Source organism: Rathayibacter sp. AY1A7 (assembly GCF_002930845.1).
GTDB lineage: Bacteria > Actinomycetota > Actinomycetes > Actinomycetales > Microbacteriaceae > Rathayibacter.
In genome coordinates, this window is record NZ_PSTL01000010.1 from 57,260 (window position 1) to 113,355 (window position 56,096).

Sequence of the window (56,096 nt, forward strand, 5' to 3'; positions counted from 1 at the left end):
CGGGCGGCGCCCAGGCCGGCACGCCGATGCCGACCGACGCCCTCCGTGCGCTGGTCGAGGAGCTCGAGAAGGTCTACGACATCGTCCTGATCGTCACCGGCACCCTCGGCGCGACCGAGCAGTCGCCGACCTTCCGCGGCGTGGCCGACGGCGCCGTCCTCGTCCTGATCGAGGGCAAGGTCGACTCGCCCCAGGCCGCCGCCGACGTGCACTGGATCGAGACCGCCGGCACCCCCGTGGTCGGCGCGGTCGTCCTGGCCCGCCACAAGCTGCAGAAGGCCCCCGCGATCGTCTGATCGCGTCCTCGCACGCTGCGGAAGAGCGCACCCCGGCCCCGGCCGCGGTGCGCTCTTCCGCGTCCGGGGACTGCGCGGTGCCCGGCGGGGGCCCGGCTGCCCTCTCTCCGGGCTCAGCCGGCCCCTCCGACGCCTGGCCGGCACTCCAGCCCCCTCCACCCCTCCGCGAGCCCGCAGAACTCGCGGTACTCGCGCGCGACTCCGCCCACCTCCGCGGACTCGGCAGGAGGCGGCGTCACCGTCCGGGCCCGCGGGCTCTCCGGGGCCTGGCCCACCCGTCCGTCCTTCCCCAGCGTCTCCAGCGCCCGCCGTGGCCTGATCACGTGCTTCACCGGCTCCCGGGAGCCCGCTCACCCCGCGAGCCCCCACAAGTCGCAGTACTCGCGCGCGACTCCGCCCACTTCTGCGTGCTGGAGAGGCGCGGGCGCGTCAGCCGGCCTCCGATCCCGTCCCCGTCCCCGTCCGCTCGGCTCCTCCCGCGGCCCACGGGCGCCGCGCGCCCGCCCGCGCCCTCGCGAGTCCGCGGTAGTCGCGGTCGTCGCGCGCGACTCCGCCGACTCGCGCGTGGTCGGCGGGAGGCGGGCACACGCAGAACCGCCGCCGTCGAGGGGACGACGGCGGCGGTTCTGTGCGCGGGCAGCGGATCAGGTCACGGCGTGCAGGCCACGTTCCCGATCAGGTCCTTCCCGGAGTTGGAGCAGCTCAGCGTGTTGCCGCTGGTGGACCAGTTGGACGGCTGGTGGAGGTAGACCACCGCGTTGCTGGTCTTCAGCGCGAGGTTCCCGCTGATCGTGTTGTCGTTGCCCGAGCCGTCGGCGCGGGTGATCACCTGGTAGCCGTAGGCGGTGGTGCCTGCGGCGGAGTTGCCCGCGGCCAGCCAGCCGTTGCCCGAGACGAGGATCAGCGAGACCACGTCCGAGGCGAGCCGCGATCCGCCGACGACCGTGTTCCCGATGATGTCGCCGTCGAGGGTGCCCTCCTTGGCCTCGATCGGCTCGGCGCCGGTGTCGCTGATCGTGTTGTCCACGACGGCGATGCGGGCCGTGCGGTCCGGGTCGCAGTCGTTGTACTCGCACCAGTTGCGGTCGGAGGTGCCGACGTAGACGCCCTCGCCGTACTTGGCGGAGACGAGGCCGGTGCGGCGGATGGTGCTGCCGACGATCAGGGAGTCGGTGGTCTGGCTGCGGAAGTGGACCGCCTCGTAGCCGATCTCGCTCACCGTCAGGCCGGCCATCTGGACGCCCTTGCTGGCGAGCACCTGGATGCCCTGGAAGGAGCTGCGGACCGAGAAGCCCACGAGGTGCACGTCGCTCACCGTGTTCAGGATGAGCGCGGTACCGCTCGAGGTGGATCCGGAGGTGAGGACCGCGTTGGGCGAGCCGCAGATCCAGATCGAGCCGGGCTGGGCGGCGGTGCCGCGGAGGGCGAACTTGCCGGTGTAGACGCCGTCGGCCAGGCGGATGACGTCGCCGGAGGAGGGGTTGGTCAGGGCCGTGACGAGCTGCGCCGAGGTCGACACCGTCTTGGTGGCGGCGGGGCAGTCGAAGGCCGCGAGCAGCGAGGCGCGGGAGGCGAGGATGTCGGCCGAGGTGGTGGCCGACTCCTTCAGCCGCGAGTCGCGGCCGGCGTCGTCGGTCGCCGTGACGGTGTACGTGTAGGCGCGTCCCGCCTCGGCGGTCTCGTCGCGGTACTGGCGCACCGGGTCGGCGACGGTGCCGACGACCGTGTCGCCGGAGCCGTCCTCGTTCGAGCGGTGCACGTCGTACGAGACGACCCGCGAGCTGAAGGGCGAGTCCCAGGCGACGGTGTAGCCGTCGGTCAGGGGGGAGAGCTCCACGGCGTCGGTCGCGAGGCCGTCCTCGGCGAGGACGAACGCGTCGATGATCAGGTTCTTGTCGGTCGACTGGGAGTTCTTCGTCCCCGTGTAGGAGATGGTCACGGTGTGCGTGCCCTCGGCGAGGTCGGTCGTCTCGTAGACCGGCACCTGGTACTGCGCGGTCGAGCTGTAGCGGTCGACCTTGGTGACGGGTCCGCCGTCGACCGAGACCGCGGCGATGCCGGAGGAGGAGGTCTTCCGGCTGATCCAGCGCCACGACGTGCCGACGAAGGTGAACTTCACCGATCCGGCGGAGGTCAGGTACTTCATCCCGCCGCCGCTGTCGCCGCCCGCCATCGATCTCCACGAGCCGGTGTACTGCAGCGCGGGGTCGGTCTCCTGCACGAGGAGGCTGGTCGCTCCGGAAGGATCGAGCACGGGGCCGTCGTCCTCGCCGCCGCCGGTCTCGTCGGTCGGCTCCTCGGTGGCGGGAGTCGCGCGGGTGATGTCGAACGCGTCGATGACCAGGTTCTTGTCGCTCGCGGAGCTGTTGGCCGTGCCGCTCCAGGCGATCTTGACCGTGTGGACGGTGTCGGCGAGGTCCTTCTTCGTGAACACCGGGACCTGGTACGCCGTGGTCTTCGTGTACCGGTCGACCGAGGTGCTCGCGCCGTCGACCGTGACGGTGGCGATGCCGGCGGAGGCGGTGGTGCGGCTGACCCAGCTGAAGCCGGTGCCGCGGAAGCTGAACGAGACGGAGCCGGTGCTGTTGAGGAACTTGATCCCGCCGCCGCTGTCGCCGCCCGTCATCGTGCGCCACGAGCCGCTGTAGGTCAGCGAGGAGTTCGTCTCCTGGATCCGCGTGCTCTGCCCGGCGCCCGGGTCGAGAGTGGCCGCGGAGGCGGCGGGCGCCGTGAGGGGGGCGACCAGGATGCCGAGAGCGGCGATCAGAGCGGTGGTGAGGGAGAGGCGTGCGCGTCGTCGGCGAGGGCGGGTCGGGTCTGGCGTCGTCTGAGGATTCACGATCGGCTCCGGGTCTTCGAGGGGGCGTCGGGGGCGGTTCGAGGGGGCTGCTCAAGGGGGTGGTGCTGGTCCTCCCGACGCTATAGACGGGCCTTGCGACTGATGGCTGGATGAGACGGATTCAGGTTGTAGTACCCCATTCGGGCGTGGTGGTCGGGCTCATATCAGCGATTCCGCTGAAGGACTGGCGGACCGCCGCGCATGCGTGTATGCGGAACGGTCACACGCGCTGTCGACGACGGATCGGAGGGCGGATGTCGGATCGGGAGGGGACTCCGGGAATGCCCGTCCGCGGAATGGACGAGGGGGAGTGCTGCTCGGTCGAGGAACGGCGACCCTACCCGGCGACTCTGGACACGGCCCCGGGCCGGGCCGCTGGGCGAGAGAATTGACCGGGCGTTCACCGGGCCGACCCCTCGCCGAAACACTGCGATGATGGGCTCTCCACTGGTGATCGCCGTCGCACCCGCGTCGCGGATCACCCGCCGCGGGCGAGCGGCGGTCCCGACGAGAGGGAGGACGCGATGGACACGGCCACGACCGCGACCGGCGACCGCCCGTCCACCCCGCCGTCCCGGGAGCGCCCGAGATGCCCCCGGGTCCGCGCTCGCACCGTGATCGGACGGCTCCTGCTCGTCCCCCTCGTGGTGCTCGCCCTCTTCGGCGCCGGGATCCCGCTCTACGTCACGCCCCCGATCGACCCGATCCCTGAGCAGGCGGACGCGGTCTTCGTGCTGGGCCCCTCCACGAGGGCACGCGTCGAGTTCGCCCGCCGGATCATCACCTCCGGGGCGACGGACACGATGGTGCTCTCGGTCGGCCCCGGCGAGATGAACGCTCCCTACGAGGCCAAGAAGTACAAGAAGTGCAACGAGCCCGGCGGCGACGTCCTCTGCTACTCCGCCGACCCGCTCACGACCCAGGGAGAGGCCCGGCAGCTGCGCGACATGGCCGAGCAGTACGGCTGGGACCACGTCATCGTGATCACCAACGCCTCCCACCTCGTGCGCGCCGAGATGATCATCGAGCGCTGCTACTCCGGCGAGCTCTCGATGGTGCCCTCGGGCGAGCCGATGGGCCTGGACTACCTGGTGAACCAGTACGTCTACCAGACCGGCGCGTTCCTCAAGGCCTTCCTGGTCACCAACGGCTGTTGACGCGAGCACTCCTCCTCGAGCCGCCGAGCCCGCCTGCGCTAGTCTGCCCGGGGCGCCATCGGCCCCGAGCCCCCTCCTGCGGAGCCCGGCCGGCCCGGCCCACGACGGCAGCGCGGCAGGAGGATCGACCGGGGAGACCCGCGACGCTCCCCGCTCCGCACCGGTCACCCCCACGCGAACCCCTCCGAAAGGCCCGCCCGTGACACCTGCCCGATCGATCTTCGCCGTCGGCCGCGGCCAGTACGAGAACATCGGCGACATCATCCTGCGTCGCCAGCTCCTCGACTGGCTCCGCGAGTCGGGTCCGCTCCACGTCTACGTGGGCCACTCGCCGTGGGGCTACGACGACGGCCTGCGCCTGGGCCCGGACGACACGGTGTACCGCTCGCTCCTGCGCTGGTACGCGGCGCTCGCCCGCGAGGCCCTCGCCGGCCGGGCGAACTCGGTGTTCAAGCCGGGAGAGATCCAGCTGACCCTGATCGGGATGAAGGAGCACCTCGTGATGCTCCCGGGCATCGCCCTCGTGCGCCTCGGCGGCGGCCGCGTGATCCGCGCCGGCGTGGGCACCCGCAACTTCGCCCCGCTGCCCCGCGCGATCATGTGGCCCTCGATGGCGCTCTCGAGCTACACCCGCTGGCGCGACGACAAGACGGCCGGCTACATGCGCGTCGGCGCCGCCATGCCCGACCTCGGCTACGGCGAGGGCTCGAGCGACGCGGAGCTGACCGCGTTCGCCGCGCAGCCCGACGAGGAGCGGCGCGGTCTGGTCCTCTCCCTCCGCGAGGACCACGAGGTGGACGCCCGCCCCTATCCCGAGCAGGAGTGGCTGGCCGCGATCAAGGGCTTCGCCGAGCGCGAGGACCTCGACATCGTCGTCGTCACGCAGGTCGCCGTCGACGCCGAGCGCTCCCGCCGTCTCGCCGCCGACCTCGACGCGGACATCCTCGACTGGGATCCGGCGCACACCCACGACGAGCACGAGATCCTGCTGCGCGAGCTCTACCGCACGGCCCGCGTCGCGATGAGCGACCGGCTGCACGTGATCATCATGGCGTTCACCGAGGGCGCGGCCCCGGTGAGCCTGCAGATGGACGGATCGACGAAGGCCTCGCGCCACTTCGAGACCATCGGGATCCACGACGTCACGGTCGACATGTCCCGGACGACCCCGGCCGCCGGCGTCGAGACCTTCTCCGCCGTCGTCGCCCGCCGGAGCGAGCTGCTCGAGAAGCTGCTCGTCGCCCGCGGGCGCCTCCGCGGCGTCCGCGACGACATCCAGGCGCTGCTCGCCGTGCCGCCCCGCAGCCGCCCGGCCGCCGCGGCAGCCCCTGCCGGCCCGAAGACGCGGGTGTACCACGTCGGCCGCAGCGGAGAGGTCCCCGGAGGCATGACGCAGGTCGTCAACGGATACCTGCGCTGGCCGTTCGAGCGCTCGGACGTCCGGGTGATCTCCTCCCGCACCGCTCCGGGCGAGCACGTCGCCGCGGCCCGCCTGGCCGCCGGCGCCGCCGCCCGCATCGTCGCGATCGCGCGCCGCGAGCCCGGCGCCGTGATCGTCGTCCACCTCTCGGAGCGCGGCTCGTTCCTCCGCGAGGGGTCCCTCCTCCGCCTCGCGCACCGCCTGGGCCTGCGCACGGTCGCCCACCTGCACGGCAGCGAGTTCGCCGCCTTCACCGCCGCGCACCCGCGCCTGGTGAAGGACGTGCTGCGCAGCGCGGACGAGATCATCTCGCTCTCGGAGGAGACCTCGGCGATCTGCCGCCGCTACGTCCCCGCCGAGCGCGTGCACCTCGTGCCCAACGCGCTCGAGCAGGGCACCCCGCGCGAGAAGACCCGCACCGTCGTCTTCGGCGGCGTCGTCAGCCACCGCAAGGGCGTCGACGTGCTGCAGAAGGCGTGGGCGCAGGTCGAGGGCAAGGAGGGCTGGCGCCTGCTGGTCGCCGGTCCGATCCGCGAGCCGGAGGTCGTCGACCGCGGCGTCCCGGGGATCGAGTTCCTCGGCTCGCTCGAGAACGCCCGCCTGCTCGCCCTGCTCGACGAGGCGTCCATCGCCGTCCTGCCCTCGCGCGACGAGGCGATGCCGATCTTCATCCTCGAGGCACTCGCCCGCGACGCGGCCGTCGTCTCGACCGCGGTCGGCGGCATCCCCGAGGTCCTCGGCGACGGCTGCGGCCGCGTGGTCGCGCCCGGAGACGTGGAGGGCCTCGCCGCCGCGCTGACCGAGCTCATCACCGACGAGGACGCCCGGGCCGAGGTCGTCGAGAAGGCCGGGGCGCGCTTCCGTGAGCGCTTCTCCGCCGACGCCGTGTTCCCGCGGGTGGAGGAGGTCTGGCTCGGCTGAGCCGCCTGCGACTTCGCCCCGGATCGCGCCCCCGGCCCCGCTCCGGGCCTGGGCGGAGCCGCGGGAGCGTAAAATCGCTGGAGTCCGCGTCGCCGTGCCGTCGCGCGCCCAGCCGTCCGCTCCCGGACGCCTTCTCCCTCCATCCCAGAGAGGCTCGACCGTGGCCATCGCCGCCGACTCCGACCGCCGCCTGTGGACCCTGCCCCTCGCGCGCGCCGTGATCGCGGCGGTCGCCGGCTGCGTCGTCACCTTCTCGCCCGACCACGGGCCCGCCTTCGGCCTCGCCGTCTTCGGCGGCTTCGCGATCGCGACCGGCGCCGTCTCGCTCGCCCTCGGGCTCCGCAGCTGGAGCGGCCGGGCCCGCCCGCTCGCCCTCGGCTCCGCGGTGCTCACCCTGGTCGCCGGAGTCGCGGCGCTCGTCGCGCTCCCGGTCGCCAACCTGCTCTCCTTCGTCGCCCTCGTCGCCGGCTGGGCGCTGCTCTCCGGCTTCCTCGAGTTCTCGAGCGGCCGCCGCGGTCAGGGCCTCGCCGCCCGCGACTCCGTGATCGTCGGCGTCGGCACGATGCTGCTCGGCGCCGCCTTCGGACTCCTCCCGCCCCACCCCGTCGTCACCGTCGGCCTCCTCGGCGCCTACGCCGTGATGGTCGCCGTCTTCCTCGCCATCGCGGCGTTCTCGCTCAAATGGGCCGCCGGCGCCGACGCAGCCACCGGACACGATCCCGTCGCCCCCACGACACCGACCTCCGGAGGAGACCGATGACCGCCGAAGGCCAGCAGCCCGACCCCGCCTCTCCCGCCGACCGCGCCTCGGCGGCCGACTCCGCCCCGGCGCGCGACCCCGGCGAGTTCACGCCCCGCACGTTCCAGCCGACCCGCAAGGACCGCCTGCGCCCGCTCGAGCTCATCGGCTTCTCCGCGGTGATGGCGGCCTTCGTCGGCCTGGTCGTCATGCTCTCGACCCGCGAGCCGGTCGTCGCGCTCATCTCGTTCGGCGTCGCCTTCATCGTCGTGCTCGTCGCGATCGCCATGTTCTCGCTGACCTTCAAGCCGGACGAGGCCGAGATCGCGGACATCGACGAGCAGGACTCCGCACACTAGGCGAGGGACGGCTCCGCCGCTCCCAGTCGGCCGGGAGCACGCCGCGCGGGCGGATAGTCCCTTCCGCCGCGCATGCTGATGGAGCAGCCCGGAGGGCGTCTCGAGATCCCGCCTGCGCATGCGGGCGCCGCTTCCGCGTCGGTGGTCGCGCGTAGCGTGCGGAGGGTGGCGGAGGCGATCGGGCGGTGGTGGCAGCGGCGGCGGTTCTCGCGCGGCGCCGACGTCCCCTACGCGGTCGGCACCTACCGGGAGGCGTGGGCGTCCTACCCCGTCCTGGTGCGGCAGTACCGGCCCGAGTACAACGAGGGCATCGTGCTCAGCCAGATCCCGCCCGCGGCCGACGTGTACCTGTGCTGGCTCTGCGACGCCGGGCATGTCTTCGTCGCCACCCCCGAGGAGCAACGCCACCGTCCCGGCCGGGAGCGGCGCCGCTCCTCCTGGTGCCCCGACTGCGCCGAGCTCGCCTCGCCGCGCCTGCCCCGGGCCGCGCCGATGATCGGCGGTCGGCTCGCCGAAGTGCTCGCGCCGACGTCCGCCCCCGGCGACGGCTCCTTCGTCCTCCTGGCGCCGCCCGCCGTGATCGCGCGGGGGCTCCCGACGTCCGCGTCGCCCACCGGCCGCGGGTCCGCGTCACCCGCCGACCCGAGCGGATCCGCGCCCGCCGCGTCGTCGACTCCTCCGTCCGCTCGATCCACCCCTCCAGCTGCCGCCGCTCGGTCCGCGCTCCCGACCCCGGCCCGCGCGCGTGTGCCCGAAGACGCCGGACCTCCCCGTCGGCGAGCCCTTCGCCAGCCGGTGCGCGCCTCCTCCCGCCTCCGCCGTCGAGGCGCGGCTCCGGGCACTCCTCGCCGAGCGGCTCGTCTTCGATCCGGCGCACACGGCGGTGCGTCTGAAGCGGCCGTTCTTCGAGCACTGCGAGGCGTGGCCCGACCTGGTGCTCGGCGAGCTGCGCGTCGCGATCGAGTACGACTCCACCGGCCGTCACGGACTCGAGCACGTCGGGCACCGCGAGGAGGCCGACCGGCGGAAGGACCGCGCGCTCCGCTCCGCCGGGTGGGAGGTGGTGCGCATCCGCACGGGGAAGCTGCTGCCGCTCGGCCCCCACGACCTGGTCGCCACGGGAGTCACGGCCGCGCTGGCGGACCGTCTGGTCGACCGGCTCCGCGATGTCCGTGGTCCGCTGCTCGTCGACGCCTGGGGGCGCTGAGCGCGTCGTGCGGCGGCTGCGGGACGGTCCTCCGGGATCCGTCCCCGTGGCGCCCTCCCCGTCGCTCCGTCCCGGTGTCCGGCTCGGCGGAGCGGGACCCGCGGATGCAGTGCCGGCGAGTGGGAACCGTCGAGTGGGAACCGGCGAGTCGCAGCCGCCCGCTCGCAGCCGGCGCGTCAGAGCCGCAGGGCCAGCGCCTCGCTGCGCCAGCGGCGGTGCAGGGCCCAGGGGTCGGGCTCCCCGGCGCGCACGGTCTCGATGTGGGCGTCGAGCACGGGGCTGCGCGCGAACCACTCGGTGCGCTCCAGGCGCTCGTCGGCGAACTGGGCGTGCCGATGCTGCTCGAGTGCTCGCCCGCCGCGCTCGAACGCGAGGAGCTCCTCGTGCCGGAGCCGGTGGAGGCGCTGCCGGGGATTGCCGCTGGTGCCGATCTTGATCCGCTCGCCGAAGCGGATGTAGTAGACGACGTCGACCCGGGGCGGCGGCAGCTCGCCGTCGGGAGCGTCGCCGAGCCGCCACTCGCAGGCGGCGCAGAGCCAGGCGGAGGGGAGCCGGACGCCCAGGCGGGACCCGCACGCCGCGCACGGCGAGGGCAGGACGTCGATCACGCCGTCCTCGCGGGCGACCCAGTCGTGCGCGAGCCCGAGGTGCGCCGCGCAGAGCGCGAGGGGGGCGCCCGTCTCGGCCGAGGAGGCGCACCCTCCGATCGCGCACGCTGACATGCCGCCGACGCTAGGTGCGACCCCCGACATCGCGCCGCCGTCGACCGCGCCGCCGCGAGCACGCAGGAGTCGGAGTGCTCGCTCTCGAGGACGGCGGCACCCGCGCGCTCGCTGCCCGGCGGATCAGCTCAGGCGGTCGACCAGCGACGAGGCGAGGCCCGTGTAGCCGCCCGGCGTCAGCGCCAGCAGGCGCTCCTTCGCCGCGTCGCCGATGTCGAGACCCTGCACGAAGACGGCGAGGTCGTCGGCACCGAGGCGCTTGCCGCGGGTCAGGTCCTTCAGCAGCGCGTACGGGTCGGTGATCGAGGAGCGGCCGGCCGCCACCTCTGCGCGGATCACCGTCTGGATCGCCTCGGCCAGCACCTCCCAGTTGCCGTCGAGGTCGGCGGCGAGGGCGGTCGGGTCGAGGTCGATCTCGAGCAGGCCGCGGGCGATGTTGTCGAGGGCGAGGAGGGAGTGGCCGAACGCGACGCCGATGTTGCGCTGCGTGGTCGAGTCGGTGAGGTCGCGCTGGAGGCGCGAGGTGACCAGGGTCTGCGCGAGCGAGTCGAGCAGGGCGCTGGAGAGCTCGAGGTTCGCCTCGGCGTTCTCGAAGCGGATCGGGTTGATCTTGTGCGGCATCGTGGACGAGCCGGTCGCCCCGGCCTGGGGGATCTGCCGGAAGTAGCCGAGCGAGATGTAGGTCCAGACATCGGTGCAGATGTTGTGCAGGATGCGGTTCGCGTGCGCGGCCCTGCCGTAGAGCTCGGCCTGCCAGTCGTGCGACTCGATCTGGGTGGTCAGCGGGTTGAAGACGAGGCCGAGGGAGGTGACGAACTCCTCCGCGAGGGCGGGCCAGTCGGTGCCGGGGTCGGCGGCGAGGTGCGCGGCGAACGTGCCCGTCGCTCCGCTGAACTTGCCCAGGTACTCCGTCGCCTCGATCTGCGCGACGACCCGCTCGAGCCGGTACGCGTAGACGGCGAACTCCTTGCCCATCGTGGTCGGGGTCGCGGGCTGGCCGTGAGTGCGGCTGAGCATCGACTCGTCGCGGTAGCGGACGGCCAGATCCCGGAGCGACGCGACGACCGAGCGCAGCTTCGGCAGCCAGATCTCGCCGACGGCCTGGCGGACCACGATCGCGTAGGAGAGGTTGTTGATGTCCTCGCTGGTGGCGGCGAAGTGGGTGAGCTCGGCGATGCGCTGCAGGCCCAGCTCCTCGAGCCACTGGCGGACGAGGTACTCCACGGCCTTCACGTCGTGGCGGGTGCGGGCCTCGAGGGTCGCCAGCTCGTCGATCTCGGGCTGGCCGAAGTCGCGGGCGCGGCGGCGCAGCTCCTCGGCGGTCGCCGCGTCGACGGGCTCGGAGCCGAAGAGGCGGCGGTCGGTCAGCGCCAGCAGCCACTCGACCTCGACGTGCACCCGCGCGCGGTTCAGCCCCGCCTCCGAGAGGTACTCGCCGAGCGACGAGACGGCACCGCTGTAGCGGCCGTCGAGGGGGCTCAGCGGCTGGGTGGGGAGCGAGGTCATGCGGTGGTGCCTTCCGGTTCTCAGGTGTCCTGCGCGAGGGCGGCGCGCGCGTCGGTGGAGTCGGGGCGGACCGAGCGGTTGCCGCGCAGTCCTGGTTCGATCTGGGCGAAGAGGGCCCGGCAGGCGCGCTCGATGAGCGCGAGCACCGAGTCGAACGCCGCCGCATCGGAATAGTAGGGGTCGGGGACGTCGCCCTGCGGGGAGAGGCCGGGCTCGAAGTCGAGCAGGCGGCGGATCTTCTGCCGGTCGACCTCGGTGCGCGCCCAGGAGCGCAGCGCGCGCTCGTGCCCGTGGTCGAGCGCGACGACCAGGTCGAACTCGGCGAAGCGGGACGGGTCGAAGAGCTGGGCGCGGTGGCGGCCCCCGTCGAAGCCGTGCCGCTCCAGCGCCGCGAGGGCGCGGCTGTCGGCGTGCTCGCCGAGGTGCCACTCGCCGGTGCCGGCCGAGCTGATCTCGATCGCGGAGCCGAGCCCCGCCTGCTCCGCCAGGGAGCGCAGCACCACCTCGGCCATCGGCGACCGGCAGATGTTGCCGGTGCAGACGAAGCACACGGCGAAGGCCGAGGGCGCAGGGGAGTCGGGGGTCACCCGCCCATCATGGCGCACCGCGGCTCCTCCACAGCAGGCCGATCGCGGCCGCCGTCCACCGATGGCGCGCGCGGCCTCCCGGGCGGCGGCGGCGCGGCCGATGCTGGCTGCCGAGCCCGCGGTGTCAGTCCTGACGGCGGCGGAGGAAGGGGCGCAGGAGGAGGCCGATGAACCAGTTCACCAGGGCGAGCACGAGGGCGCCGAGCACGCCCCACCAGAAGCCGTCCACGACGAGGCCGAAGCCGAAGAGGCCGCTGATCCAGGCGGTCAGGAGCAGCAGGAGGCCGTTGACGAGGAACGAGACCAGGCCGAGCGTCAGCACGTACAGGGGGAACGCGACCACCCGCACCACCCCGCCGACGACGGCGTTGACGACGCCGAAGATCACCGCCACCAGCAGGTACGTGAGGACCGCCGCGGCGGGTCCCTCCTCGTACGGGTCCACGCGCACGCCCGCCACGACCAGGGTCGTGAGCCAGATCGCGACGGCGTTGGTCAGGAGGCCGAGGAGGAGTCTGCTCATGCCTCCACTATCCCCGCAGGCGGGGCGCGCCGCGAGCCGGGGCTCAGGTGAGGGGCCCGCCGATGGTCGGCTCGGGCGCAGGAGTGCAGAGGCGGGGGTCGTCGGCGCAGGTCCGCGGAGGGAGCACCGCGGTGGGCTCGGGCTGCGGCAGGGGCTCCGCCGTCGGCTGCGGGGCCTCGGTCGGCTCGGGGGCGGGCGCGGGTGCCGGCTCCGGAGCCGGGGGATCGGGCGTCGGCTCCTGGGTGGGCGCGGGCGCCGTGGTCGGCCGGGGAGCTGCGGGAGGCGCGGGGCGCGGGGGAGGAGCGAATCCGCTGCCCGGCTCCGGGACGAGCGGCTCGCGGGCCTCGATCACGGCGACGGCCAGCGGAGCGACCGCGGCTCCCGAGGCGAGGGCGCTCCGGAGCTGCTCGACCGCGTCGGTCAGCACCGCCCGCCGGGACGTCGATCCGCGACCGGAGGCGAGGGTCGACGTGGCGAGGCCGAGCACGCGCTCGGCCAGCGCCGTCCGCTGCTCCCCGGCCGCGGTCGTCGCGGTGGTGATGGCGTCGGCCGAGACTCCCTCGAGCGCTGCGTTCAGGGATCCGATCGCCACCAGCAGATCGGTGCGGGCCGCGCCCGCGACGGTGCCGTCGGTCGCGGTGAGGAGCGCGAGCGAGTCGTTCCGCAGCGCGAGGCCGGCCTCGCGCGCGGCGGTGTAGGCCGGGGGAGCGGCGACGTCGATGGACGTCTCCCGGAGAGTCGGGGTCGCCTGCGTGCCCTCCGCGGAGGGCGTGCATCCGGTGAGCGCGCCGGCGGCGACGAGCAGGGCGATCGCGGCCGTGGCGCCCCGGAGGAGCGGGCGCGCACCCCCGCGCCGCTCGGCTCGCCCTCGACTCCGCATCACTGCACCCTAATCGGGGGACGGCCGCCGTGGGCGCCGGTCAGCGGGGCGGTTCGCGCATCCGAGACCCGGGTCGGCCGCACCTCCGGGCCGCACCGGCGGCGCTCGACCGGTGGGAAGGGGGCCCGGCGCACGCCCGTCGAGGGCGGGGGACGGCGCGCGCGGAACGGCGGGGCGCCCGCCGCCGCGCCGCCTAGCATGGGGCGTGTGACCGACCAGCAGGAGCCTCCCGTCCGCCTCCGCCCCGAGATCCTGGCGCTCCCCGCCTACAAGCAGGGCCGCGCGGCCGCCGCCGACGCCTTCAAGCTCTCCTCCAACGAGAACCCGTTCGACCCGCTGCCCTCCGTGCTCGCGCGGGTCCGCGAGGTGGACGACTTCAACCGGTACCCGGACGCGGCGGCGACCGCCCTGCGCACAGCGCTCGCCGCGGAGTACGGCGTCCCGATCGAGGAGGTGATCGTCGGAGCCGGCTCCGTCGCGGTCATCGCCCAGCTCATCACCGCGGCGGCGGGCCCGGGCGACGAGGTCGTCTACGCCTGGCGCTCGTTCGAGGCGTACCCCTCGCTCGTCACGACGGCGGGCGCCACCAGCGTGCGCGTGCCACTCCGCGCCGACGACACCCACGACCTCGACGCCATGGCGCGGGCCGTCACCGAGCGCACCCGCCTGCTGATCGTCTGCAGCCCCAACAACCCCACCGGCACCGTCGCCACCGCCGACGACGTCGAGGCGCTCCTCGAGCGCGTCCCGGGAGACGTCCTCGTGCTCCTCGACGAGGCGTACGCCGAGTTCGTCGACGACGAGCGGGCCGTGGACGGCACCCGCCTGCTCGGCCGCTACCCGAACCTCGTGATCGCCCGCACCTTCTCCAAGGCGTACGGCCTCGCCGGCCTCCGCGTCGGCTACGCGATCGGCCACGCGCGGATCCTCGACGCCGCCCGCTCCACCGCCATCCCGCTCTCGGTCACCCGGTTCGCCGAGACCGCGGCGGTCGCCTCCCTCGAGCACCGCGAGGAGCTCCTCGAGCGCGTCCACCGCATCACCCGCCTCCGCGACGACCTCTGGCGGGCGCTGCTCGACCAGGGCTGGACGATCCCGGAGTCGCAGGCGAACTTCCTCTGGTTCGACACCCGCGAGGACACGGCGCGGGCGGCCGAGGTCTTCGAGCGCGCGGGAGTCGTGGTCCGCGCGTTCCCGCCGGAGGGGATCCGCGTCTCCGTCGGCGAGGCGCGCTCTGTCGACAAGCTCCTCAGCGCGGCGGCCGAGATTGTGGCTTCCCTCCCCGAGGGCCACCCCGCGAGACGGATAGGTTAGTCGGGTGGTAGCCACCAGCACGGAGTCGCCGACTGTCCAGTTCCTCTCCGCGGACGGGCGGTTCTCGCCGACCCGCGCGGCCGAGCAGTACGCCTCCTACCTCGACGGGGTGGACGAGGCGCAGCACCGCTCCTTCTACCGCGAGATGGCGGTGGTCCGCCGCTTCGACACCGAGGCCGCGAACCTGCAGCGCCAGGGCCAGCTCGGACTGTGGGTCCCGAGCCACGGCCAGGAGGCGGCGCAGGTCGGCTCCGCGTTCGCGATGCGCCCGCAGGACCACGTGTTCCCCTCCTACCGCGAGCACGTCGTCGGCAAGATCCGCGGCATCGACCTGCTCGGCGTCCTCGCGCTCCTGCGCGGCACGACGCACGGCGGCTGGGACCCGACCGACCCGACGAACGGGAACTTCCACCTCTACACGCTGGTGCTGGGCTCCCAGGCCCTGCACGCGACCGGCTACGCGATGGGCCTCACCCTCGACGGAGCGACCGGCACGGGCGACCCCGAGAAGGACGCGGCCGTCGTCGTGTACTTCGGCGACGGCGCCTCCAGCCAGGGCGACGTCAGCGAGGCGATGGTCTTCGCCGCGAGCTACCAGGCTCCCGAGGTCTTCTTCCTCCAGAACAACCACTACGCGATCTCGGTCCCCGTGGCCACGCAGTCGCGCAGCCCCCTCTACCTCCGCTCCTCCGGCTTCGGCATCCCCGGCGTGCAGATCGACGGCAACGACGTGCTCGCGAGCTACGCGGTCACCGCCAAGCACCTGCAGGACGCGCGCTCCGGCGGCGGTCCCCAGTTCATCGAGGCGCTGACCTACCGGATCGGCGCGCACACCTCGAGCGACGACCCGACGAAGTACCGCACCGACGACGAGCTCGCCTCGTGGGTCGCGAAGGATCCGATCACCCGCTTCGCCGCGTTCCTGCGGAGCGAGGGCGTGGAGCAGTCCTTCTTCGACGAGGTCGACGAGGAGGCGAAGGACTTCGCGTCCGACATCCGCCGCCGCCTCCTCGCCCTCGAGGTCCCGCCCACGGGCGTCATGTTCGACCACGTCTACTCGGAGCCGCACGTGCTCGTCGAGGAGCAGAAGGCGTGGCTGCAGCGCTACGAAGAATCGTTCGGAGGCGAGTGATGACGATCGACACCAGCACGACGGCCGCGCAGCCGCCCCTCACCGGGTCGCAGCTCGAGTCCATGTCCATGGCCAAGGCGCTCAACGCCGGCCTCCGCCGCGCGATGACGCAGGACGACCGCGTCCTCCTGATGGGCGAGGACATCGGCCCCCTGGGCGGCGTCTTCCGCATCACCGAGGGCCTGCACGCCGAGTTCGGGGCGAAGCGCGTGCTCGACACGCCGCTCGCCGAGTCCGGCATCGTCGGCACCGCGATCGGGCTCGCGATGCGCGGCTTCCGCCCGGTCTGCGAGATCCAGTTCGACGGGTTCATCTACCCGGCGTTCGACCAGATCACCTCGCAGCTGGCCAAGATGACCAACCGCCACGAGGGTGCGATCACCATGCCCGTCGTCATCCGCGTGCCCTACGGCGGGCACATCGGAGCGGTCGAGCACCACCAGGAGAGCAACGAGGCGTACTTCGCGCACACCGCGGGCCTGCGCGCGGTCAGCCCGTCGACTCCCAACGACGCCTACTGGATGATCCAGGAGGCCATCGCCTCGGACGACCCCGTCATGTTCTTCGAGCCCAAGAGCCGCTACTGGCCCAAGGGCGACGTCGACCTCAGCGGGTCCGCCGCGCCGCTGCACGCCAGCCGCGTCGTCCGCCAGGGCACCGAGGTCACGCTGGTCGGCTGGGGCCCGATGGTCGCCGTCCTCCTCCAGGCCGCCGAGCTCGCGGGCGAGGAGGGCACGAGCGTCGAGGTCGTCGACCTGCGCTCGCTCTCCCCGATCGACTGGGAGCCGCTGCTCGCGTCGGTCCGCAGGACCGGTCGGCTCGTCGTCGCGCAGGAGGCGTCCGCGAACGTGAGCCTCGGCTCCGAGATCGCGGCGACCGTCACCGAGCGCGCCTTCTTCTCGCTGGAGGCGCCGGTCCTCCGGGTCGCCGGCTTCGACACCCCCTTCCCGCCCGCCAAGGTCGAGAAGCTCTTCCTCCCCGACGTCGACCGCGTGCTCGAGGCCGTCGACCGCTCGCTCGCGTACTGACGCGCGCGACATCCGCCCGCACGAGCCCACAGGAGTCCCCCCGATGACAGAGCAGTTCCTCCTCCCCGACGTCGGCGAGGGCCTCACCGAGGCCGAGATCGTGGCCTGGAAGGTCAAGGTCGGCGACGAGGTGGCCGTCAACCAGGTCCTCGTCGAGATCGAGACCGCCAAGTCGCTCGTCGAGCTCCCCTCGCCGTTCAGCGGCACCGTGGTCGACGTGCTCGTCGACCACGGTGCCGCTGAACGGCGAGGGCTCCGGAGCCGCGCTCGTCGGCTACGGCACCGCCGGCGGACACGTCCAGACCCGCCGCCGCCGACCGGGCGCCACCGCCCCGGCCGCCGCGCCCGCCGCCCGCCCGACGGCCCCGGCCCGGCCCGCCTCCGTGCCGGCCGCCGCCGCGCTCCCCGTCATCGCGAAGCCGCCGATCCGCAAGCTCGCGAAGGACCTCGACGTCGACCTCCTCGAGGTGCAGGCCACCGGCCTCGCCGGCGAGGTCACCCGCGACGACGTCATCCGCCACGCCTCCCAGGCCAGCGTCTTCCGCAACATCCAGACCCCCGCCTGGGGCGACGACCGCGAGGAGCGCATCCCCGTGCGCGGCGTCCGCAAGGCGATCGCCGCCGCGATGTCGACGAGCGCGTTCACCGCGCCCCACGTCAGCGTCTTCGTCGACGTCGACGCGACCCGCACCATGGAGTTCGTCAAGCGCCTCAAGAACTCGCCCGACTTCGCCGGCGTCAAGGTCTCGCCGCTGCTCATCATGGCCAAGGCCATCATCTGGGCCGTCCGCCGCAACCCCACCGTCAACTCCGCCTGGACCGACACCGAGATCGTCGTCCGCCACTACGTCAACCTCGGCATCGCCGCGGCCACCCCGCGCGGACTGCTCGTCCCCAACGTCAAGGACGCCCAGTCGATGAGCCTCCTCGAACTGGCGCAGGCCCTCGAGAAGCTCACCCTCGACGCCCGCGACGGCAAGACCACCGCCGCCGACATGCAGAACGGCACCATCACCATCACCAACATCGGCGTGTTCGGGATGGACACGGGCACCCCCATCCTCAACCCCGGCGAAGTCGCGATCATCGCCCTCGGCACGATCAAGCAGAAGCCCTGGGTCGTCGACGGCGAGGTCCGCCCCCGCTTCGTCACCACGGTCGGCGGCTCCTTCGACCACCGCGTCGTCGACGGCGACGTCGTCAGCCGCTTCGTCGCCGACGTCGCCAGCGTGCTGGAGGAACCGGCGCTGCTCTTGGATTGAGCGGATTCCTCCTTCGTCGTCATCCGCTCCGCGGTCGGCTTTCCGAGGTGGGGCGTTTCGTGGAGCGGGGAGCGTACCGCTACGGCGAATCGCTGGAACGCGATTCGGCGGTGAGCTCGGCGGTGCTCGATGGAGCGGATTCGTCCTTCGTCGTCATCCGTTCCGCGGTCGGCTGTCCGAGGTGGGGCGTTTCGTGGAGCGGGGAGCGTACCGCTACGGCGAATCGCTGGAACGCGATTCGGCGGTGAGCTGGGCGGTGCTCGATCGGGCGGATTCCTCCTTCGTCGTCATCCGTTCCGCGGTCGGCTGTACGAGGTGGGGCGTTTCGTGGAGCGGGGAGAGCGGGGGAACGGCAGCGGTCAGCGGGGGGAGACGGCGAAGGAGTGCAGGGCGAGGGCGTCGCTCAGGCGGGCGGCGACGCGGGCGCCGCGGACGCTGGTGCCCTGGGGGTCCAGCGGCGGGCTGACGACGGCGGCGCCGAGGCGACCGGGAGCGGAGAGGACGAGGGCGCCCGAGACGCTCGACTTGGCGGGGACGCCGACCGCGCGCATCCAGCGGCCCGAGCCGTCGTAGACGCCGCACGTCGCCATGACCGCGACCACGTCGCGCGCGACCGAGGCCGGCACGACCCGCTCGCCGGTCCCCGGGTGCACGCCGCCGAACGCGAGGGTCGCGCCCATCGCGGCCAGGTCGCGGACGTCGACCAGCACGGCGCACGCCCGGGCGTACGCGGAGACGGCGTCGTCGGCGCTGCGATGCAGGGTGCCCTCCGCGCGCATCAGGTGCGCGAGGGCGTGGTTCCGGTCGCCGAGCAGGTGCTCGTCGGCGGCGACGCTCTCGTCGACGGAGAGCGGGCGGCCGGCGAAGGCGGAGAGGCCGCGGAGGATCCGCTCGCTCCGGCCGTCGGCGTCGCCCCCGTCGACCAGGGCGGCGGTCAGCAGCGCTCCCGCGTTGACCATCGGGTTCGGCGGGCGCCCGGTGCCGCTCTCGAGCTTGAGGGCGTCGAAGGCCTCGCCGGTGGGCTCGATGCCGACGCGGTCGAGCGCGTCGCCGCCGGTGTCGAGGAGCGCGAGCGCGAACAGGAACGGCTTCACGGCCGACTGGATGCTGAACCGCTCCTCCGCGTCGGCGCTCGCGCGGACGGACCCGTCGGGCAGGACGAGCGCGATCGCGCAGAGACCCGGGTCGGCGTCCGCGAGCGCGGGGATGCTGTCGTCGACCTCGCCCCCGTCGTCCGGCAGCACCTCCCGGCGCAGCGCCTCGAGGTCGAAGGCCAGGGGATCGGGGAGGGGGCTCATCCGTCCACTCTGTCAGGGCGGGGAGCCCGTCGCGTCCCGGGCCTCAGACGAGCCCGAACTCCGCGTCCAGCGCGTCCAGCTCCGCGGCGAACGACGCGCGCAGACTCTCCTTCTCATCGGCGGGCAGCCAGGAGGCCTCCGCTCCGGTGAGCGCCATCGCGCGCAGCTGCGCGGCGGTCGCACCGATCGGGCCGGCGGCGAGGCGGTACTCGTCGGCGAGCGTGGTCGGGAACACCCCGGGATCGTCGGAGCAGGGCACGACCCGCAGTCCCGCGTCGAGCATCGCCCGGATGGACGCGCGCCGCCAGGGCCGCCAGGAGCGGCGCGAGGTCGTCGAGGCGACGGTGAACACGACGCCCCGCTCGCGGACGCGCTCGACGACGGCGGGGTCCTCGAGGACGAAGTAGCCGTGATCGATCCGGTCGCAGCCCAGCAGATCGAGGCAGGTCGTCGTGTTGGCCGCGGTCGGGGCGTGCTCGGAGGAGTGGGCGGTCCGGCCCAGGCCGGCCTCCCCGGCGAGGCGGTAGGCGTCGGCGAAGCGCTCGGGCGGACCCGCCGTCTCGAGGTTGTCGAGCCCGATCCCCGCCACGTACTCGTGGGGGTGGCGGACGACCTCGCGAACCAGCTCGAGCGCCTCCTCCCCGCTGCGGCCCGCGGCTGAGCCGGGACGGTTCCCGACGGGGCCCGCGGGACCGCGCGGCTCCGGGAGGCCGGACGCGGTCCCGCGGGTGGGGCGCCGCTACGCCGTGAGGGCGACCGCCGTCCACGAGACGGGCGGGAGGGTCAGCGTCAGCACGCCGTCCTCGAGCGTCGCCGGGGCCTCGCGCAGGCGCACGCGGTTCTGGTCGTCACGCGTGTTCTTCGCGTAGGGGTCCTCGTCGAACAGGGCCAGCGCCTCCGCGATGCTCGAGACTCCGAGGCCGCTGACGTCGACGGTGACCTCGATCGGCTCCGTCTGCGACCGGTTCACCAGGAAGACGGCCGCGCGGCCCTCGTCGACGGTGGCGACGGAGTCGATGAGCGGAGCGTCGCCGTGACGGGCGGTCGAGTAGGTCCCCGCGTCGATCCGGGGGCGCAGCACCGAGCCGGAGGCCAGGCGCGCGGTGGTCGAGAACGGGAAGAACGTGGTCTGGCGCCACGCGGCTCCGCCCGGCTCGGTCATGATCGGCGCGATCACGTTGACGAGCTGCGCGAGGGAGGCGGAGGTGACCCGGTCGGAGTTCTTCAGCAGCGTGATCATCAGGTTGCCGAGGACGACGGCGTCGGCGACGGAGTAGACGTCCTCGAGCAGGCGCGGGGCGTAGGCCCACTCGCGGGTGCTCTGGTCGCCCTCGGCGTCGGCCTTCTCCTTGGCCTGCCACTCCTCGAGGTACCAGACGTTCCACTCGTCGAAGGAGAGCTTGATGTCCTTCGTCTTCTTGAGCTTGAACTTCACGTGGTCCACGGTCGCCGCGACGGTGGCGATGAAGTACTCCATGTCGAGGGAGGAGGCGAGGAAGGAGCCGAGGTCTCCGTCGTACTCCTGGTAGTAGGCGTGGCACGAGACGTACTCGACGTCGTCGTACGCGTGCTCGAGGACCACGCGCTCCCACTCGCCGAAGGTCGGCATCGACGAGCTCGACGAGCCGCAGACGACCAGCTCGAGCGAGGGGTCGGCGATCTTGAGGGCCTTGGCGGTGCGGGAGGCGAGCTTGCCGTAGTCGTCGGCGCTCATGTGGCCGACCTGCCAGGGGCCGTCCATCTCGTTCCCGAGGCACCACATGCGGATGTCGTAGGGCTCGGTCCCGCCGTTGGCGATGCGCTGGTCGGCGAGAGCGGTGCCGGCCGGTCCGTTGGCGTACTCGAGGACGTCGAGCGCCTCGAGGACGCCGCGGGTGCCGAGGTTGACGGCGTACATGATCTCGCTGCCGGTCAGCTCCGCCCACTTCGCGAAGTCGTCCAGCCCGACCTCGTTGGTCTCGAGCGAGTGCCAGGCCAGGTCGCGGCGGCGGGGGCGCTCGGAGCGCGGGCCGACGCCGTCCTCCCAGCGGTAGCCCGAGACGAAGTTGCCGCCGGGGTAGCGGATCGTCGTGGTGCCCAGCTCCTTGACCAGCTCGACCACGTCGAGGCGGAAGCCGTCCTCGTTCGAGGCGGGGTGGCCGGGCTCGTAGATGCCGTCGTACACGCAGCGGCCGAGGTGCTCGACGAATGAGCCGAAGAGGCGCGGAGTGACGGGGGCGACGACCGCGGCGGGGTCGAGGCTGATGCGCGCGGTGGCGGCGGGGGCGTCGGTCATGAGGGCCTTTCGGGCTTCGGGCTCCCGCAGCGGGCTCGGCGGCGAGCGGTCTTTCTAACGTTGTACACGATGGTCCGCCCCGCCTCCGCTGCTGTCAAGAGCGGCACGGGCCCCACCCGCCTCGCTGCGCCGCTGCCGAGGTCGGCAGACCTCCTCGCGCGTCGGCCCTCCCCGCCGCCGCTCAGCGCACCTGTGCTCGACTGGGCGGGTGCCCTCCTCCGATGCCGTCACCGACGCCTGCTCCGAGCTCGCCGACCGCGCCGACGCCCTCGCGGCGTCGCATCCCCGCCCGCGGGCGTTCCTCGCGGCCGTCGCGAAGGACGTCGCCGGCATCCGCAGTGCCCCGCTCGGCGCCCTCGACCTGGCGCGCGGCGGCCGCAACCGGGTCCGGGGGAAGGGCTTCCGCCGCCCCTACGACGACGGCACCCGCGGCCAGGCCCGCCACTTCGCCGGCGTCGCGGGCGCCACGCTGTACCTCGGCGGCCCGCTCGCGCACCTGTTCCTCCGCACCGTCGGCGGCGACGTCCGCGGCTCGGCCGACGACCGGCTGACGACGCGGGCCGTGGAGTGGAGCCGGCTCCTCCGCCGCGGCGAGCTGGCCGTCGCGGACGCGGGAGCGTGGATCCGCCGCGAGATCTGCGGCAGCGGGACCTGCGCCTAGGCCCCGTCCGACGCCCGTCCGACGGCCGGGTCCTCCGCGATCGGCCGGCCCGCGGTCGACTCCCGGGCGACCACGGTGAACGCCGCCTCGTGGAGCGTCCCGGGGCCGGTGCGGGTGCCCTCGATCCGGGCCTGCAGCACCTCGACCGCGGTGCGCGCGATCTCGTCGCGCCCCGAGTCCACGGTGGAGAGGCTGGGGGAGGAGTAGCCCGCCTCGTCGATGTCGTCGAAGCCGATCACCGCCACCTCCTCGGGGACGCGGACCCCCGCCTCCTGGAGCGCGCGGACCGCGCCGAGCGCGAGGGTGTCGTTGAGCGCGAACACGGCGTCGAAGTCGAGCCCGGAGGCCAGCACGCGGCGCATCGCCTCGGCGCCGCCGGAGCGCCGCCACGGGCCCGAGACGCCGATCATCCGCTCGTCGTAGGCGATGCCGGCCTCGGCGAGCGCGGCGCGGTAGCCCTCGAGGCGGAGCGACGCCGAGCTGACGGCGGCGTCGGGGTGGGTCCCGAGCGCCACGATCCGGCGCCGGCCGGAGGCGAGCAGGTGCGCGGTGGCCGCGTGCGCCGCGGCGGTGTTCTGCATGGTGACGTGGTCGACCAGCCCGGTGAAGATCCGCTCGCCGAGCAGCACCAGGGGGAAGCCGACCGCGAGCGCGTCCTCGTCGGCGAGGCCCAGCGGGCTGAAGAGCAGCCCGTCGGTGAGCTGCCGGCGCTCGCTCGCCAGGACGCTCCGCTCGCGCTCGGGGTCGCCGCCGGTCTGCTCGATCAGCACCGTCAGGCCGCGCTCGTCGGCGGCGCGCATCACGCTGTCGGCGAGCTCGGCGAAGTAGGGGAGGCTCAGCTCCGGCAGGGCGAGGCCGATCACGCCGGTACGGCCGCGGCGCAGGCTCCGCGCGGAGAGGTTGGGCCGGTAGCCCAGCTGCGCGATGGCCGCCTGCACCCGGGAGCGGGTGGCCGGGCGCACGTGCGGATAGTCGTTGATCACGTTCGAGACGGTCTTGATCGAGACGTCGGCGGCGCGGGCGACGTCGTGCAGCGTGACGGCCACGGTCCTCCCTCCGCTCGGCCTTCACGCTACCCCGGGGCTCCGCTCCGGCCTGTCGCGGATCGACGCCGGGGCGGCGTATGGGCGGGGCGCTCCGCCGGAGCAGGACGCGCCCCGCGGCCGATCAGGTGTACCAGCTGGGCTCGGGGACCGTGTCGAGCAGGGCGAAGACGCCGACCTCGCGGCGCTTGTAGGGCAGCGGATCGTGCAGGGAGTGGGTGCGGAGGTTCCGCCAGTAGAGGTCGAGTCCGACCGAGCTCGCGGAGGCGCGGGCGCCGGTCAGCTCGAAGACGCGGGTCGCCGTCGCGAGGCCGTCCTCCACGATCCGCGCCTTGGCCGCGGCGATCCGCACGGCGATCTCGCCACGGCGCCGAGGCGTCAGCTCCTCGCGCGGAGCGTGCAGCGCGGCCGAGAGCGCGGCCCCCGTCGCGTCGATCAGCGCCTCGTCGGCCCAGAGCCGGGACTGCAGGTCGCCGTATCCCTCGAGCACGTACCACTCGTCGCCGGCGCGCTCCTTGTCGTCGCCGCCGTACGGCCAGGCCCGGGTGCGCTCGCGGGTGTACTGCGCCGCGCGCTCGAGAGCTCCCTGCGCGATGCCGAGGTAGAACTCGGCGAAGATCTGCTGGATGACGGGCACGTTGAGGGTGTTGTAGACGAGCGGACGGTAGACCTTGTCGACGAAGCCGGCCGCCGCCGCCCACGGCACGCGGACGCCGCGGATCTCGACGGAGCCGGACTCGGTGAGCCGCTGGCCGAGGCTGTCCCAGTCGCGGCCGAAGACGATCCCCTCCTGATCGGTGGGGACGATCGCGAAGAGGTGGGTGTCCGTCCCCTCGAGCACCCCCTCGAGCACGGTCAGGTCGCTGACCACGCCGCCGGTCGAGAACGACTTGCGGCCGGTGAAGACCAGCTCGTCGCCCTCCTCCCGCACGGTGAGGTCGGAGTCGCGCGGGTTCACCGCGCCTCCGTAGAGGAGGTCCCCCTCGGTCGCGAGCTGCTCGACCGCGATGATCTGCTCGGGGGTCCCCACGAGGCGGGCCGCCCAGGCCCAGAGGTAGTGGTAGCCGAGCAGCTGGCCGATCGAGCCGTCGCCGCGCGCGACGGTGCGGACGACGCGGAGGGCGGTGGTCCACTCCTGGGCACCGCCGCCGTGCTCGGCGGGCCCGAGCAGCGTGACGAGGCCGGCCGCCTTGAGCAGGGCGACCTCGGCGAAGGGGGCGGCGCCGGCGCGGTCGCGCTCGAGGGCGTCGGTCGCGAGCACGGCGGCGACCTCCTCGGCGCGGACGAGCCAGGCGTCGGGGGAGTCGGGCCGGGGTGCGGCCGACCAGTGCTCGGCGGCGGCGCCGATCGTCGTCGCGGCGTCGGCGCCGGCGGTCGTGGGTGCGGTGGTGGTCACGGTGTCCTCGTCTCGTCGGGGGGCGGTGTGCAGCGACTGTGCCAGGGGCGAGGTGCTCGGAGCGAGGCGCGTGTCGCCCCGTGTCCGCGTGTGTCCGCGGATGACCGGCGGGCGCCTCTGCACGATTTTGACAATCGTTATCAATAGCCGTTAGCGTGGGGGCACCCGCCCGGCCCCTGACCCAGATCGGCTCACCGTGAAGACCCGCCTCCTCGCCCTCACCGCCCTCCTCGGCGGCACCGCGCTCGCCCTGAGCGGCTGCTCCGGAGCGGGCAGCGCCTCCGACAGCTCCTCCGCCGCCGCCGCGGGCGGGCCCGTGAAGGTCGTCGCGTCGACGAACGTCTACGGCGACCTCGTCTCGAGCATCGGCGGCGACCTGGTCGAGGTGACCAGCATCATCGACAGCCCGGACAAGGACCCGCACGAGTACGAGGCCACCGCCCGCGACCAGCTCGCTGTGTCCGGCGCGACCCTCGTGATCGAGAACGGCGGCGGCTACGACCACTTCCTCGACACCATGATCAGCGCGGCCGGCACCGAGGCCCCCGTCATCACGGCGACCGTGATCGCCGGCCTGGAGGACGTCCACGACCACGCGGAGGAGGAGGAGTCGGAGGGCGGGCACGAGCACGCGGAGTTCAACGAGCACGTCTGGTACGACCTCTCGGTGATGAAGGAGGTCGCGGGGCGGATCGGCGACGAGCTCGCCGCGCTCGACCCCGACAACGCCTCCGCCTACTCCGCCAATCTCGCCACCCTCGACGAGGGGCTCGACGCCCTGATCGCCCGCGAAGGCGAGCTGAAGGGCACGCTCTCCGGCCGCTCCATCGCGATCACCGAGCCCGTCCCGCTGTACATGACCGACGCGCTCGGCCTGACCGACGCGACTCCCGAGGCCTTCAGCGAGGCGGTCGAGGAGGGCACCGACGTCCCCGCGACCACGCTCCAGGAGACGCTGGCGCTGTTCTCCGGCAAGGCCGTCGACGCGCTGATCTACAACGAGCAGACCGAGGGCGCGCAGACGGACGCGGTGCTCGACGCCGCGAAGGCCGCCGGGATCCCGGCCGTCCCCGTCACCGAGACGCTGCCCGAGGGCGACGACTACACCGGCTGGATGACCGCCAACCTCGACGCGATCGAGGGAGCCCTCTCCCAGTGAGCCACGACTCCCCGACCAGGCCCGTCTCCCCGGAGGCGGGCCCTTCGGCGTCCGTGCTGCGGCTGCGCGGCGCCGGCCTCCGCTTCGGCGACCGCGAGCTGTGGAGCGGCGTCGACCTCGACGTGCGCGCCGGCGAGTTCGTCGCGGTGCTCGGCGCGAACGGCTCCGGCAAGACGAGCCTCCTGCGCGCGGTGCTCGGCCAGCAGCAGCTGAGCGCGGGGGAGCTGCAGGTGCTCGGCGAGCCCGTGCACCGCGGCAACCGGCGCATCGGCTACATCCCGCAGCAGAAGCTCGCCGACGAGGGCACTCCGCTGCGCGCCCGCGATCTGCTCGGGCTCGGGATCGACGGCCACCGGTTCGGCCTGCCCCTGCCCTCCCGCTCCCGGCGCGCGGCCGTCGACGCGCTGCTCGAGGCCGTCGGCGCCACCGCCTTCGCCGACGCCCCCATCGGCAGCCTGTCCGGCGGCGAGCAGCAGCGCGTCCGCGTCGGCCAGGCGCTCGCGGGCGACCCGGCGCTCCTGCTCTGCGACGAGCCGCTGATCGCGCTCGATCTCGCCCACCAGCGGGCGGTCAGCGAGCTGATCGACCGGCACCGCCGCGAGCGGAACCTCGGCGTCCTCTTCGTCACGCACGACGTGAATCCGGTGCTCGGCATGGTGGACCGCGTGCTCTACCTCGCCGGCGGCCGGTTCCGGATCGGCACCCCCGACGAGGTCCTGCGCTCGGAGGTGCTCAGCGAGCTCTACGATGCACCCGTCGACGTGATCCGCGCCCGGGGCCGGGTCATCGTGGTCGGCGCCCCCGACCACTCGCACGTGCACGAGCACGAGGAGGGGCAGTCGTGACGGACGTCTGGTCGCAGATCTTCGACTTCTCGGACTACGGAGCGCTGCTGTCGCTCCTGATGAACTCGGTGATCGCCGGCGCGGTCCTCGGAGTGGTCGGCGGGCTCATCGGCGTCTTCGTGATGTCGCGCGACATGGCCTTCGCGGTCCACGGCATCAGCGAGCTCTCGTTCGCGGGGGCCTCCGCGGGGCTGCTGCTGGGCGTCGGCGTCGTCGAGGGATCGATCGTCGGCTCGCTGATCGCGGCGGTCCTGATCGGCGTGCTCGGCTCGCGCGCCCGCGACCGCAACTCGATCATCGCGGTGCTGATGCCGTTCGGACTCGGCATCGGCATCCTCTGCCTGGCCCTCTACCCGGGCCGCAGCGCGAACAAGTTCGGCCTGCTCACGGGTCAGATCGTCGCGGTCGACGACCCGCAGCTCGGGTGGCTGATCGGCATCTCGGTGGTCGTCCTCGTCGGTCTCGCGCTGATCTGGCGCCCCCTCACCTTCGCGAGCGTCGACGCCGACGTGGCGGCCGCGCGCGGCATCCCCACCCGGGCGCTCTCGATCGCGTTCATGCTCCTGCTCGGCCTCGCGGTCGCCGTCTCGGTGCAGATCGTCGGCTCGCTGCTCGTGCTCGCGATCCTGGTGACGCCGGCGGCCGCGGCGCTGCGCCTGTCCGCCTCGCCGGTGGTCGTGCCGCTGCTGAGCGTGCTCTTCGCCGTCGGCGCGCTGGTGGGCGGCATCCTGCTCGCGCTGGGCGGATCGATCCCGATCAGCCCCTACGTGACGACGATCTCGTTCGCGATCTACGCGGTCTGCCGGATCATCGGCCGCAAGGGCGTCCGGCGCTCCCGGCTCGCCGTCGGCGGGGGGCGGTAGCGTGGCCCGGGTCGTGCGGAGTGGAGGTGGTCCAGTGGTCAAGCGCAACACGTGGCAGCGCGAGGCGGTGCGCGAGGCCCTCGGGCGTCGCGAGGACTTCGTCAGCGCCCAGGGCCTGCACAGTGCGCTGCACGCCTCCGGCTCGCCGATCGGGCTCGCGACGGTCTACCGCGCGCTCTCGGACCTGGCCGTGGAGGGCGAGGCCGACTCGCTGCAGTCGCCCGAGGGCGAGAGCCTCTACCGCGCCTGCACGCCGGGGACGCACCACCACCACCTGATCTGCCGCCGCTGCGGGCTGACGGTCGAGATCGCGGCCGACGAGGTCGAGGAGTGGGCGCGCTCGGTCGCGTCGCAGAACGGATTCACGGACGCGCACCACGTCGTGGACGTCTTCGGGCTCTGCGCGGCCTGCACCGCGGGGCTCGCCGAGGCCTGAGGCCGGTCCGGCCGGGAGCCCGTCCGCGGGCGACCGTCGATCCTGGTCCGGCTCAGGCCGGGAGGAACACCCCGATCGACCGGTCCTTCACCACGGAGCCGGCGGGCAGCACCCGTCCGCTCATCGCGAGGTAGACGCCCGGCGGCAGCAGCTGCACGGCGGCCACCGCGGTGCCGAGGTTGAACGCGGCATCGCTGTCGAGCATCCGTGCGGGCTGCATCGCGCCGGTGAGGACGACCACCCGATCGCGGACGACGCCGAGGGCCTCGGCCGTCGCGGTCATCGTGTCGGTGCCGTGGGTGAGGACGATCCGGTCCTCCTCGGCGGCGAGCACCCGCTCGCGGATGAGGGCCCGATCGGCGTCGTCGAGCTCGAGGCTGTCCTTGGCGAGGACCTCCTCGACGCGGAACTCGAGCGTGGTGAGCACCGGGGCGAGCAGGCGCGGCACCATCGGGGCGCCGATCTCGAGCTCGCCCGCGAGCGAGTACTCCTTGTCGACGGTGCCACCGGTGGTGAGGACGAGGATGCGGTCAGTCACGCGATCAGACTAGGCGCCGCCTCCGACACCGGCACGTTCGTGCGCAGTGGCCGCGCCACGTCGGCGGCGGCGGCCCGCATCGGGAACGATGGAGCGCATGACATCCTCCTCCCCGTCCCTCCTCCGCACCGGCGCCAAGGTGCTCCTCGGCTCCGCCCTCCTCTTCGCGGGGGTGAGCCACCTCACCCGCAAGCGGGAGGAGTTCCAGGCGCAGGTGCCCGAGTGGGTGCCGCTGGACAAGGACGCGGTCGTGCTCGCCTCGGGCGTGGTGGAGATCGGCCTGGGCGCCTCGCTGGTGCTCGCGCGCCGCCGGGCGCCGCTGGTCGGAGCCGCGGCCGCCGCCTTCTTCACCGCGATCTTCCCGGGCAACGTCTCGCAGTGGGTGACGCGGACGAGCGCCTTCGGGCTCGACACCGACCGCAAGCGCGCCGTGCGCCTCGCGTTCCAGCCGCTGCTGGTGGCGTGGGCGCTCTGGTCGACCCGTCGTCCGCGGGGCTGATCCCTCTCATCGGATCCCGCTCGCCGGGCGGCACGACGCCGGCCGTGAGCGCGTGCCGCCCGCCGCCCGCCGCAGAGGATCCCCCTCAGCCGTCGCCGTGCTGCGCCTCGGCCAGCAGCGGCGCGAGCAGCTCCTCGATCCGGCGCCGTGCCCCCTCGGCGTCGCCCGCGGCGATCGCCTCGACCAGCTCGGCGTGCTGCCGGGCGTGCACGTCCTCCTCGCCGACGACGTCCTCCTCCAGCACCGACTCGAACATGCCGGTGAGGCCGTCGTAGAGCTCGACGAACAGGTCGTTGTGGGTCGCGACGACGACGGCCCGGTGCAGGGCGGTGTCCGCGGCGATCCGCTCGGCGAGCTCCGGCGCCTCCCAAGAGCGGGCTCGGCGGTCCAGCAGGGCGCGGAGGGAGGCGACGTCCTCCCCGGTGCGGCGCTCGGCCGCCAGCGCGGCCGTCGCCCCGTCGATCGCGAACCGCAGCTCGAGGCCCTCCCGGCGGGCGGCGCTCGGGATGCGGCGGCGCAGCGACTCGGCGAGCTGCGAGCGCGCGGTGACGAACGTGCCTCGCCCCTGCTCCCGCCGCACGAGGCCCGCCTGCACGAGGGCCTGGACGGCCTCACGGACGGAGTTGCGTCCGGCGCCGGTCCAGCGGGCGAGCTCGGCCTCCACCGGGATCCGCTCGCCGACGGCCCAGCGGCCCGAGCGGATCTCCTCGTGGAACAGCGCCGTGACGTGGTCGATCACGCTCTCGCGCTGGAACGGCGCCGCGGGGCTAGACTCGCCAGGATTCATCCCATCATCCTATCTCTCGGGGACTCCATGACCGCAGCACCGACGCTCCGCGCCACCGCCCTCCTGGCCCTCGCCGCCATCGCGATCACCGCGCTGAACCTCCGCACCGCCGTCACCGGCTTCAGCCCGCTGCTCGACACGATCGGCGCCGATCTCGGCTTCGGGCCCTCGCTCTACGGGGCGCTGGGGACGATCGTCACCGCCTCCTTCGCCGTCTTCGGCTTCGTCGCCGCGGCCGTCTCGCGCCGGATCGGCCTGGAGCGCACGCTCGCGATCGCGACGCTGGTGACCACACTGGGCATCGCCCTCCGCGCGCTCAGCCCGAGCCCGGTCGCTCTGGTGCTCTCGACCGTCGTCGCCTTCGCGGGCGTGGGCACCACGAACGTGCTCATCGTGCCGATCGTGAAGCGGTACTTCGCCGAGCGGATCAAGACGGTCAGCTCGCTCTACCTGGCGCTGCTGCAGGTGGGCCAGTTCGTCGCTCCGCTGGTCGCGGTGCCGCTGGCCTCGACGGCGGGGTGGCGCTGGGCGATCGGGATCTGGGCCGTGATGACGGCCGCGGCGTGCCTGCTCTGGGCGGCGCTCGCGGCCCGCGGAGGAGGCGGGGCGGCTCCGGCCGCCGCCGGCGGCCGCGTGGACGGGGCGTGGCGCACGCCGCTGCTCTGGGCGATGGTGCTGATGCTCGGGATGACCGGTCTGCACACCTACGGGATCATCACCTGGCTGCCGACGATCCTCGTCGACGCGGGCGCGGATCCGGCGCAGGGCGGGGCGCTGCTGGCGCTGTTCTCGGTGTTCGGCCTCGCCGCCGCCTTCGTGGTGCCGCCGCTGACTCTGGGGATGCGCAACCCGGTCGTGGTCGTGGTGGTGTGCTGCGTGCTGCTCGCCGTCGGCTACGCGGGCCTCGTCGTCGCTCCGCTGGAGGGTGCCGTGGCGTGGGTGGTCTGCCTCGGGCTCGGCGTCAGCACGTTCCCGATGACGCTGACGCTCGTGAACGCGCGGACGCGGACGACCACCGGCTCCTCGACCCTCTCCGGCGCCACGCAGGGGCTCGGCTACGGGCTCGCCTGCCTCGGTCCGCTGCTGATCGGCGTGCTCTACGAGGCGCAGGGGGACTGGAGCGGCGCGTACGCGCTGCTGTTCGCCGGAGTGGCGGTGCTGCTGGTCAGCGGGATCGTCGCGTGCCGTCCGCGGTTCCTCGAGGACGAGGCGGCGCTCCGCCGGGCCTGAGCGGCGGCGCTCAGCGCGACGCGGCCGGAGCGAGCGCGGAGACGATCCGCCCCAGCCCGAAGCGCCAGGCGCTCTCCACGTCGCCGCCGAGGGTGAAGGCGCCGGTGATCTCCATCCCGATGAACCCCGTCGCCCAGGCGGTCAGCGTGCGCGCCGCCTCGAGGGCGTCCTCCTCGCCCGCCAGCTGCGCGGTGAGGTCCAGCAGGCGGGCGCTCGCCGCGTCGCGGTACTCCTGGGCGGCGACGGGCGTGCCGGGAGCGGGGGCCATCACGAGGAGGAACGCGGCCGGCCGGTCTCTGGCCGGAGCTCCTGGCCGAGCTGCGCGCGATGGGCCGCACCCTCGACGACGTGCGCGGCGTCGTGCTGACCCACGGCGACTCCGACCACGTGGGCTTCGCCGAGCGCCTGCGCCGCGACCACGGCGTGCCGGTCCACGTGCACGCCGCCGACGCCGAGCGGGCGAAGGGCGGGGCGAAGCCGAGGACCGCGACACCGCGGCTGCGCGTCCTGCCGCTCCTCGGCTTCGCGGCCTACGCGCTGCGGAAGGGCATCGCGACGGTCCCGCCGCTCACCGAGGTCGTCGAAGTGCACGACGGGCAGACGCTCGACCTGCCGGGCGCTCCCCGCGTGATCGCGCTCCCGGGTCACTCCCCGGGGAGCATCGCCGTGCACGTGCCGCTGGCCGACGCGGTCTTCGTCGGCGACGGGCTGACCACCCGCCACGTGCTCACCGGCCGCACGGGTCCGCAGCCCGCGCCCTTCACCGACGAGCCGGAGCAGGCGCTCGCGTCGCTCCGGGCGCTCCTGCCCACCGGGGCGCGCTGGGTGGTGCCGGGCCACGGAGCGCCGTGGAGCGGCGGGATCGAGGCGGCGGTCCGGCTGGTCGAGAGCGCCTGAGGCCCGCAGCCGCTCAGGAGGCGGGGACGAGCTTCCAGCGGTCGGCGAGGATCTCGAGGCCCTTGTCGAAGGTCGCCGACCACGCCGTGACGTCGTGGGCGCTGTCCGGCACCTCGAGGTAGGTGGCGCTCATGCCGGCGGCGACGGCCGCGGCGTAGACGGTCTTCGCTCCGGGGAGGAACGAGGTGTCCTCGGCGCCGACTCCGAAGATCGCGACGGTGCCGGTGTAGGGGGCGTTCGCCGCGAGGACGTTCACCGGCTTCGCGGCCTCGTAGGCGGCCTGGTCGCCGCCGAACCCCTGCGCGACCGTCGCCGCCTCGCTGCCGAGGGTCGGCGCGAGCTCGCCCGAGGCGTCGACGATGTTGCCGAAGAGCGACGGGTGGCCGGCGCCGAGCTGGATCGAGCAGGTCCCGCCCTGCGAGAGGCCGCCGATCGCCCAGTGCTGCGCGTCGCCGAGCACCGGCAGGTTGGCGCGGATCCAGTTCGGGACGTCGACGGTGAGGTAGGTGGCCGACTTCCCGAGCGGCGAGTCGACGCACATCGGGTTCCTGTCGGGATCGCCCAGCTGGTCGGGCGACACGACGATCGGCGCGAGGCCGGCGTGCGCGGCGGCGTAGGCGTCGAGGGTCTGCTGGAACTTCTCGGTCGAGAGGGGATCGGAGGGCGACCCCGGCTGCCCCGAGAGCATGATCATCACCGGCAGCAGCGGCGGTGCCGCGGTGAGGGCCGCGGGCGGGAGGTAGACCACCGCGTCGCGGGCCGGGAAGCCCGACGCGGTGGCGGGGATGGCGACCGTCGAGACCGAGCCGACGGCGGGCATCCCGGCCGGGGCCGTCCAGGTCGCGAGGTCCGAGTGCGGTCCGTCCGCGGCGGCGACCGGCACGGAGGAGTCGGAGTACGCGCTGATCCCGAGCGCGCTGCGCACCGTGGGGTACTGGCCGAAGTCGATGTTGACGGTCATCGCGGCCGCCGCGACGACGAGCACTCCGGCCGCGAGCGATGCGAGAACCCCCCGCGCGCGGCGGCGGGCGATCGCGTGCCCGAGGACGACCAGGGCGACGCCCAGCCCGCCGATCCCGAGGCCGATCGCGACCCGGGTGACCGGCGTGAAGTCGACGCCGAACGGGCCGTCGGGCCCGTCGACGAGGGCGGCCAGGGCGGCGCCGCCGATCAGGCCCAGGAGGAGGACCGCGACGGCGATCCCGCCGCGCCGGGAGCGCCCGCGGCGGGGAGCGCGGACGTGGGCGGCGAGCAGGAGGAGGAGCGCTCCGATCGCGAGCACGTAGACGGCGACGACGAGGGGGCCGGAGACGAGGCTCAGGTCGAGGAGAGAGGTCATGCGTCGATCCGGTCGGAGGGTGCTCGGGCGGGCGTCAGTCTGGCGGCGGTCTCTGGAGGAGAGCCGGGAGCTGTCGGGAGCGATTCTCCTCCCCGGGCGCGGATCCACCGAGCTCTCCACCGATCAGGCGCAACCCCGCGCGCCGCGCCGCCGCTCCCGCCTAGCGTGGGACTCCCGACGCACACCGCGCCCTCACGAAGGAGCCCGCACCATGACGCAGCACCCCCGCCTCGAGACCTCCTCCCGCGAGGCCCGCGCATGAGCCGCGGAGTCGCCGTCGTCACGGGCGGCACGGCCGGGCTCGGACGCGCCACGGTCCGCGAGCTCGCCTCCCGCGGCTGGGACGTCGCCGTGCTGGCGCGCGGCGAGGACGGACTGGCGGCCACGGTCGCCGAGATCGAGCAGAAGGGCCGGCGCGGGCTGGGCATCCCGACCGACGTGGCCGACCGCGAGGCCGTCGAGTCGGCGGCCGACCGGGTCGAGGCCGAGCTCGGCCCGATCGAGTTGTGGGTCAACGACGCGATGGTCGGCGTCTTCGGCGAGTTCCTCTCGACCGAGCCCGCCGACTTCGAGCGCGCCGTGGGCGTCAACTTCTTCGGCTTCGTCAACGGCACCCGCGCAGCCCTCTCCCGGATGACCCCGCGCGACCGCGGGCACGTCATCCAGGTCGGCTCCGCCCTCGCGCACCGAGGCATCCCGCTGCAGGCCGCGTACTGCGCCTCCAAGTTCGGCGCCCGAGGCTTCACCGAGGCCGTCACCGCGGAGCTGCTGCACGCGAAGAGCCGCGTGCGCCTGTCCGAGGTCGACATGCCGGCGCTCAACACCATCCAGTTCAACTGGGTGAAGTCGCAGCTGCCGCACCACCCGCAGCCCGTGCCGCCGATCTACGAGCCCGAGGTGGGTGCGATCGCGATCGCCGACGTGGCCGACAAGCCGCGCCGCCGCACCTGGGTCGGCGAGCCGACCGCGGGCACCATCCTCGGCGACCGCTTCGCCGGGCGCTTCATGGACTGGTACCTCGCCCGCAGCGCCTTCGACGGTCAGCAGGCCCCCGACAAGACGGAGCCGATGCTCCCGAACAACGTCTACGAGCCGGTCCCCGGCGATCACGGCGCCCGCGGCCTCTTCAGCGATCGCGCGCACACCATGACGCCCCAGATCTGGATGATCCGCCACCGCGCCCTGAGCTACGCGGGGGCCGCCGCGGCCCTCGCCGCCGGCGCCGCGGGCGTCGTCTCGGCCCTGCGGAGGAAGTGACCGTGGTCGACGCCGTCGTCATCGGGGCGGGGCCCAACGGCCTCGCCGCCGCGGTCACGCTCGCGCGGGCCGGGCTCTCGGTCACCGTGCTCGAGCGCAACGAGACGATCGGCGGCGGCGCGCGCACGGCGGAGCTGACGCTGCCCGGGTTCCACCACGACGTCTGCTCGGCGGTGCACCCGATGGCGCTCGCGTCCGGCTTCTTCCGCGCCTTCGGGCTCGACCGCCGCATCGAGCTGGTCGTCCCCGAGATCTCGTACGCGCATCCGCTCGACGGCGGCCGCGCGGGCATCGCCTACCGCGACCTCGACCGCACGGTCGAGGCGCTGGGGCGCGACGGAGCGGCGTGGCGCGCCCTGATGAGACCTCTCTCCGAGCGGGCCGACCGCGTCGCGGGCTTCACCAACGACGCGCTGCTGCGGATCCCGACGGACCCGAGCGTGCTGATCCGCTTCGGACTGCGGGTGCTCGAGCAGGGCACCCCGGTGTGGAACCTGCGCTTCCGCGAGGACGTCGCCCCGGCGATGTTCTCCGGGGTCGCCGCGCACTCGATCCGCCCGATGCCGAGCCCGTCGACGGCCGCGGCCGCCCTGGCGCTCGGCGCCTACGCCCACGCGCGCGGCTGGCCGGTGCCGATCGGAGGCAGCCAGTCGATCGTCGACGCGCTCGCCGACGACCTCCGGGCGCACGGCGGCACCATCGAGACCGGCGTCGAGGTGACCTCGCTCTCGGAGCTGCCCCCGGCCCGCGCCGTGCTCGTCGACGGCACGCCGACGGCGCTGCTCGCGATGGCGGGGGACCGGCTGCCCCCGGCGTACGCCGCGGCCCTCCAGCGCTTCCGCTACGGCAACGGCGTGGCCAAGGTCGACTTCGCCCTCGACGGGCCGGTGCCGTGGACGAACCCGGAGCTCGCCGGCGCGGGCACGCTGCACGTCGGAGGCAGCCGCGCCGAGATCGCGGCCGCCGAGCGCGACGTGAAGCGCGGCCGGCACAGCCGCAGCCCCTACGTGCTGGTGGCGCAGCCCTCGATCGCCGATCCGACCCGGGCGCCCGAGGGCAAGCACGTCCTCTGGGCGTACACGCACGTCCCCCGGTACTCGCCCGCCGACCAGCAGGAGGCGATCACCGCCCAGATCGAGCGCTTCGCCCCCGGGTTCCGCGACCGCGTGATCGGCGCCTCCTCGATGACCGCCCGCGACATGCAGGCCTACAACCCGAACTACCTGGGCGGGGACATCGCCGCCGGAGCCGCGAGCGTCGCGCAGCTGCTCTCGCGCCCGGTCCCTACGACCGACCCGTGGCGGACGCCCGCGAAGGGGCTCTACCTCTGCTCCTCGTCCACCCCGCCCGGGCCGGGCGTGCACGGCATGGCCGGCTGGCACGCCGCCCGCAGCGCGCTGCGGCACGAGTTCGGGGTGCGCGAGTCGCCCGACCTGTCGCCGGAGGCGCACCCGGCCTGAGCCGCCGCCGTTGCGCCGCGCCCGTCGCCGCCCCCGGCCTGCCAGGCTGAGGGACGGCGCCGCCACGCGCCCCACCACCACTCGAAGGAGCCCGCGATGTCCCGCACCACCCGCGTCGTCCACTGCCCGCCCGAGTCCGTCTTCGCGGTGCTCGCCTCCGGCTGGCTGTTCCCGAGCTGGGTCGTCGGCGCGTCGCGGATGCGGAAGGTCGACGCCGACTTCCCGCACGTGGGCTCGCAGCTGCACCACTCCTTCGGCCTCTGGCCGCTCGTGATCGACGACCGCACCACAATTCTCGAGTGGGACCCGCCGCGCCGGATGGTCATCCAGGCCGCCGGCTGGCCGCTCGGCGAGGCCCGGGTGCGCGTCGAGGTCGAGCCGCACGCGCGCGGCGCGAAGGTGCGGATGCACGAGGCGCCCGTGAAGGGCCCGGGCACGCTCGTCCCGAAGCCGCTGATGCACTCGTTCCTCTGGATCCGCAACCGCGAGGCCGTGCGCCGGCTCGCCCACATGGCCGAGGCGGGAGCCGCGGGCCGCACGCTCGCGCCCGCCTCGCTCCCCTCGCCCGCCGACCGCGCCGGGATCGACCGGCCGAAGCACGTCTGGGCGCGCCTGACCGGAGCGATCGGGTCGATCGCGGTCGGGACGCTCGTGGTCCGCGGCGTCCTCGCGGCCGTGCGGCGCGCCCGGAGCTGACGGGCCCGGACCCGACGGGCCCGGACCCGACGGCGCCCGGAGTCGGCGGCGCCCCGGCAGGACGCCGCCCGGGTCAGACGATCCGCTCGACCAGCCGCACGTGCTGCACCTCGACGCGCTTCGGCTCGCTCGCGAAGGCGGCGTCGCGCTCGGGCGAGGCCAGGTACGCCCGCTCGACCTCGGCGAACGCGTCGGCGTCGCCGGCCGTGCTGACCGCCCAGACGAACTCGTTCACCTCGCGGTCGGCGTAGGCGAACTCGATCCGGAAGCCGTGGGCCTCGCGCGCCGGCACGATCCGCTCGGGGAACCAGGCGAGGAAGTCGTCCATCACCCCGTCCATCAGCTCGTAGCGTCGGAGTTGGATCGTCCTGGTCTCGGCTGCAGCGCTCATGCTGCGACGGTACCCGCCCGGCGGCCGCGCCGTCGCCGCGCTACGCTCGCCGCCGACAGCCCCACGCCGAGGAGGACAGCACGGACCCCCGCCACCGCTCCCTCGCGCTGCTCGTCGCCGGCTGCTTCTTCATGGAGAACCTCGACGCCACGATCGTGACGACCGCCGCGCCCGCGATCGCCGCCGACCTGGGCGTCGACTCCGCCGCGGTCTCGATCACCGTCACCGCGTTCCTCCTCACCGTCGCCGTCCTCATCCCGGCCTCGGGCTGGCTCAGCGAGCGCTTCGGCGTGCGCCGCGTCTTCACCACCGCGATCGCCGTCTTCACCCTCGCCTCCCTGCTCTGCGCGCTCAGCCCCACGCTGCCGCTGCTGGTCGGCGCCCGGGTCCTGCAGGGCGTCGGCGGCGCGCTGATGGTGCCGGTCGGCCGGCTCGCGGTGCTGCGGGCGACCCCGCGGGAGGGGATCATCCACGCCATCGCGATCCTGGTCTGGCCGGGACTGGTCGCCCCCGTGATCGCGCCGTTCCTCGGCGGGCTGCTCACCACCGTCGCCTCCTGGCACTGGATCTTCCTGATCAACCTGCCCCTCGGGGTCGTCGCGTTCGCGATCGCGCGCCGGATCGTCCCCGCCACCGCCGAGAGCGCGCCGCCCCCGCTCGACGTCACCGGGCTGGTGCTCGTCGCGGTCGGGCTCGGCGCGCTGGTCGGAGCGGCGGGGCTCCTCACCGGCTCCGAGCTCGACGGGCGGGCGGTGGCGCCGCTGCTCGTCGGCGCGGTCGTGACGGCGCTCGCCGTGCGGCACCTGCGCCGCGCCGAGCATCCGCTCGTGCGGCTCGACGCCTTCCGCTTCCGCACCTTCCGGGTCGCCAACGCGAGCGGATCGCTCTACCGGGCGACCGTGAACGCGGTGCCGTTCCTGCTCCCGCTGCTGTTCCAGGACGCGTTCGGCTGGAGCCCGGTGCAGGCCGGCTCCGTGGTGCTGGCGCTCTTCGCCGGCAACCTGGCGATCAAGCCGGCCACGACTCCGCTGCTGCGGCGCCTCGGCTTCCGCGGGGTGCTGGTCGCGGCGAGCGCGGTCGGGGCGGCGTGCATGGCGGCGATGGCGTTCCTCGAGCCGGCGACTCCGGTGGCGCTCGTGGTGGCGCTGCTGGTGCTGAGCGGAGTGGCCCGCTCGGCGGGCTTCACGGCGTACAACACCGTCACGTTCGCCGAGGTCCCGCAGGAGGGGATGTCGGGCGCGAACACCCTCAACGCCACCACGCAGCAGATCGCGGCCGGACTCGGAGTCGCGGTGGGCGCGGTGGCGCTCGCCGTCGGCACCGCGATCGGGCCCGGCCTCGTCCCCTACAGCGTCGCCTTCCTCGCCCTCGCGGTGCTGACCCTCGTGCCGCTCGCCGCCGCCGCCCGGCTCCCGCGCGACTCCGGGAGCGCCCTCACCGCCTGACCCGCGCGGGCGTCAGGCGAGGCCGAGCGCGATCCCGTCGAGGATGTCGTGCGCGGTCGAGCGGACCCGGTCGACGCCCGGCGACGCCTCGTGGACCGCGCGGAGGACCTCGCCCCAGACCAGCGCGCCGGCCGCCAGCACGTCCTCGCGCCCCGGGCGCACCCAGGGGAGGGCCGCCGTCCCCTCCGGAGACAGCGCGGCGAGCTCGTCGCAGGCGGCGAGGACGTCGGAGAGGGGGAGGGACGTCTCGAGCGCAGCGCGGTCGGTGCTGCGGAGGACGTGCGCGGTGATCGTGAGCACGGTCGCGGCGACGCCGACGACGCTCCGGGCCTGCGAGAGGTCGACGGAGGAGGCGGCCAGCGCGGCGGCCACGTCCGCCCGCATCGCCGCGCGCTCGCCCTCCGTCGGTGCGGCGGCCCGGCGGTGGCGCTCGGTCAGGCGGACGCTGCCGACGTCCATCGAGTGCGCCTGCTCCGGCTCCGCTCCGCCGAGCACGAGCTCGGTCGAGCCGCCGCCGAGGTCGACGACCAGCACGGGCCGGGCGGAGTCGACGGCCGAGACCGCGCCGCGGAAGGAGAGCCGCGCCTCCTCCTCGCCGGAGATCGTCTCCGGGGTGACGCCGAGGATCCGCTCGACGGCGGCGAGGAAGTCCTCGCGGTCGGCCGCGTCGCGGGTGGCCGAGGTGGCGACGAAGCGGAGGCGCTCGGCGCCGGCCTCCTGCGCGGCGGCCGCGTACTCGCGGGTGACGGCGAGGGTCCGCTCGAGCGCGGCCGGGTCGAAGCGGCCGGTGCGGTCGACCCCGCGGCCCAGCCGCACGAGCTCGGTGCGGCGCTGGACGTCCCGGAGGCGGCCGCCCTCCACGTCGGCGATCAGCAGGCGGAGGGAGTTGGTGCCGCAGTCGAGCGCCGCGACGCGCGTGGGGGAGGACATCCGCCCATTCTGCCCGCGCGGCCCGGGCCGGAGGCGGGCGATAGCCTGGGGGAGAGACGAAGGAGCCGCCCGTGCACGAACACCACGTCCGCGTCCACCGCAGCGACGAGGAGCTCCCGCGACACGGGCAGCTCGCCCACGCGCTCGCCGAGGTCGCCGCCGATCCGGTCGAGATCGACGACGAGGTCGCCGAGATGGTGGTCAACCGGGTCATCGACAACGCCGCCGTCGCCACCGCGTCGCTCCTGCGCCGCCCGGTCGTCGCCGCCCGCGCGCAGGCTCTCGCGCACCCCGCCTCCATCGGCGGCCAGGGCTCGGTCGTCCTCGGCGTCGACCCGGCCCGCCGGGTCTCGCCCGAGTGGGCGGCCTGGGCCAACGGAGTCGCCGTGCGCGAGCTCGACTACCACGACACGTTCCTGGCGGCCGAGTACTCGCACCCGGGCGACAACATCCCTCCGCTGATCGCCGTCGCCCAGCACGCGGGCATCGGCGGGGCGCAGCTCGTCCGCGGCATCGTCACCGGATACGAGGTCCAGGTCGACCTGGTGCGCGCGATCAGCCTGCACCGGCACAAGATCGACCACGTCGCGCACCTCGGCCCCTCGGCCGCGGCCGGGATCGGCACGCTGCTCGGCCTCGACGTCGCGACGATCGAGCAGGCCGTCGCGCAGGCCCTGCACACGACGACCGCCACGCGGCAGTCGCGCAAGGGCGAGATCTCGAGCTGGAAGGCGTACGCGCCGGCCTTCGCGGGGAAGATGGCGATCGAGGCGGTCGACCGGGCGATGCGCGGCGAGACCAGCCCGTCGCCGATCTACGAGGGCGAGGACGGCGTCATCGCCTGGATGCTCGACGGCGCCGACGCGAGCTACGACGTCCCGCTTCCCGACCGCGGCGAGGCCAAGCGCGCGATCCTCGACACGTACACGAAGGAGCACTCGGCCGAGTACCAGGCGCAGGCGCTGATCGACCTCGCCCGCCGCCTGCACCGGACGCACCCCGAGGCCGCCGACCCCGAGCGCGTCGAGCGGATCGTCCTGCACACCTCGCACCACACGCACTTCGTGATCGGCTCCGGCGCGAACGACCCGCAGAAGTACGACCCGGCCGCGTCCCGCGAGACGCTGGACCACTCCGTGCCGTACATCTTCACGGTGGCGCTGCAGGACGGCGCCTGGCACCACGTGCACAGCTACGCCCCCGAGCGGGCCGCCCGCGCCGACACCATCGCGCTCTGGCACCGGGTCACGACGCAGGAGGACGCGGAGTGGACGCGCCGCTACCACTCCACCGATCCGGGCGAGAAGGCGTTCGGCGCCCGCGTCGAGATCCTGATGACGGACGGCACGACGATCGTCGACGAGATCGCGGTGGCGGACGCGCACCCGCTGGGCGCGCACCCGTTCAGCCGAGAGCAGTACGTGTCGAAGTTCCGCACGCTCGCCGCCGACGTGCTCGAGGAGTCCGAGATCGAGCGCTTCCTCGACCTCGCGCAGCGCCTGCCCGAGCTGACCCCGGAGGAGGTCGGCCGCCTCAGCGTGATCGCCGCCCCCGGCGTCCTCGCCTCGATCGAGCCCCCGCGCGGCCTGTTCTGATCCCGCCGCGGGAGGGTCGTCCGCACGCACGGTGACGCGCGCACGGACGGCCTCCCGCGGCGGGGAGCGCCGTCGTCAGGCGGTCTGCTCGGCGACCCAGTCCTGGATCTCGGCGATGAAGCGCCGGCGCGAGAAGACCCGGCTCCGGGCCCGGAAGGCGTCGACGTCGAGCGCGAGCGCACGGCGCAGCAGGTCGCTCCAGTCCGGATCGCCCTCGAGGTCGGCGATGACGCCCCCGCCGGCGAGGGACACGCTCTCGCGCACTCCGCCGATGTCGGTCCCGATGACCGGCGTCCCGCAGGCCATCGCCTCGACGGGCATGATCCCGAAGTCCTCGACGGCGGGGAAGACGTACACGAGCGCCTGCGCGTAGAGCGCGCGGATCAGCTGGTCGGAGGGCGAGATGACGAAGGTCACGTCGGCCCGGATCTCCTCGGCGTAGGCGCGGAGCCGCGCCTCCCAGGGGCCGTGCCCGGCGATGACGACCGGCAGCCCGGTGCGGGCTCCGGCGTCCATGACCTTCTCGAGGCGCTTGTAGGGGACGAACCGCGAGGCGCCCAGGATGAACGGCCGGGCGAGCGAGTCGAGGAGGCGCAGCTCGTCGTCGTCGAGCGGGGAGCGCCAGTCGGTGATCGTCGAGAGCAGCTCGGTGTTCACCGGCGGGTAGATGACCCTCGACGGCTGGTGCCACGCGTCGCGCACCCGCTGCCCGGTGAAGAGGCTGTTCACCGCGATGGAGGAGGCCTCGGCGGCGCGGAGGCGGTCGATCGGCTTGAGGAGCAGGCTCGCGGTGCGGGCGGCGAGGCTGCTGCCGCGGCCGTCGCGGTCGGGCTCCCAGATGTAGCGGGCCGGGGTGTGCGCGTAGACGAGCTTGCGGGTCGGTCCGCTGGTGCGGACGTGGTGGGCGAAGAGGTGCGAGCTGACCAGCACCCACTCGCGGGAGGCGCCGACCGGGAGCCTCCACGTGGGCAGCATCGCCGGCAGAGCGAGGACCTTGTGGCGGCGCAGCGGCGTGCGCGCCAGCCAGGACTCCGAGACGGGCCTGCCGACGACCTCGGCGCAGTCGCTCCAGAGGACGCGGACGTCGGCGTCGGCGAAGGCCTCGGTCATCGCCTCGAGCACGCGCTCGGCGCCTCCGCGGCGCTCGACCCACTCGTGCACGATCAGGCCGGGACCGACCGGCGGGACGGATCGGGAACGGGTGGTCGCGTCGATGACGGCAGTGATGATGGGCCCCTTCCCCCGGGCGTGCGGTGAGGATCGGGCGGCCATCCGGAGACGGGAGCGGCTCCGAATGCTTATCCGTCGTCGGTGACCGATCAGCAGTGCAGTAGAAGCTAACCGGCTCGTGGAGAAGGAATCGAAAGGCGAGTACGAGTCGTCGCAGAACGACGGGGAAAGGAGAGTCGGATAATCCGGATAAGCCGCGAGCGGAATGGCGAGGATCGTCTGGAGTGCGTCGCGGAGGCGCTATTCCCTCGGAGATCACAACGATGGAGGAGAGTCGCGGAGAGGAAGAAGTCACTCTTTCAGTGACGCCGTGCCGGAAGGATCAGGAGACGCCGATGCGCTGCAGGGTCTGCCACCGCCACTGGTCGCGGACGCCCTCGCGCACGGTGCGCACCGCCCGCCAGCCCAGCTCCCGCTCGGCGCGCGCCGGGTCGGCCCAGCTCGCGGCGAGGTCGCCCGGCCGGCGCCCCACGGCCCGCCACCGGACCGTCTCCCCGCTCGCCCGCTCGACCTCGTCGATCAGCTCGAGGACGCTCGTCGGTGAGCCCGTGCCGAGGTTGTAGACGCGGTGCCCGGGCCGCGCGCGCTCGAGCGCCGCGACGTGCCCGGCCGCGAGGTCGCAGACGTGGATGTAGTCGCGCAGCCCCGTGCCGTCGGGGGTCGGGTAGTCGTCGCCGAGGACGTCGACGCACCGGGAGGGGTCGCCTGCGGCCCGTGTCAGCACGGGCAGGAGGCTCCCCGGCGCCGTGGCCGGATCCTCGCCGATCCGCCCCGACGGGTGCGCGCCGATGGGGTTGAAGTAGCGGAGGCTGACCGCGCGCAGGAGGGGATCGGCGCGCGCAGCGTCGCCGAGGATCTCCTCGATGACGCGCTTGGTCGCGCCGTAGGGGCTCGCCGCGCTGAGCCCGGCGGGGGAGTCCTCCCCGACCGGCATCGCGCCGCCCGGGCTGTAGACGGCCGCCGAGCTCGAGAACACGACGGTGCGGATCCCCGCCTCCGCTGCGACCGAGAACGCCGCGGTGGCGAGCCCGACGTTGACCGTCCAGTACTCGAGGGGCCGCCGCACCGAGTCGCCGACCGACTTGAGCCCGGCGAGCAGGACCAGGGCGTCGACCGGTCCGTGGGCGGCGAGGAAGCGGGTCAGCGCGGCCGTGTCGCGCGCGTCGGCGATCAGGCGGGGGACCACCGAGCCGGTCAGCTCCTCCACCGCGTCGAGGGTCCGCTCGCTCGCGTGCGAGAGGTCGTCCACGACCAGCACCTCGTGGCCGCTCTCGAGGAGCGCGACGGCGGTGTGGCTCCCGATGTAGCCCGCTCCGCCCACCAGAAGGACTCGCATGCGGGGGAGCCTAGATCGGCTCCCGCACGGCGTCGGCGCCGCTGCCGGGCCCGCGGATCCGTCGATCCGCGCCGCCGTCACCCGTGCGCGGGACGCCCTCTGCCGCGGTCGTAGCCCGCGATCGCAGCGGACTCGACGGCGAGCGCGACCAGCTTCTCGCCGACCGGGCGGGGCACCACTCCGAGCGCGGCGTCCGCGACTCCCGCGACCAGTGCCGTCCGCCGCTCGCTCCCGCCGCGGGCCAGGAGGCGCACTACCGCGTCCCACGCGCCGGCTGCGGGCACCGCCTCCCGCACCTGCTCGGGGTGCAGCCGCTCGAAGGTGCGGCGGGCCGCCCCCGAGAGGAACGCGCGGCGGCTGCGGACCGCCGCCGAGACGGAGGCGCCGTGGTGCAGGGCCTCGGCGCCGGGCTCGATCCGCACCGGCACTCCCAGGCGGTGCAGCCGGTAGCCCCAGTCGACGTCCTCCCAGCCGTACTCGCGGTAGTCGGTGCTGTAGCCGCCGACCCGGTCGTAGGTCGTCCGCGTCACCGAGACGTTGCCGCCCCAGTAGCGCCAGGCTGCGTCGGAACCCGCCGCGTAGGCGCCGCGGCGGAAGCGCTCGCCGGCCGGCCGGCCGTAGGCGCGGGAGTAGGCGGTACCCGGGTCGACGTCGGGGCAGAGGCCGACGACGCCGACGACCGCGTCCCGATGGGCCCCGACGTGCGCGGCGGCCCAGCCCGGGCCGGGCTCGAGGTCGTCGTCGCAGCGGATCAGCACGTCGCCCCGCGCGGCGTCGAAGCCGGCGGTGAGCGCGGCGGAGCGCCCCCGGTTCTCGGGGAGCACGACGCGGCGCACGGGCACGGGGGAGGCGTCGAGGGCGCGCTCGCTGGCGTCGACGACGCCGTCGAGGACCACGACCACGTCGAGATCGCGGTGGGTCTGAGCCGCGAGGGCGGCGAGGAGGCGGGGCAGGCGGGCCGCCCCCGCGTAACTGGGGACGACGACGCTCGCGACGCTCATCGGGACTCCTCGCCGCGCGGGCTGCTCTCGACCAGGAGCAGCTCCTCCAGCCCGCTCAGCATGCGCGCCAGGTCGTCGGCGATGGCGCCGGGATCGGTGGAGTGGAGGCGGGCGAGCCGGTCGGCCAGGCCGGAGAAGTCCTGCGGCTCGTCGTCGAGCGCCCGCCAGGTCGCGGCCACGCTCTCGCGCAGCGCGTAGGGGCTGCCCATCGGGGAGACGTCCAGCGGGAGCACCAGGACGCGCCCGTTCAGATCGACGGAGGCCGTGTCCGGGCGGCGCCGCCAGAGAAGGAGCCGGGGGTCATCTGCCATCTTCTCCGAGTCCTCTCCGCTGATCGCCGCCACTGCGAGTAGAAATCCGCCAGCGCCTCTTATCGCGACGCCTCTCTCGCTATGTTTGCCGCCGACGCGCCAAGGGGTGTACGTCGAGCGACAGCACCGGAGGGCCGCCAATGTCGGAGTCTAATCCGCTCGCATCCAGCGATATCAGCGATAAGAAGAGCGCGAATTCCGCGGGCGTCTTCGCACGGCGGACGGTCGTGGCCGGAGCAGTCTGGTCGGTGCCCGCGGTGATGCTGGCGCAGTCCGCCTCCGCCGTCTCGATCAGCTGCTTCCCGGTGGGGACGGTCTTCCAGGCGGTCGCCCGCGGACGCCTCCTCAGCGGCTTCCTCGGCGGCGTGAACCTCGACAATGTCGCCGGTGTCTCGGGCGTGACGGCGACTGCGCCGGCGTCGGGACCGAATCCGCCCGACCCGGTCGTCGTGACGGGCGGCGTCAACGCCACGGTACTGAACGGCATCGCCGTGAACGCGACCGGGCTGACCGGCACGCTCTCCTCCCTCCTCACGCTGGCGGCTCCCGCCACCGTCGGCACTCTCAACCAGTACGCGGAGGCGAGCACCACCGGCACCGTCCGCGGAGCCTCCGGTGCGATCACCAATGCCGGCCAGCTGGCGCTGACCCCGACCTCGGGGAGCTACCCCGACTTCGGCACCGTCAACCTCCGGGCGATCCTCGCGGCGATCGGAGGGGCAGGTCTGGCGGGACTGCTCACCAACGTCGCCGGGCTCACACTGCAGATCGGTGCTCTGACCGGGCGCGCGGCTCTGCAATCGGCCTGCGTTCCCGGATCGGACAATCTTCAGCGCGATTACCAGATCACTCGGCTGAACCTGGTGCTCACCTCGCCGACGCTGAACACGATCGCTACGACGGTGCAGGGCCTCCTCACTGCTGTCTCCAGCCTCACGCTGGGTGCGGCGACGATCAACCTTGCGGGGATCTTCGGCACGGCTCTGCCCGGTGGTGCGCAGCCGATCCAGCTCTTGATCCCGACGACACCCGCGTCCTCGACGAATCCAGCCGTTCTGACGATCGACCTGGCCGCGCTCTTCGGCCCCGCTCCAGGCCAGCCGGGAAACACGCCGTTCGGCTCCTACGCCTCCTACCTGAATGATCTGCCGCCGAACTCGACCCTCTTCTTGGACAACGGGCTGCAGGTCCCTGGCTCGGTGCTCGGTGCCTTCACGGCTGCTCTGCTCACTGAGTTGAGCGCACGCCTGCTGGCGAACATTTCGCTATTAGGTGTGAGCCTGGCCGACGGTGGCGGTGGCACATTGCGGGGCGCCCTCCTCGGGTTGATCAATACTCTGCTGACGGCGACTCTCCCGCCGCTGCTCACGACGCTGCAGAACGCGGTCCTCACCCCGGTCTTCACCGCCCTGCGGGACGTCATCCAGATCGACGTCAACGCGCAGAACCGCTCGACCAACCCGACCGGGCCCGCCGCCCTCGAGGCGCTCCCCGTCGGCCGCTACGACGTCGCGGCGCTCTACATCCGCGCGGTGGGGCTCGTGAACCTGCTCGACCTGTTCATCGCCCGCGGCTCCGTCGGGCCGAACGTCCGCACGGGCTAGCCGCGCGCTCGGCGCCGTCAGGCGCCGTGGACCACGAGGCCGTGCTCGACCATCGCGTCGAGCACGGCCTCGACGTGCGCCCGGGGGTCGCCCGCGGGCGGGGCGCCGTGCTCGGCGACGACGGCCCCGGTCAGCGCGTCGACCGTCGCGGGCGTCCCGAGAACGCGCCACAGCACCGGGCCGATCCCGGTCAGCGTCTCGACCCGCTCGTCGAGGAGGCAGCTGACCACTCCGTCGCGCTCGACCCACTCGACGCCGGCGGCGCGCGCGAGCAGGCCCGGGCCGGGCGCCGCCGGATCGGCCTCTGGTGCATCGGCGACGACCGACGACGGCTCCCCGATCCGCTCGAGGAGGGGCAGCACCGTCTCCGCCTCGCGGTAGCGGAGCACCCGCGCCCCGCCGACGGAGTCGAGGAGCCCGGCGAGGTGGTGCAGCGCTGCGGGCAGCCGTGCGAAGTGGCTCAGCTCGGGCAGCAGCACCGAGAGCGCCTCGTCGAAGGCGATCGGCTCGAGCCGGGGCTCCGCCGGGCCGGACGGGTCGCGGGCGATCAGGAGCAGGGCGGCCAGGCGCAGCGGAGCGTCCGGCAGCGGCTGCAGGCCCATCGCGGCGGGGGAGCGGTGCCGCTTCCAGTCGCCGCCGTCGAGGAGGGCGACGGGCTTCCGGAACGGCAGCACCCGCCCGTCGCGGCGGACGGCGAGCGTCTCGTCGGTCACGTACCCGTACCGCCGAGCGGCGAGGCTCACGAGGGTCGACTTGCCGGCACCGGGCCGCCCGACGAACGCGACGACGCGGCCGTCGGGCAGGGCGACCGCGGAGGCGTGCACGCTGAGCAGCCGGCCCTCGCAGGCGTCGGCCGCCGCGAGGGTGAGCGCGGCGCCGATGTGCTCGGCGAGGGCGTCCTCGGTCGGCTGCGCGATCACTCCCGGCTCCCCGACCGGCTCGGTCAGCGACACCCGGTACTCGGAGCCCGGGCGATCGGCGTCGTCGTCCACGTCGTTCCACGACTCCTCCACCTCCGCCACGAAGCGGTCGGGGACGGAGTCGTCGAAGGTGAAGCGCACGCCGAGCCCGAAGGGGGCGCGGATCAGCCGGCGGGTCATGTCAGGTCCTGTCCGTCCGTCGGAGGTGGTCCCACGCGAGCGGAGCCGTGCGGGCGCCGCGGCGCAGCCGCCGCCACCAGCCGGCCGCCACGTCGATCCGGCGCGGGCCGATGGCGGGGTCGGCGGCGCGCAGGGCGTGGGGAGCGGGGAAGACGGCGCGGGCGAGGAGCAGCGGCCGCTGCCGCAAGCCGGCCGCGCGCACGGCCTGCACCCACCCCGCGGAGGCGTGGGGCGAGCTCGCGTTGATCCGCCACGCCCGCAGCTCGGCCGCGGGCACCTCCCCGGCGCGCGCGCGGATGCCGAGCGCATCGAGGAAGGGCTGCGCGGTCTGGACGGCGCCGAGCTCCTCCGCCGCCGCCCGGAGCGGAGCGTGCAGCTGCGCGCGGGCGGCCACCGCCTCGACGAGCAGGTCGTAGTCGGAGGGCCGCGTGAGGCGCGGGTCCGTGATCTGCCAGGCGTCGCGGAGCGCGTGCAGCGCCAGCACGAGCGCCGAGTCGGCGACGCTCGCGGTCGCGACCGGACGGCCGGCCAGCTCCACGATCCGGTGCCGGCTCCACAGCGCCTCGAAGGCGTCGCGCGGCGGCACGAGGAATCCCGGCCACCGCCAGTGCACGTCGATGTCGACCGGCCACGCGGCGTGCCGGTAGGAGCGCGAGTGCTTGGCCGCGAGCGTCGGTCCGTCCGGCCAGGGCCGCTCGGTCCAGCCGTCGGCGGCCAGGAGGGCCAGGATCCCGGGCAGGTCGTCGGGGGCGACCAGGAGGTCGACGTCGCCGGAGGCGCGGGACGGCCGGAGCCGGTCGGCGGCGGCGGTCGGTCCCTTGAGCACGAGTGCGCGCAGGCCCGCCGCGTCGGCCCGCCGGTGGACGAACGCCGACACGAGCGGCACGGCCTCGTCGGCCCAGAGAACGCCCACGAGCTCCATCCGGTCAGTATTCCAGCGCTCCCGCGGCCCGCGGAGCCCGGCCGGGCCCGGTGGAGCCGGGCGCTCGTCTCGGTGAGGATGGGCGCGCGGGCCGCGGGGGCACCGCACGGAGGCGGGCGGGGCGGCGGATGATCCACGGGGGAGCGGGCGGCGCCGGGCGGCCTCCGGTGGCGCTCGCGACCAACAACGGCGACATCGGCGGCGGCGAGGTGATGCTGCTGAGCATCGCGGAGGCGCTCGAGGCGCTCGAGGTGCCTGTCGTGGTCGTCGGCCCCTCGGAGCCGCGTGCGCTCGTCGCCGCCGCCCTCGCCGCCGGCCACCGGGTCGTCGAGCTCGAGGCCGCGGGCAGACCTGCCTGGATGCGCGCGCTGCGGCGCTGGGACGCGTCCTCCCGCGAGGGCGTGCTGTGGTGCAACGGGCTGGTGCCGGCCGTGGCGACGGCAGGGCGTCCGCGGCGGATCGTGCACCTGCACCAGCGCCCGTCCGGCCTGCAGCGGCTGCTCGCGCCCGTGGCCCGCCGCGGCGCGCTGGCGACCCTCGTCCCCTCCCGCTACCTCGCGGGGGTCGTCCCCGGGTCGACCGTGCTGCCGAACTGGAGCCGCCGCGTCGACCTGCCGGAGGCGCGGCCGCGGGAGGACGGGACGACCGTCCTCGGCTTCCTCGGGCGTCCCTCGCTCGCGAAGGGGGTGCGGGTCCTCACCGAGGCGCTGGCGCTGCTGGAGGCCGGGGAACCGGGCGCGTATCGCCTGGTGCTGGCGGGCGAGCCCCGGTTCGTGGCGGAGCGGGAGCGTCGCGAGGTGGAGGCGGCCCTCGCTCCGGTCGCCGCTCTGGTGGACCGGCCGGGGTGGATCGAGCCCGGCGACCTCTTCTCGCGGATCGACCTCCTGGTGGTGCCGTCGGTGCAGCCGGAGTCGTTCGGCCTGGTCGTGACGGAGGCGATGTCGGCCGGCGTCCCCGTGGTGGTGAGCGATGCCGGTGCGCTCCCCGAGGTCGTCGGCCCGTCGATCGACGCCACGTTCCGAGCCGGGGATCCGCGGGCTCTGGCCGAGCTGATCAGAGCCCGGAAGAAGAGAGGACTATCGGAGTCGCGGGAGAGGGATCGTGCCCGCTGGAACGATTCCTACTCCCCGTCCTCCGGGAAGTCGGCTATCGACGGACTTCTGGCGCGGATGGCCCTCTCCGATGATTCCTGATCCTCCCGCCAGGAGACCGATCCACTTTCCGAGGAATGCCGCGGGGAGCCTCTCCTCCTCCCTCGGGAAAGGACGACGATGACCCGCGAACCGGAAGTCCTCAGAGTGCTCGGACTGTTCCTCAAGCACCCGACACTGCGCCTGGCTCCAGGTGAGCCCTTCGCCCGCGGGAGGCTGCCGTACCGGGCCGACCTCCTCCGGGACGACTCGACGCGGCTCCTCGTCCCCGGTCACGCGTCTCGGCCCGCGCACGTGAAGCTCCGCGACGTCGTGGAGCACCGCACGGGGCTGAACGTGGACACGCAGCTGCGCGCGCTCCGGGCGGTCCGCTCGGCCGACGCGGTGCTCTGCGTGCTCGAGCCGGAGGCGGGCCTCCCCGCGCTGCTCCGGCGCGCGCGGCTCGGGCCGTACGGCCGCACGCCGCTCGTGGTCCTCTCCTGCTGGTGGGCGGAGGAGCTGCTCACCGGCTCGCCGCAGCGGCGCCGACAGGTGGTCCGGCTGCTCCAGGGCGTGGACCGGCTCGTCGTGCTCAGCGAGAACCAGCGCGAGGTCTTCGCTGGCCACGGCGTCGACGAGCGGCGGATCGCACCGGTGCTCTTCGGGGTCGACTCCGACTACTACCGGCCCGTTCCGCCGCGTCCGAAGCGGTTCGAGGTGCTCGCCGTCGGTGTCGACCGCGGGCGCGACTTCGACTCGCTGGTCGCCGCCGCCGAGCGCCTGCCGCACCGGCGGTTCGACATCGTGACCACTCCTGCGCGGCGGCCGTCCCGGGCGCTGCCGGCCAACGTCGTCCTGCACGATCCCGTCCCGGTCGGTCGGCACCGCGACAACCTGCGCGACGCCGAGCTCGTCGTCGTCACCAGCCACGACCTCGCCTACCCGACGGGCCAGAGCGTCCTCCTGGAGGCCTCCGGCTGCGGGACCTGCACGGCGGTCACCGCGAGCGCCGCGATGACCGGCTACGTCCGCGACGGCGAGACGTCCTTCTCGCTGCCCCTGCACGATCCAGCGGGGATCGCGGCGGTGCTGGAGGCGGTGCTGAGCGACGACGGGAAGCGGGCCGAGGTCGCCCGCGCGGGCCGGGAGCGGGTGCTGGCCGAGCTGAACGCGCGGCACATGTGGGCGGGCGTCCGCGCGGTCCTCCGCGACGCGGTCCGCGAGCGCGGCCGCGTCTGAGCGGCGGTCGGCCGGGGCCGCACCGGGCGAGCTCCGTCGCACAGGGAAGGGCCCGCCGACCGGGACCTCCGCGCCCCGGACCCGTGGATCCGCGCCGGATCGGGCGGACGCGGGAGGCGCTACTCCGGCGGCAGAGCGCGGGCGCGAGCGGACCGCTCCGCGAGCAGAGCGAGACCCGCGCCGATCACGACGAACGAGATCGGGGCGAAGAACACCTCGCCCAGCTGCGTCGCGCACAGCAGCACCAGGATGCTCGCCGCGCCGACCGCGTGCCCCGGGCGGCTCCCGGCCCCGGCGGCCGTCGTCGCGAAGCCGGCCACGAGCACGGTGCCGATGACGCCGACGAGCAGCACGACGCCGCCCTCGGCCATCAGCGCCAGGTAGGAGTTGTGGAAGAACCAGTCGATCCCGTCGACCCGCGCGGTCGCCTCGCCGAGTCCGGAGCCGGTCCACGGCGAGAGCGCCACCTTGTCGACCGAGGCGTCGAGGATGCGGGCGCGCAGGGCGTCGGAGCCGGCCCGCTCCACCCCGTAGTCGCCCGCCGTCGCCAGGTTCCGCTCGGCCCAGAGGAACAGCAGGACGAGGCCGCCGCCGAGGAGCGCGCGGAAGAGCAGGCGCAGGTACGGCGCCGCGACGAGCCACACGAGCGCGCAGGCGTAGGCCGCCATCGACGTGCGGGAGTCGGTGGCGACGACCGCAGCGGCTCCGAGCGCGAGCACGCCGATCCGCAGCCACAGCCGCGAGCCGAGCGCCGAGACCAGCAGCGCCGCCGCTCCGTAGACGAGACCGGCCACGTTCTTGTCCTGGAGGAAGCCGGTCAGGGCGCCCTGGTAGCTGTCCGGGGCGAGTCCCGCGACGAACAGCACAGCGTTCAGCGACAGGGCCGCGGCGAGTCCTTTGAGCCCCGAGACCACGTCGATCCGCCCGCTCGCGAGGAAGCCCGCGGCGAGCATGACGAGCGCGATGTTCGCCGCCCGGCGCAGGGCGTCGAGGCCGTCGAAGGACGAGCCGGCGAGGACGAAGGCGAGCAGGGCGAGGCACAGCCACGGGTACCAGGCGGCCCGTCCGAGACGGCGGGTGGGCCGCCGGAAGAGGCTGACGAGGACCAGGGCGGCCAGCGCCGTCTGGGCCAGCGGGACGCTCCCCGGGAGGAAGGGGGCGGGGAGCCGGTAGACCAGGAGGCCCATCAGGACGGCATCGAGTATCCGAGCGGAATGTGCTATCGGAAAGGCCTCGTGAACGAGCGGGGAACGCCTCTCGACGACGATCTCTCCCCCTGGCGCGGACATGTCGTCATCCTCGCAGAAAGGGCCTCCCGAGGGGTCGGGGACCGCCTAGGGAAAGGCGCTCCGCATTGCTAGCGTGACCGACACCTCAGCATCGTCGTGCGGCGCATGCGCGGCACGCAGAAAGGTGCGCAGTGACTGTCGTCGATCTCATCGCATTCATCCGGCGGAACTGGCGGACCCTCGTGGTCGCCGTGCTCGTCGGAGCCCTGGCGATGGCCGCCTTCTCGTTCCTCACTCCGAAGGTCTACGAGTCGAGCTCGGCCGGATTCGTGATCGCCGCGAGCGACGGCAGCTCGGCCGATGCGATCAGCGGGTCGCAGACCGCAGTGACCCGGGCCAACGCCTACCTGCCGCTGATCTCGAGCAGCGCCGTCTCCGAGCGGATCGAGGCCGACCCGGAGGCGAATCCCGGCGGGGAGGCCCTGAGCGGCCGCCTCACCGCGAGGGTCGCTCCGGGCAGCACCCTGATCGAGGTCACCGCCGCGGCCGGGACCGCGCAGAACGCCGCCGCCCTGGCCAACGGGGCGCTCGCGGCGCTGGCGGCCGTCATCACCGACATCGAGACGCAGTCCACCGCGGACCGCACACCGCAGATCACCGTCGTCCCGCTCGAGAACGCGGAGCCGCCCGCCGCTCCGACGAGCCCCGACTGGGTGCGGAACATCCTGCTCGGCGCCCTGGGCGGGCTCGTTCTCGGCTTCGGTCTCGCCTTCCTCCGCCGGGCCCTCGACATCCGCGTGCGGACCGTCGACGACCTCACCGAGCTCTTCGGCGTCGGCGTCCTCGGGCGCATCCCCAAGGCGGGACGCCCGGGCCGGACCGGCGGCCGCCGCGGCACCGACGCGCTCACCGCGGAGGCGTTCCGCTCGCTCCGGACGGGCCTGCGCTTCTCCAGCGTCGACGAGGAGACGCGCAGCGTCGTGATCACCAGCGCCAACCAGGCCGAGGGGAAGTCCACGATCGCCGCCGGACTGGCCCGCGTCACCGCGGAGTCCGGGCAGCGCACCCTCCTGGTCGACGCGGACCTCCGCCGGCCCTCCGTGGCGCGGATGCTGGACATCGACGGCGCCATCGGCCTCAGCGAGGTCCTCAGCCACCAGATCCCCGTGGACGACGCGATCCGCCCCACCGGCACCGCGGGCCTCTACGCCCTCCCGGCCGGGCACATCCCGCCGAACCCGTCCGAGATGCTCGGCTCCGAGGCGATGCGCGCCCTGGTCGCGCGCCTCTCCAAGGACTACTTCGTCGTCATCGACGCCCCGCCCGTGCTGCCCGTCACGGACGCGTCCATCGTCGCGACCGTCGTCGACGGCGTCGTCTTCGTCGTCGCCTCGAACCAGACGCGCCGGCCCGAGGTCGTCGCCGCCCGGCGGATCGTCCAGCAGGTCCGCGCCCGCGTGCTCGGCACCGTGCTCAACATGGTCACCGCCCGCGACGGCGACACCGGGTACTACTACTACGACCGCAAGAACGCGTACTACGCGGAGCCGCAGCCGGCGACGGGGCGCAAGCGCGCGGCGGCGGCACCGCGCCGGTCCGAGCTCGCCCCGGTGGAGTCGCGGGCCCTGCCTCCGCAGACGTCCCGCCGGGCGGCTCGATGAGCGGGCGCCTGCTCCTGCTCTGCCATGCGAACGTGGCCCGGTCGCCCTCGGCCGAGCTGATCGCGGCGCGCCTGCTCGGCGCGGGCTCCGACTGGCGGGTCGAGAGCGCGGGAACGCACGCGGAGGCCGGCCGCGGGCTCGACCCCGAGCTCAGCGATGCGCTGCGGGCCCGCGGACTCTCCACGGCCGGGCACCGCGCGCGCCAGGCCGACGGCCGGATGCTCGCCGGCACCGACCCCGTGCTCGTGTTCGAGGCGGGCCAGCGCGAGTGGGTCACCCGCCACTTCCCGGCCGCCGCGCGCCGCACCACCACGGTCCGCCGGGCGGCGCGGCTGGCGGGAGCCGCCCCCGGCGTCCCGCTCCTGCGGCTGCTCGCCGACGACACCGCCCCTTACGGCGCCGAGGACGACTTCGCCGACCCGTTCGGGCGCGGACCGGACGTCGCCGCGGCGGCCGTCGAGGACATCGACGCCCTGCTCCGGGTGATCCTCCCCGCTCTCGGCGCTCTGCCCGTCGGCGCGGAGCCCCCGGCCGCCACCGTCCGGAGCACCCGCCGCTCGCTCCGCCGGGATCGCGCCGCCGAGACGGTCGCGAGGTGACCGCCGAGGGGGTGAGCGTCGTGATCCCGCACTACGGCGACCCCGCGCCCGCGCTCGCCCTCGTCGAGCGGCTCCGCAGCCAGGAGTCGCCCCCCGCCCTCGAGATCGTCGTCGTCGACGACGCCTCCCCGGTCCCGTTCCCGGCCGGGATCGACGGAGTGGAGGTCGTGCGGCGCGAGCGGAACGGCGGCTTCGGCGCCGCGGTGAACACGGGCGCCGCCCGGGCGCGCCACCCGCTGCTCCTGGTGCTCAACAGCGACCTCGTCGTCGGACCCTCCTTCCTCCGCGACCTGCTCGAGGCGGGACGGCCGTGGCTGCCCGCGGTCGTCGCTCCGGACCTCGTCGACGCGGGCGGGGAGCGGCAGTGGGTCGGCCGGCGCTTCCCGCGGCTGCACCACTACGTCGTGGAGTGGCTCACTCCGCTCGCGCGCTGGCGCCCGCGGCTGCACGCGGCCGTCGGCCACGACACCCGGTGCACCCCGGGCGCGACGGTGCCGGTGGACTGGGTGGTGGGCGCCGTGATGCTGCTGCCGGTGGCCGAGTTCCGCGCGGTCGGCGGGTTCGACGAGTCCTTCCACATGAACTGCGAGGAGGTCGACCTCCAGCGCCGGCTGCGCGAGCGCGGCGTGCCCTCGGTCTTCGCCGGCTCCGTCGTCGCCGAGCACACGGGAGGCGGCTCCTCCGACCCCGCGTGCCGGCTGGTCTGGCTGGTCGCCTCGCGCCTGCGCTACGCCCGCAAGTGGGGCGGACGCCCCGCCGCCCTCGCCGCGGCCCTGCGCGCCGCCTCCGCCGTGAACCTCGCCGCCAACGCGGTGCGCGCCGCCGCCGGCAGCGACGTGCGCCCGCTGGCCGTCCTCCGGCGCGAGCTCCGGCTCGTCGCCGCCGCCGAGGCGGCGTCCCGGTGAGCGGGCCCGTGCTCGTGGTGAGCCCGGTCTTCCACGGCTACTGGGAGGCGCTCGAGTCGGCGCTGGCCCACCTGGGCGACGACGTGGTCGTCCACCGCTACGACGCCGCGACCGGGCTGGCCCACGTGCGCGACGCCCTCGGCCACCGGCTCCCCGGGGGCCGGCTCCGGCGCTCGTCGATGCGCGCCGAGACCGACCGTGCGATCGCGGCGCTGCGCGCCGTCCGGCCCCGGGCCGTCCTCGTGGTGAAGGGCGACTCCCTCGGCGACGCCTGGTGGGAGGAGGTCGGCCGCGCCGGCGTCCCCGTGGTGCTCTGGCTCTACGACGAGCTCCGCAACATGGGGCACCCCGTCGACCGCCTGCGCTCCCTCGCCGGGGAGGCGGTGTCGATCGTCAGCTACTCCGCCGCCGACGTCGCCGAGCTCGCCCGCGCGGGGGTTCCGGCCGGGCACCTGCCCGACGCCTTCGACTCCCTCCTCTCCTTCCGCCCCCGCCCCTCCGCCGCGGTGACCTTCGTCGGCGCCCGCTACCCCGAGCGCGAGCGCGTGCTGCGGGAGCTCGCGGCCGGCGGTGTCGCGGTCGAGGCGTACGGGCGGCAGTGGTCGCGGCACCCCTGGGACGTGGCGCGCACCGGCCGCTGGCGCTCGGCCGGCGTCCCCGCCCGCCGCGACGTCCCGCGGGCGGGCTACTACGGAGTGATGGCCGGCTCGACCGCGACCCTGGCTCTGCACGGCGCGGGCCACGGCGGACTCTCGATGCGCGCCTTCGAGGCCCCGGGCGTCGGGGCGCTGACCCTGATCGACCGGCCCGAGGTGGCGGAGTTCTACGAGGTGGGCAGCGAGGTGCTCGTCTTCGAGGAGCGGGACCAGCTCGTCGAGCACGTGCGGCGGGCGGGCG

General features: G+C 74.2%; 52 protein-coding genes and 2 pseudogenes (2 of these 54 running past the window's edge). 30 read left to right on the forward strand and 24 right to left on the reverse strand.

Features of this window, described 5'->3' with window-relative positions:
* Positions 1–296 carry the 3' end of a Wzz/FepE/Etk N-terminal domain-containing protein gene (locus C5B95_RS09670; RefSeq protein WP_104296024.1) on the forward strand. Its footprint begins 1,024 nt before the window's first position, so the window shows 296 of its 1,320 coding nt (coding positions 1,025–1,320); its start codon lies off the left edge, out of view; it ends in the stop codon at positions 294–296.
* A gap of 649 nt (positions 297–945) precedes the next feature.
* Here the strand turns inward: C5B95_RS09670 and C5B95_RS09680 are convergent.
* The gene (locus C5B95_RS09680; RefSeq protein ID WP_104349044.1) at positions 946–3,135 is read right to left on the reverse strand and encodes a hypothetical protein; all 2,190 of its coding nucleotides are present in this window, start codon (positions 3,133–3,135) and stop codon (positions 946–948) included.
* 614 nt (positions 3,136–3,749) lie between these two features.
* On the opposite strand from C5B95_RS09680, the gene C5B95_RS09685 reads away from it, so the two are divergent.
* The 5 genes and pseudogenes from C5B95_RS09685 (at position 3,750) to C5B95_RS18090 (ending at position 8,938) form a co-directional block, all read left to right on the forward strand.
* A complete protein-coding gene (locus C5B95_RS09685; protein ID WP_146084859.1) occupies positions 3,750–4,292 on the forward strand; it encodes a YdcF family protein in 543 nt (180 codons plus the stop codon).
* Positions 4,293–4,491: 199 nt separating this feature from the next.
* Entirely contained in the window at positions 4,492–6,633 is a 2,142-nt protein-coding gene (locus C5B95_RS09690; RefSeq protein ID WP_104349045.1) for a glycosyltransferase family 4 protein, read from the forward strand.
* Between the two features lie 160 nt (positions 6,634–6,793).
* Positions 6,794–7,393, forward strand: coding sequence for a DUF308 domain-containing protein (locus tag C5B95_RS09695; protein ID WP_104225185.1), 600 nt, complete (start codon positions 6,794–6,796; stop codon positions 7,391–7,393).
* Positions 7,390–7,731: a hypothetical protein gene (locus C5B95_RS17895; RefSeq protein WP_258059918.1), complete on the forward strand. Its 342-nt coding sequence runs from the start codon at positions 7,390–7,392 to the stop codon at positions 7,729–7,731. The genes C5B95_RS09695 and C5B95_RS17895 overlap by 4 nt, the downstream gene beginning before the upstream one ends.
* 177 nt (positions 7,732–7,908) lie before the next feature.
* Positions 7,909–8,938: pseudogene (locus C5B95_RS18090) on the forward strand (hypothetical protein).
* A 176-nt stretch (positions 8,939–9,114) separates the two neighbouring features.
* Here the strand turns inward: C5B95_RS18090 and C5B95_RS09710 are convergent.
* From C5B95_RS09710 to C5B95_RS09730, 5 genes are all read right to left on the reverse strand, one after another.
* Positions 9,115–9,660 (reverse strand): GIY-YIG nuclease family protein, encoded by a 546-nt coding sequence (locus C5B95_RS09710; RefSeq protein WP_104288118.1) that lies wholly within the window; start codon positions 9,658–9,660, stop codon positions 9,115–9,117.
* Between the two features lie 123 nt (positions 9,661–9,783).
* A complete protein-coding gene (gene purB / locus C5B95_RS09715; protein ID WP_104338151.1) occupies positions 9,784–11,166 on the reverse strand; it encodes an adenylosuccinate lyase in 1,383 nt (460 codons plus the stop codon).
* A 20-nt stretch (positions 11,167–11,186) separates the two neighbouring features.
* The gene (locus tag C5B95_RS09720) at positions 11,187–11,753 is read right to left on the reverse strand and encodes a low molecular weight protein-tyrosine-phosphatase (protein ID WP_181027248.1); all 567 of its coding nucleotides are present in this window, start codon (positions 11,751–11,753) and stop codon (positions 11,187–11,189) included.
* A gap of 124 nt (positions 11,754–11,877) precedes the next feature.
* Positions 11,878–12,276 (reverse strand): phage holin family protein, encoded by a 399-nt coding sequence (locus C5B95_RS09725; protein WP_104225199.1) that lies wholly within the window; start codon positions 12,274–12,276, stop codon positions 11,878–11,880.
* Between the two features lie 43 nt (positions 12,277–12,319).
* Positions 12,320–13,156 (reverse strand): hypothetical protein, encoded by an 837-nt coding sequence (locus tag C5B95_RS09730; RefSeq protein ID WP_146076558.1) that lies wholly within the window; start codon positions 13,154–13,156, stop codon positions 12,320–12,322.
* Between the two features lie 198 nt (positions 13,157–13,354).
* Between C5B95_RS09730 and hisC the strand changes: the two genes are divergently transcribed.
* The 4 genes and pseudogenes from hisC to C5B95_RS09750 all read left to right on the forward strand — a co-directional run bounded on the left by hisC (position 13,355) and on the right by C5B95_RS09750 (position 17,892).
* A complete protein-coding gene (gene hisC / locus C5B95_RS09735; RefSeq protein WP_104349047.1) occupies positions 13,355–14,470 on the forward strand; it encodes a histidinol-phosphate transaminase in 1,116 nt (371 codons plus the stop codon).
* 4 nt (positions 14,471–14,474) lie between these two features.
* Positions 14,475–15,602 carry a thiamine pyrophosphate-dependent dehydrogenase E1 component subunit alpha gene (locus C5B95_RS09740; RefSeq protein ID WP_104349048.1) on the forward strand — a complete coding sequence of 376 codons (1,128 nt, stop codon included), beginning with the start codon at positions 14,475–14,477 and terminating at the stop codon, positions 15,600–15,602.
* A 62-nt stretch (positions 15,603–15,664) separates the two neighbouring features.
* Positions 15,665–16,630: an alpha-ketoacid dehydrogenase subunit beta gene (locus tag C5B95_RS09745; RefSeq protein WP_181027250.1), complete on the forward strand. Its 966-nt coding sequence runs from the start codon at positions 15,665–15,667 to the stop codon at positions 16,628–16,630.
* Positions 16,631–16,727: 97 nt separating this feature from the next.
* A pseudogene (locus C5B95_RS09750) lies at positions 16,728–17,892 on the forward strand (dihydrolipoamide acetyltransferase family protein).
* 359 nt (positions 17,893–18,251) lie between these two features.
* On the opposite strand, the gene glsA reads toward C5B95_RS09750, so the two are convergent.
* From glsA to C5B95_RS09765, 3 genes are all read right to left on the reverse strand, one after another.
* Complete coding sequence (gene glsA, locus C5B95_RS09755; RefSeq protein ID WP_104333721.1) at positions 18,252–19,190, reverse strand: glutaminase A; 939 nt, start codon at positions 19,188–19,190, stop codon at positions 18,252–18,254.
* Between the two features lie 43 nt (positions 19,191–19,233).
* Entirely contained in the window at positions 19,234–19,815 is a 582-nt protein-coding gene (locus C5B95_RS09760) for a hypothetical protein (protein ID WP_104349049.1), read from the reverse strand.
* 114 nt (positions 19,816–19,929) lie between these two features.
* Complete coding sequence (locus tag C5B95_RS09765) at positions 19,930–21,465, reverse strand: alpha-N-arabinofuranosidase (RefSeq protein WP_104349050.1); 1,536 nt, start codon at positions 21,463–21,465, stop codon at positions 19,930–19,932.
* 208 nt (positions 21,466–21,673) lie between these two features.
* Between C5B95_RS09765 and C5B95_RS09770 the strand changes: the two genes are divergently transcribed.
* Positions 21,674–22,126, forward strand: a complete 453-nt coding sequence (locus C5B95_RS09770) for a hypothetical protein (protein ID WP_104349051.1) — start codon at positions 21,674–21,676, stop codon at positions 22,124–22,126.
* On the opposite strand, the gene C5B95_RS09775 is transcribed toward C5B95_RS09770, so the two are convergent.
* Both C5B95_RS09775 and C5B95_RS09780 read right to left on the reverse strand, forming a co-directional pair.
* Positions 22,123–23,172: a LacI family DNA-binding transcriptional regulator gene (locus tag C5B95_RS09775; protein WP_104349052.1), complete on the reverse strand. Its 1,050-nt coding sequence runs from the start codon at positions 23,170–23,172 to the stop codon at positions 22,123–22,125. The genes C5B95_RS09770 and C5B95_RS09775 overlap by 4 nt on opposite strands.
* A 121-nt stretch (positions 23,173–23,293) precedes the next feature.
* On the reverse strand, positions 23,294–24,565 hold the full coding sequence (locus C5B95_RS09780; RefSeq protein WP_258059925.1) for an acyl-CoA dehydrogenase family protein: 1,272 nt from the start codon (positions 24,563–24,565) through the stop codon (positions 23,294–23,296).
* Positions 24,566–24,761: 196 nt separating this feature from the next.
* On the opposite strand from C5B95_RS09780, the gene C5B95_RS09785 reads away from it, so the two are divergent.
* Genes C5B95_RS09785 through C5B95_RS09800 form a run of 4 tightly spaced genes read left to right on the forward strand, consistent with a single transcriptional unit; the run spans position 24,762 to position 27,868 of the window.
* Entirely contained in the window at positions 24,762–25,724 is a 963-nt protein-coding gene (locus C5B95_RS09785; protein WP_104267829.1) for a metal ABC transporter solute-binding protein, Zn/Mn family, read from the forward strand.
* Complete coding sequence (locus C5B95_RS09790; RefSeq protein ID WP_104227225.1) at positions 25,721–26,569, forward strand: metal ABC transporter ATP-binding protein; 849 nt, start codon at positions 25,721–25,723, stop codon at positions 26,567–26,569. Before C5B95_RS09785 ends, C5B95_RS09790 begins: the two co-directional genes overlap by 4 nt.
* A 59-nt stretch (positions 26,570–26,628) precedes the next feature.
* Positions 26,629–27,432, forward strand: a complete 804-nt coding sequence (locus C5B95_RS09795) for a metal ABC transporter permease (RefSeq protein ID WP_104224551.1) — start codon at positions 26,629–26,631, stop codon at positions 27,430–27,432.
* A gap of 34 nt (positions 27,433–27,466) precedes the next feature.
* Positions 27,467–27,868 (forward strand): Fur family transcriptional regulator, encoded by a 402-nt coding sequence (locus C5B95_RS09800; protein WP_104224542.1) that lies wholly within the window; start codon positions 27,467–27,469, stop codon positions 27,866–27,868.
* Positions 27,869–27,920: 52 nt separating this feature from the next.
* Here the strand turns inward: C5B95_RS09800 and C5B95_RS09805 are convergent, their stop codons facing one another.
* Positions 27,921–28,406: an asparaginase domain-containing protein gene (locus tag C5B95_RS09805; protein WP_104224541.1), complete on the reverse strand. Its 486-nt coding sequence runs from the start codon at positions 28,404–28,406 to the stop codon at positions 27,921–27,923.
* Positions 28,407–28,494: 88 nt separating this feature from the next.
* On the opposite strand from C5B95_RS09805, the gene C5B95_RS09810 reads away from it, so the two are divergent.
* Entirely contained in the window at positions 28,495–28,905 is a 411-nt protein-coding gene (locus tag C5B95_RS09810) for a hypothetical protein (protein ID WP_181027249.1), read from the forward strand.
* An 85-nt stretch (positions 28,906–28,990) separates the two neighbouring features.
* Here the strand turns inward: C5B95_RS09810 and C5B95_RS09815 are convergent, their stop codons facing one another.
* Complete coding sequence (locus C5B95_RS09815) at positions 28,991–29,692, reverse strand: FadR/GntR family transcriptional regulator (protein ID WP_104349053.1); 702 nt, start codon at positions 29,690–29,692, stop codon at positions 28,991–28,993.
* A gap of 27 nt (positions 29,693–29,719) precedes the next feature.
* Between C5B95_RS09815 and C5B95_RS09820 the strand changes: the two genes are divergently transcribed.
* Positions 29,720–30,922, forward strand: coding sequence for an MFS transporter (locus C5B95_RS09820; RefSeq protein WP_104251045.1), 1,203 nt, complete (start codon positions 29,720–29,722; stop codon positions 30,920–30,922).
* Between the two features lie 10 nt (positions 30,923–30,932).
* Here the strand turns inward: C5B95_RS09820 and C5B95_RS09825 are convergent, their stop codons facing one another.
* A complete protein-coding gene (locus tag C5B95_RS09825) occupies positions 30,933–31,190 on the reverse strand; it encodes a TetR-like C-terminal domain-containing protein (RefSeq protein WP_146076559.1) in 258 nt (85 codons plus the stop codon).
* Between the two features lie 41 nt (positions 31,191–31,231).
* Here C5B95_RS09825 and C5B95_RS09830 point away from each other — a divergent pair, with 41 nt between their 5' ends.
* Positions 31,232–31,819, forward strand: coding sequence for an MBL fold metallo-hydrolase (locus C5B95_RS09830; protein ID WP_258059934.1), 588 nt, complete (start codon positions 31,232–31,234; stop codon positions 31,817–31,819).
* Between the two features lie 13 nt (positions 31,820–31,832).
* On the opposite strand, the gene C5B95_RS09835 is transcribed toward C5B95_RS09830, so the two are convergent.
* Positions 31,833–33,158, reverse strand: a complete 1,326-nt coding sequence (locus tag C5B95_RS09835) for an esterase family protein (RefSeq protein WP_104258167.1) — start codon at positions 33,156–33,158, stop codon at positions 31,833–31,835.
* Positions 33,159–33,416: 258 nt separating this feature from the next.
* On the opposite strand from C5B95_RS09835, the gene C5B95_RS09840 reads away from it, so the two are divergent.
* From C5B95_RS09840 to C5B95_RS09850, 3 genes are all read left to right on the forward strand, one after another.
* Positions 33,417–34,415: an SDR family oxidoreductase gene (locus tag C5B95_RS09840; RefSeq protein WP_104233564.1), complete on the forward strand. Its 999-nt coding sequence runs from the start codon at positions 33,417–33,419 to the stop codon at positions 34,413–34,415.
* A 2-nt stretch (positions 34,416–34,417) separates the two neighbouring features.
* Positions 34,418–35,875 carry a phytoene desaturase family protein gene (locus tag C5B95_RS09845; protein ID WP_374954255.1) on the forward strand — a complete coding sequence of 486 codons (1,458 nt, stop codon included), beginning with the start codon at positions 34,418–34,420 and terminating at the stop codon, positions 35,873–35,875.
* A 96-nt stretch (positions 35,876–35,971) separates the two neighbouring features.
* Positions 35,972–36,571, forward strand: coding sequence for an SRPBCC domain-containing protein (locus C5B95_RS09850; protein WP_104349055.1), 600 nt, complete (start codon positions 35,972–35,974; stop codon positions 36,569–36,571).
* Positions 36,572–36,644: 73 nt separating this feature from the next.
* Here C5B95_RS09850 and C5B95_RS09855 read toward each other — a convergent pair whose 3' ends face one another.
* Positions 36,645–36,962 (reverse strand): NIPSNAP family protein, encoded by a 318-nt coding sequence (locus C5B95_RS09855; protein ID WP_104349056.1) that lies wholly within the window; start codon positions 36,960–36,962, stop codon positions 36,645–36,647.
* A gap of 131 nt (positions 36,963–37,093) precedes the next feature.
* Between C5B95_RS09855 and C5B95_RS09860 the strand changes: the two genes are divergently transcribed.
* Positions 37,094–38,407, forward strand: coding sequence for an MFS transporter (locus C5B95_RS09860; RefSeq protein ID WP_104349057.1), 1,314 nt, complete (start codon positions 37,094–37,096; stop codon positions 38,405–38,407).
* Between the two features lie 12 nt (positions 38,408–38,419).
* Here the strand turns inward: C5B95_RS09860 and C5B95_RS09865 are convergent, their stop codons facing one another.
* Positions 38,420–39,337 (reverse strand): exopolyphosphatase, encoded by a 918-nt coding sequence (locus tag C5B95_RS09865; RefSeq protein ID WP_104324645.1) that lies wholly within the window; start codon positions 39,335–39,337, stop codon positions 38,420–38,422.
* Positions 39,338–39,408: 71 nt separating this feature from the next.
* Here C5B95_RS09865 and C5B95_RS09870 point away from each other — a divergent pair, with 71 nt between their 5' ends.
* Entirely contained in the window at positions 39,409–40,932 is a 1,524-nt protein-coding gene (locus C5B95_RS09870) for an MmgE/PrpD family protein (protein WP_104251037.1), read from the forward strand.
* A gap of 75 nt (positions 40,933–41,007) precedes the next feature.
* On the opposite strand, the gene C5B95_RS09875 is transcribed toward C5B95_RS09870, so the two are convergent.
* From C5B95_RS09875 to C5B95_RS09890, 4 genes are all read right to left on the reverse strand, one after another.
* Positions 41,008–42,204, reverse strand: coding sequence for a glycosyltransferase (locus C5B95_RS09875; RefSeq protein ID WP_104227213.1), 1,197 nt, complete (start codon positions 42,202–42,204; stop codon positions 41,008–41,010).
* A gap of 280 nt (positions 42,205–42,484) precedes the next feature.
* On the reverse strand, positions 42,485–43,498 hold the full coding sequence (gene galE, locus C5B95_RS09880; RefSeq protein ID WP_104349058.1) for a UDP-glucose 4-epimerase GalE: 1,014 nt from the start codon (positions 43,496–43,498) through the stop codon (positions 42,485–42,487).
* Positions 43,499–43,575: 77 nt separating this feature from the next.
* A complete protein-coding gene (locus tag C5B95_RS09885; RefSeq protein WP_104326184.1) occupies positions 43,576–44,499 on the reverse strand; it encodes a glycosyltransferase family 2 protein in 924 nt (307 codons plus the stop codon).
* Positions 44,496–44,810, reverse strand: coding sequence for a hypothetical protein (locus tag C5B95_RS09890; RefSeq protein ID WP_146076560.1), 315 nt, complete (start codon positions 44,808–44,810; stop codon positions 44,496–44,498). Before C5B95_RS09890 ends, C5B95_RS09885 begins: the two co-directional genes overlap by 4 nt.
* A gap of 227 nt (positions 44,811–45,037) precedes the next feature.
* Here C5B95_RS09890 and C5B95_RS09895 point away from each other — a divergent pair, with 227 nt between their 5' ends.
* The gene (locus tag C5B95_RS09895) at positions 45,038–46,414 is read left to right on the forward strand and encodes a choice-of-anchor G family protein (RefSeq protein ID WP_104319715.1); all 1,377 of its coding nucleotides are present in this window, start codon (positions 45,038–45,040) and stop codon (positions 46,412–46,414) included.
* A 17-nt stretch (positions 46,415–46,431) separates the two neighbouring features.
* Here the strand turns inward: C5B95_RS09895 and C5B95_RS09900 are convergent, their stop codons facing one another.
* Positions 46,432–47,514, reverse strand: coding sequence for a PqqD family protein (locus C5B95_RS09900; protein ID WP_104349060.1), 1,083 nt, complete (start codon positions 47,512–47,514; stop codon positions 46,432–46,434).
* 1 nt (position 47,515) lies between these two features.
* Positions 47,516–48,436 carry a nucleotidyltransferase family protein gene (locus C5B95_RS09905; RefSeq protein ID WP_104349061.1) on the reverse strand — a complete coding sequence of 307 codons (921 nt, stop codon included), beginning with the start codon at positions 48,434–48,436 and terminating at the stop codon, positions 47,516–47,518.
* 128 nt (positions 48,437–48,564) lie between these two features.
* Here C5B95_RS09905 and C5B95_RS09910 point away from each other — a divergent pair, with 128 nt between their 5' ends.
* Positions 48,565–49,629, forward strand: a complete 1,065-nt coding sequence (locus C5B95_RS09910) for a glycosyltransferase family 4 protein (RefSeq protein WP_104258161.1) — start codon at positions 48,565–48,567, stop codon at positions 49,627–49,629.
* A 78-nt stretch (positions 49,630–49,707) separates the two neighbouring features.
* Complete coding sequence (locus C5B95_RS09915; RefSeq protein WP_104349062.1) at positions 49,708–50,805, forward strand: glycosyltransferase family 4 protein; 1,098 nt, start codon at positions 49,708–49,710, stop codon at positions 50,803–50,805.
* Positions 50,806–50,924: 119 nt separating this feature from the next.
* Here C5B95_RS09915 and C5B95_RS09920 read toward each other — a convergent pair whose 3' ends face one another.
* Positions 50,925–51,992, reverse strand: coding sequence for an O-antigen ligase family protein (locus C5B95_RS09920; RefSeq protein WP_104349063.1), 1,068 nt, complete (start codon positions 51,990–51,992; stop codon positions 50,925–50,927).
* A gap of 233 nt (positions 51,993–52,225) precedes the next feature.
* Here C5B95_RS09920 and C5B95_RS09925 point away from each other — a divergent pair, with 233 nt between their 5' ends.
* The 4 genes in view from C5B95_RS09925 to C5B95_RS09940 are tightly spaced (each overlapping or abutting the next) and all read left to right on the forward strand, a layout consistent with a single transcriptional unit that may run on beyond the window.
* Complete coding sequence (locus C5B95_RS09925; protein WP_104224518.1) at positions 52,226–53,695, forward strand: polysaccharide biosynthesis tyrosine autokinase; 1,470 nt, start codon at positions 52,226–52,228, stop codon at positions 53,693–53,695.
* A complete protein-coding gene (locus tag C5B95_RS09930; RefSeq protein ID WP_104227202.1) occupies positions 53,692–54,294 on the forward strand; it encodes a hypothetical protein in 603 nt (200 codons plus the stop codon). Before C5B95_RS09925 ends, C5B95_RS09930 begins: the two co-directional genes overlap by 4 nt.
* Entirely contained in the window at positions 54,291–55,199 is a 909-nt protein-coding gene (locus C5B95_RS09935) for a glycosyltransferase family 2 protein (protein WP_104349064.1), read from the forward strand. The genes C5B95_RS09930 and C5B95_RS09935 overlap by 4 nt, the downstream gene beginning before the upstream one ends.
* On the forward strand, positions 55,196–56,096 hold the 5' portion of the coding sequence (locus C5B95_RS09940; RefSeq protein ID WP_104258156.1) for a glycosyltransferase. The gene runs 107 nt beyond the window's last position; only the first 901 of its 1,008 coding nucleotides appear in the window; its start codon is at positions 55,196–55,198; its stop codon lies off the right edge, out of view. Before C5B95_RS09935 ends, C5B95_RS09940 begins: the two co-directional genes overlap by 4 nt.

Bases quoted from the DNA above. Each gene is read 5' to 3' on its own strand.
- C5B95_RS09730 (WP_146076558.1), bottom strand. From the start codon at position 13,156: ATGCGGAGTCGAGGGCGAGCCGAGCGGCGCGGGGGTGCGCGCCCGCTC.
- C5B95_RS09765 (WP_104349050.1), bottom strand. From the start codon at position 21,465: ATGACCGACGCCCCCGCCGCCACCGCGCGCATCAGCCTCGACCCCGCC.
- galE (WP_104349058.1), bottom strand. From the start codon at position 43,498: ATGCGAGTCCTTCTGGTGGGCGGAGCGGGCTACATCGGGAGCCACACC.
- C5B95_RS09865 (WP_104324645.1), bottom strand. From the start codon at position 39,337: ATGTCCTCCCCCACGCGCGTCGCGGCGCTCGACTGCGGCACCAACTCC.
- C5B95_RS09850 (WP_104349055.1), top strand. From the start codon at position 35,972: ATGTCCCGCACCACCCGCGTCGTCCACTGCCCGCCCGAGTCCGTCTTC.
- purB (WP_104338151.1), bottom strand. From the start codon at position 11,166: ATGACCTCGCTCCCCACCCAGCCGCTGAGCCCCCTCGACGGCCGCTAC.
- glsA (WP_104333721.1), bottom strand. From the start codon at position 19,190: ATGAGCCCCCTCCCCGATCCCCTGGCCTTCGACCTCGAGGCGCTGCGC.
- C5B95_RS09710 (WP_104288118.1), bottom strand. From the start codon at position 9,660: ATGTCAGCGTGCGCGATCGGAGGGTGCGCCTCCTCGGCCGAGACGGGC.
- C5B95_RS09905 (WP_104349061.1), bottom strand. From the start codon at position 48,436: ATGGAGCTCGTGGGCGTTCTCTGGGCCGACGAGGCCGTGCCGCTCGTG.
- C5B95_RS09825 (WP_146076559.1), bottom strand. From the start codon at position 31,190: ATGGCCCCCGCTCCCGGCACGCCCGTCGCCGCCCAGGAGTACCGCGAC.
- C5B95_RS09795 (WP_104224551.1), top strand. From the start codon at position 26,629: ATGAACTCGGTGATCGCCGGCGCGGTCCTCGGAGTGGTCGGCGGGCTC.
- C5B95_RS09810 (WP_181027249.1), top strand. From the start codon at position 28,495: ATGGAGCGCATGACATCCTCCTCCCCGTCCCTCCTCCGCACCGGCGCC.
- C5B95_RS09930 (WP_104227202.1), top strand. From the start codon at position 53,692: ATGAGCGGGCGCCTGCTCCTGCTCTGCCATGCGAACGTGGCCCGGTCG.
- C5B95_RS09910 (WP_104258161.1), top strand. From the start codon at position 48,565: ATGATCCACGGGGGAGCGGGCGGCGCCGGGCGGCCTCCGGTGGCGCTC.
- C5B95_RS09920 (WP_104349063.1), bottom strand. From the start codon at position 51,992: ATGGGCCTCCTGGTCTACCGGCTCCCCGCCCCCTTCCTCCCGGGGAGC.
- C5B95_RS09840 (WP_104233564.1), top strand. From the start codon at position 33,417: ATGAGCCGCGGAGTCGCCGTCGTCACGGGCGGCACGGCCGGGCTCGGA.
- hisC (WP_104349047.1), top strand. From the start codon at position 13,355: ATGGGGCGTGTGACCGACCAGCAGGAGCCTCCCGTCCGCCTCCGCCCC.
- C5B95_RS09815 (WP_104349053.1), bottom strand. From the start codon at position 29,692: ATGAATCCTGGCGAGTCTAGCCCCGCGGCGCCGTTCCAGCGCGAGAGC.
- C5B95_RS09890 (WP_146076560.1), bottom strand. From the start codon at position 44,810: ATGGCAGATGACCCCCGGCTCCTTCTCTGGCGGCGCCGCCCGGACACG.
- C5B95_RS09875 (WP_104227213.1), bottom strand. From the start codon at position 42,204: ATGGCCGCCCGATCCTCACCGCACGCCCGGGGGAAGGGGCCCATCATC.
- C5B95_RS09855 (WP_104349056.1), bottom strand. From the start codon at position 36,962: ATGAGCGCTGCAGCCGAGACCAGGACGATCCAACTCCGACGCTACGAG.
- C5B95_RS09745 (WP_181027250.1), top strand. From the start codon at position 15,665: ATGTCCATGGCCAAGGCGCTCAACGCCGGCCTCCGCCGCGCGATGACG.
- C5B95_RS17895 (WP_258059918.1), top strand. From the start codon at position 7,390: ATGACCGCCGAAGGCCAGCAGCCCGACCCCGCCTCTCCCGCCGACCGC.
- C5B95_RS09725 (WP_104225199.1), bottom strand. From the start codon at position 12,276: ATGAGCAGACTCCTCCTCGGCCTCCTGACCAACGCCGTCGCGATCTGG.
- C5B95_RS09885 (WP_104326184.1), bottom strand. From the start codon at position 44,499: ATGAGCGTCGCGAGCGTCGTCGTCCCCAGTTACGCGGGGGCGGCCCGC.
- C5B95_RS09860 (WP_104349057.1), top strand. From the start codon at position 37,094: ATGGAGAACCTCGACGCCACGATCGTGACGACCGCCGCGCCCGCGATC.
- C5B95_RS09900 (WP_104349060.1), bottom strand. From the start codon at position 47,514: ATGACCCGCCGGCTGATCCGCGCCCCCTTCGGGCTCGGCGTGCGCTTC.
- C5B95_RS09835 (WP_104258167.1), bottom strand. From the start codon at position 33,158: ATGACCTCTCTCCTCGACCTGAGCCTCGTCTCCGGCCCCCTCGTCGTC.
- C5B95_RS09915 (WP_104349062.1), top strand. From the start codon at position 49,708: ATGACCCGCGAACCGGAAGTCCTCAGAGTGCTCGGACTGTTCCTCAAG.
- C5B95_RS09820 (WP_104251045.1), top strand. From the start codon at position 29,720: ATGACCGCAGCACCGACGCTCCGCGCCACCGCCCTCCTGGCCCTCGCC.